A 56,536-nucleotide genomic window follows, 5' to 3' on the forward strand; every position below is an offset into this window, starting at 1 on the left:
ATCACTAAAAGATCGTTATCGGTAAGGCGTTCGATAGCCCGATCAAAACTCGCCTCTAATTGCAGGTCCTTAGGCAAGATGACGCCAGGCAGGTAGTCTGCGTTTTCGCCAGACTGCTGAATACTTTCTAACTGCTCAGCACTTCTCGACCACAAACAAACATCGCCCGGCTGAAGATGGCGCGCAGCTTGTGCGGCCATAGCAGTGCCCCATGATCCAGCTCCAAGCAGCGTCACTTTCATGATCTGTGGGCTTTAAAAAATCAGCTTAGTGGGGAAGAATGATTTTGCTTTCATCGGCAGAACTGCTTTCCGTTGGAGCGGCTTGCGCAGCCTGCATCAGGCGGTGCTCATACATACCGTGGAAATTAATCTCATTCAAATGAATTGGCTGGAAGCCTGCACGGCTGATGGTGTCAGCAATGTTTGAGCGCAAGTAAGGGTACAAAATCGTTGGGCAAGCAATGCCTAACATGGGATCAATTTGCTCTGGTGGAATATTGCTAAATTCAAAAATACCCGCTTGCTTAGCTTCGACCAAAAAGAGAACCTTGCTTTCAACTTTAGCAGTCACTGTCGCAATTAAGGCCACCTCAAAAATTTCATCGCCCAAGCGAGTGACGGCAACATCCACCTCAACCTCAACTTGAGGCTCAGCCGCGACTAATAAAATTTGTGGTGCGTTTGGCTGCTCTAAAGACAAGTCCTTGAGGTAAATACGTTGAATGCGGAAGCCAGGCTCTTTTGAGTTATCTGCTGCATCTGGAGTGGAAGTAGTTTGTTCAGTCATGGGGAACTTTCTGAGTAAATTTTTTAAGCTAATAGGGGGTCAAGTTGGCCAGCACGGTCTAAGGCGACAAGATCGTCATAACCACCAACATGGGTTTCGCCAATATAAATTTGCGGCACAGTACGACGACCCGTACGCGTCATCATGATTTCGCGTTGTGCGGGATCTCGATCAATCAGAATCTTCTCTAAATTGGCCACACCCTTTTTTTGCAATAGCTTCTCTGCCATAACGCAGTAAGGGCAAACTTGGGTGCTGTACATCGTGACTGACGGCATATCTAACTCGCTGAATTATTTGACCAATGGCAAGGCTGCAGCCTGCCAACCTTGAACGCCGCCATCTAAGACCGCAACTTCAGAAAACCCTAACTTCTTCAACTCTGGGACTACCTTACGGGCACTGATACCAGACTGGCATACCAAGATGACGGGATTTTTACGGTCTAGCTTGAGTTTGTCGACTCCAGCAGCGATTCGCTCTGCCACCATATGTTTTGATCCCGGCAGATGGCCAGCCTTAAAGTCCGATTCTGGACGCAAGTCCAAAACGGCGGCTTTACGACGATTGATCCAAATAGTTGCCTCTGAGGGCGATAAGCCTTTTCCGCTAATAAGCGTAGATAATGTGGGGAGGAAAAGCGCTGCGCCTGAGACAAACAAGAGGGCGATAAGCGCTAAATTATCAATTTGCGTGAGAAAGTTCATCACCGGATTATAGAATGGCTCTATGAAACAACTTGTCCTTATTCGTCATGGCGAATCCGCCTGGAACCTTGAAAACCGCTTCACTGGCTGGGCGGACGTTGACTTAACCCCAAAGGGCACTGAACAAGCCCTGACTGCAGGTGAAAATCTTCGTAAAGCAGGCTATGAGTTTGATATCGCCTACACCTCAGTTCTTAGAAGAGCTATTCGCACCTTGTGGCATGTTCAGGACAAGATGGACCTCATGTGGCTACCCGTTGTTCATAGCTGGAGACTCAATGAGCGCCACTATGGCGCCCTCACCGGTCTAAATAAGGCTGAAACTGCACAACAGTACGGAGATGCCCAGGTCCATATTTGGCGTCGCTCCTACGATGTACGCCCACCGCTCCTGGAAAAAGGGGATGAGCGCAACCCCCAAAATGATCGTCGTTACGAAAAACTGAGCGCTACTGATATTCCCCTGGGCGAGTGCCTCAAAGATAACGTCGAGCGCGTATTACCTCTCTGGAATGAATCTATCGCACCTGCTCTCAAGGCAGGCAAACGCGTATTGCTTGTTGCACATGGCAACAGTATTCGCTCATTAATTAAGTATCTCGACCAGGTTTCTGACGAAGACATTATGGAAATCAACGTCCCTAATGGCATCCCGCTTGTATATGAGCTCGATGACAACCTCAAACCCATTCAGCATTTTTATTTGGATTAAGGTAAAACAGAAGCATGCGCGTATTTTTAAAGAACTTTGCCCTAATTTCTGTTGGCCTCATCGCCGGGGTTGCAGCTACGATCCAACTGTCAGCTACCGCCCAACAAGGCACGACGCTACCCCTGGATGAGCTGCGCACACTATCCAATGTCTTTGCTCAGATTAAACGTGAATACGTTGAGCCGATCGAAGACAAGCAGTTGCTAACGGATGCCGTCAAAGGCATGGTGAGTAGTCTGGACCCCCACTCCACCTATCTTGATAAAAAAGATTTCTCTGAAATGCAGGAGCAAACTAGCGGCAAGTTCGCTGGCCTTGGGATTGAGATCACCTCAGAGGATGGCGTTGTTAAGGTACTCAATCCTATTGAAGACAGTCCAGCTGCACGAGCAGGCCTTCAAGCTGGTGATCTGATTACCCGCTTAGATGACAAACCCGTTCGTGGCATGTCGCTAGACAAAGCAGTACGCACCATGCGCGGTACACCAGGCACAAAAATTACTTTGACCGTCTTCCGTAAAAGTGAAGAACGTAGCTTTCCAGTAACCATCACTCGCGCTGAAATTAAAGTGCAATCTGTCAAAGCCAAAATTGTGGATAACAATATTGCTTGGGTGAGAGTCACTAGCTTTCAAGAGCGAACTGTTCCTGATCTTGCTAGGAAGTTAAGTGAGCTTGCAAATCAAGATCCCAAAATGAAGGGCATCATTCTTGACCTGAGAAACAATGGCGGGGGCTTGTTGCAAGGTGCGGTCGGTGTAGCTGCCGCCTTCTTGCCAGCAGATGCTGTGATCGTTTCCACTAAGGGTCAAACAGCTGACTCTAAGCAGGTGTTCAACGCAACACCGGCGATGTACCGCCTAAGTGAGCCCGGTGATCCCTTAGCTAGCGTGCCAGCAATGTATAAAAAATTACCGATGGTAGTTTTAGTTAATGCCTATTCCGCTTCTGCCTCTGAAATTGTGGCTGGTGCATTACAAGATTACAAACGTGCAACTATTATTGGTAAAACTACTTTCGGCAAAGGCTCTGTTCAGACCGTCCGCCCACTGACTAATGACTCAGCATTAAAAATCACTACGGCTTATTACTACACGCCGAGTGGTAAATCGATTCAGGCATACGGCATAAAACCAGATATCGCTGTAGATCAAAATAAAGATGGCGATCCTGATGATGTATTAATTACTCGTGAGATCGATAGTGAGAAGCATTTGCGCAACAAACAATCTTCAGAAGAAAAACTGGTTGCCGATCGTGAAAAACGCCGCCTAGAAGAGTTACAACGCATTGAAGAAAAAAATGCCAAGAAAACTCCCGAAGAGAAAGAAAAAGACAAATCTAAAAAGCCTGTCGAGCTCGGCGGCGCAGATGACTTCATGCTTACTCAGGCAGTCGCATTTATCAATGGTGAGCCTGTAAAACGCTCAGCCTCTAAGCTAGAGTAATTTCTAGCATTAGGCATATATATGAATGATGAGCAGCTACTTCGCTACTCGCGGCATTTACTACTAGAAGAAATTGATGTTGCTGGCCAAGAAATATTACTTGGCTCGCACATTCTCATCATTGGTGCTGGCGGCTTAGGAAGTGCTGCTGCCCCCTATTTAGCTGCGGCTGGCGTGGGGGAAATAAGCCTGGTCGATCATGACAAGGTTGAGCTCACTAATTTGCAACGGCAAATCATGCATAGCCAGAACTCCATTGGCAAAAGTAAAGTGGAGTCGGGTAAACAATTTTTAACAAGCATCAACCCCACTCTCATAATTAATGCAATCGCTGAAAAGGCCTCGGAAAATTTACTGAATAAACTCTTGCCAACAGTAAATCTCGTTCTAGATTGCACGGATAACTTTGCTACCCGTCAGCTCATTAATGCAGCCTGCTTCAATCACAAGACGCCGCTCGTCTCTGGTTCTGCCCTTAAATTTGATGGTCAATTAAGCGTCTTTGATTTTCGTAATGAAACATCTCCTTGCTATGCCTGCCTCTTCTCACCAGAAGAACAGTTTGAAGAAGTGAGCTGTGCCAGTATGGGCATCTTCTCACCTCTAGTCGGCATAATTGGTGCGATGCAAGCGGCTCAAGCTCTGCAGGTATTGATTGGCTTTGGTCAGCCTTTAGTAGGAAGAATGTTGCTTTGGAATGCGCTCAATACTCAGATTGATGAAATTCGCATTTCCCGAAATACCGCATGCAAAGTATGCGGAGCTCAGCACTAGGAATTTAAGAGAGTAATCGCTCTAAGGCTTTGGCCTGCTCTTCAGGCTCATAGGCACGTAAGACTCTCGGCACACGGGTTTTCAATAAGCCCACATTTGCTTTTAAGATCTCACGCTTAACCAACAACAGCTGACTGAAGTGCATTGAGAAGTCTGTCAGTCCTAGCGCAAGCAATAACTTAGTTAATGCAGGATCGCCAGCCATTTCACCACAAACGGCAACAGGAACGCCTGCTCGTTTAGCTTGGTCAATGATGCTGGATAGCAAATTCAAGATGGCGGGATGCAGAGGATCATACAAATGTGCCACGGCATGATCTGCACGATCAATGGCCAAGGTGTACTGAATTAAATCATTAGTGCCGATAGAAAGAAAATCAAATCGATTAATAAACAAGGGCAGCATTAGAGCAGCTGCCGGAATTTCAATCATTGCACCCACTTGAATGTTGGGATTAAAAGCCTTGCCACGCTGATGCAATTGCTGCTTTGCTTTTTCAATCAATCTCAATGTTTCATCAATTTCTTTGGCATGCGCCAACATCGGAATCATGATTCTTGCCTGACCATGAGCTGATGCACGCAAGATAGCTCTCAGTTGAGTTAAAAAGATTTCAGGCTCAGTCAAGGACCAGCGAATTGCACGCAGCCCTAATGGTGATGCGCCAGTTTGAGAAACTTCGCCTCCACCACCTAATGCCTTATCAGCACCAACGTCAATTGTTCTGATATTGACTGGTAGTCCATGCATTAAATCTACTACCCGACGATATTCTTGATACTGCTGCTCTTCATCAGGCAAAGCTTGCTTACGATCCATGAATAAAAATTCGGAGCGGAATAAACCAACACCCACAGCCCCCAACTTCACTGCTTGAATAGCATCCTCGGGCAATTCAATATTGGCAAATAACTCAATCTCAACCCGATCAGTCGTTTCTGTCTTGGCGTGCCTTAACTGCTTTAGCTTACGAGCCTCTTTAATAGCTTGAGTCTGCAGTTTTCGATATTCAGCAAGAAGCTGTTCGTCTGGAGCAACGACAACTACCCCATGCTCACCATCCAATATCAGCCAATCGCCATGACGAATCATTTCACTCGCATGCCGCACGCCAACTACCGCAGGAATTTCCATACTGCGGGCAACAATGGCGGTATGCGAAGTCTTACCACCCAGATCGGTTACAAATCCAGTAAAGGCATGCTCTTTAAAGCGCAACATGTCATGCGGTGCAATGTCATGCGCCACAATAATGGCCTCTACACCAACTTCACCTGGTGACAATAGCTCAGCGTCACTCAAAGCATCCTTCTGCTGTGTATGTAGCGCCTTCAGGACTCGCTCAGCTACCTGACGAATATCATTCGCCCGTTCTTTAAGGTATGCGTCCTCAATCTCTGCAAATTGCTCCAAGAGATCATTGAGCTCTGTTGTCAATGCCCACGCAGCATTTAAACGTTGTGTCCGAATCAACTTGAGCGGCTTCTCAGCCAAAGCTGGATCTGCCAAAATCATGCCGTGTACATCTAAAAACGCAGCCATCTCTTGTGGCGCATCTTTAGGCAGACCCTGACGCAACTGCGCTAACTCTTGGCGCACTTGATCAAAAGCATCTAATAACTTTTGGGCCTCAGACTCTTCTTTGCCAACTTCAATTAAGTAATGGCTAACCTCTAATGCTGCACGGGATATCAGTACGGCTTTGCCAATGGCAATGCCTTTAGATACTGCAATACCGTGCAAAGCAAAAGTCATGCTTATTCGCCTTCACCAAATCGATCGTTGATCAATGCTGTTAAGGCTTGCATTGCCTCATCTTCTTTTTCGCCAACAGTCTCTAAAGTGACTGTGCTGCCAATACCGGCTGCCAGCATCATGACGCCCATAATACTTTTGGCATTAATTTGACGACCATTACGAGACAATAAGATTTCACAAGGAAACTCTGCAGCAAGTTGGGATAACTTTGCAGAAGCACGAGCGTGTAATCCCAATTTATTAATAATTTCAATTTCAGCAACTGGCATAAGGAATCCTATTTCTCGGTAGTGGCTTGTGGAGTTTTTGAACCTAAACGCAGGATGCCATTTTGGCCACCTTGCAGCGCTTTATGAGCCAACTCTTCCAGACCCTCGCCACGATGGGAGATGCAACGCATCAACATAGGTAAATTGAGTCCCGCCAAAACAACCACAGGGGTATCCAAACCAGATAATGGCCCTAAGGCTTCAAGCTTAGACGCTACATTGGCTGGGGTCGCGCCCATGACATCAGTGAGAATTAAAACGCCCTGCCCAGTATTAACACCGTAGGCTGCCCTTAAAACTCGGTCAAAGCTTGCCTTTGTATCTTCGTAAGGAGGAATGTCGACAGCCCTCACTCTCTCAGGTACCACACCAAATGCATGCTCAGCAAAACCGAGCATCGCGCTTGCGACCGGGGTGTGGGCAACTATTACGATTCCGACCATGTTTATGCCAATGCCTTTTCGAGCGCTGTTAACCAAAATTTCGGAACATCGAATCCACTTTGCTCCGTAATCTCTACAAAACACGTTGGGCTGGTCACATTAATTTCAGTGACATAAGCACCAATTAAATCCAATCCTACCAAGAACAAACCACGGGCATTCAAAATAGGGGCAAGGCGCTCTGCAACCTTCCTCTCGGCATCAGTCAATGGCATAGCCACTCCTTTGCCACCAGCGGCTAAGTTACCGCGGATTTCACTACCTTGCGGAATACGCGCCAATGCAAATGGCACCACTTCGCCACCGATCAGCAATACTCGTTTATCGCCTTGGGCGATGTCAGGCAAGAATCTTTGCACCATCAAGGTACGTGCACCATTCTCACCCAGCGTCTCCACAATACTGGCAAGGTTCAAGCCATCTGGACCCACACGAAACACACCCATGCCACCCATGCCATCTAAGGGCTTAATCACGATATCTTGATGCTCTTGATGAAATACCTCAATTGCACTAAGTTCACGCGTGATTAAAGTTGGTGGAATCAGTTCCGGAAATTCAGTGATAGATATTTTTTCGGAATGGTCCCGAATAGCCATCGGGTTATTGAATACTTTCGCGCCCTGACGAACCGCAGCAGATAACAACCAAGTCGTGTTGAGATATTCAATATCAAATGGCGGATCAGTGCGCATCATGACTGCGTCAAAAGTATTTAATGGACGAGCTTCAATGTGACCCAATTCAAACCAGGCTGTACCACCTGGCTTAATGTCGAGAGACTGACAATCAGCCACTACAAAGTCATCTCTCCACAGGATATTGCGGCTTTGGCAAAACCAAAGTTGATGCCCTGCCTCTTGTGCAACTCGCATCATTGCCAAGGTGGAATCTTTACTAATCTTGAAAGACTCCAGAGGGTCGGCAATGAAAAGAAAGATCATCTTAGTGTCCGAATCGATTAAGCGGCTTCAGCATTGGGATCGGAACGCTCTAACTCCAAGGAGGCCGCCAGTAAAGCAAGGCGAGCCACAACACCATAAAGATAAAAACGATTTGGTGGAGCACTACCAGGCTTAGCACCCAAGTCTGGCATGGAGTTTTGCTCGAACGCCAAAGGTACAAAATGCATGCCCGGCGCGTTCAGATTCTCATCGGGGCCACGGTCAGTATGCACCCGATAGAAACCACCAATCACATAGCGATCAATCATGTACACCACGGGCTCAGCAACTGCCTCGTTCACTTTCTCGAAGGTATACACGCCCTCCTGAATCAATACATCGCTTACCTCAAGACCTTCTTTGACTACGCTCATCTTATTGCGGTCTTTACGATTCAAGCCTTTGAGCTGAGCAGGATCATTCACCACCATCACACCCATGCCATATGTACCAGCATCTGCTTTGACAACGACGTATGGTTTTTCTTTGATGCCGTACTCACGGTATTTCTTGGCAGTTTTCTTGAGAACTTTCTCTACAGCTGCCTGCAACTCTTCTTCACCCTTACGCTCATGGAAGTTCACATTGGAGCAACTGGCAAAATAAGGATTGATCATCCAAGGATCAATGTCCACTACCTTCGCAAATTTTTTAGCAACTTCATCATAGGCGGCAAAGTGATTTGACTTTCGACGGACGTGCCAACCAGCATGGAGTCCGGGCAAGAGGTACTGCTCGTGCAAGTTTTCTAGAATTGGAGGGATGCCTGCTGATAAATCATTATTCAAGAGAATGGAGCAAGGATCAAAATCTTTTAATCCAAGACGTTGCTTCTTTAAGCCTAAACGAGATAAAGGCTCCATCAAGAGACGATTACCATCCGGCAAATCAATCCAAGTTGGTTTTTTAATTTCATCTGACAAAGTACCGAGACGCACATTCAGACCAGCTTGACGCAAGATCGAGGACAGGCGCGCAATATTCTGCAAATAGAAGGTATTACGAGTATGGCGCTCAGGTATTAATAGTAAATTTTTTGCTTCCGGGCAAATCTTCTCAATTGCTGCCATTGCAGCCTGAACTGCCAAAGGCAGCATCTGTGGAGATAGATTGTTAAAGCCGCCTGGGAAGAGATTGGTGTCGACTGGAGCTAGCTTAAAGCCCGCATTACGCAAGTCAACTGAACAGTAGAAGGGCGGAGTGTGCTCCTGCCATTCAAGCCTGAACCAGCGCTCGATTGTTGGGGTTGCTTCTAATACCTTCGACTCGAGATCGAGAAGAGGGCCGCTAAGGGCAGTGATGAGATGTGGAACCATTTCACCATTGTAAGATTTTTAAAAGAAAGACGCGGAATCCGAGGATCCCGCGCTTAAAAACCGGGCAGCCAACTAAAGCTGCCCAGTGAGGGGTAAAAATGCTAATTAAGACTCGTAAGCAGACTCACCGTGGGAAGTGATGTCCAAGCCTTCGCGCTCTTCGTCTTCCTTAACACGTAGGCCAATCACGATATCAACCAATTTGTAGGCGATATAAGAAACCACGCCAGACCAAATCAGGGTAACGATGACGCCTTGGCTCTGAATCCACAACTGGCTAGCGATAGAGTACTCAGGGGATGCAGCATTCGCTACATAATCCCAAATGCCTGTTCCACCTAAAGCCGGGTCTGCGAACACACCAGTTAACAAAGCGCCCAAGATACCGCCAACGCCGTGCACACCGAATACGTCCAAGCTGTCATCTGAACCCAAAAGCTTCTTGAGACCAGAAACACCCCACAAGCAGATAACGCCAGCAGCCGCACCGATTACGAGCGCACCCATTGGGCCAACGAAACCTGCAGCTGGGGTAATTGCCACTAAACCTGCTACGCAACCAGATGCACCACCCAACATGGAAGGCTTACCTTTGTGAACCCACTCAGCAACTGACCAGCTCAATACTGCTGCAGCGGTTGCCAATAATGTGTTTACGAATGCCAAGGCTGCACTGCCGTTTGCTTCGAGAGCAGAGCCAGCATTGAAACCAAACCAACCGAACCACAATAGTGAAGCACCAATCATCACGAACACTAAGTTGTGTGGCTTCATTGCTTCTTTGCCGTAACCCAAACGTTTACCGATCACGAATGAGCCTACCAAACCTGCGATCGCAGCATTGATGTGGACAACGGTACCACCAGCAAAGTCTAGAACACCCTTCTGCCACAGCCAACCAGCACGCGCTGTGATTGCCTCAAGCGATGCAGCATCTTTGATGTCATCAGGTCCAGGCCAGAACCAAACCATATGAGCGATTGGTATGTAGCTGAAAGTGAACCAAAGAATGACAAACAACACAATTGCAGAAAACTTTGCGCGCTCGGCAAATGAACCAATGATCAAGCAGCAAGTAATTGTTGCAAATGCAGCTTGGAATGCCATAAATACATACTCAGGAATCACAATGCCTTTGCTAAATGTTGCGGCAACTGAATCTGGAGTAATACCTTGCAAGAACAAACGATCAAGTCCACCAATGAATGCGCCACCTTCAGTAAATGCAAAGCTGTATCCATAAAGGGACCACAACACTGTGATCAATGCAAATACAAACATACACTGTACGAGTACAGAGAGAATGTTCTTACTGCGTGTCAAGCCGCCATAAAACAAAGCCAAACCAGGCAATGTCATCAAGATTACTAGTGCTGTACACACCAATAACCAAGCTGTATCACCCTTGTTAGGAACTAATGCAGGAGCAGCAGCAACTGCAGCCGCAGCCGCAGCGGCAACTGGCTTAGCCTCATCAGCAAAAGCCGGTGAAGCTACCATCACGCTAGTTGCGCCAATAGCCAAGGCCATTGCGCTTCCAGCTAGGAGTCGTTTCATCCAAGTTAACATTTTGAACCTCTCTTTAAAGTGCTGACGCGCCGGTTTCACCGGTACGAATGCGAATGACGTGTTCAACTGGGGAGACAAAAATCTTACCGTCGCCAATTTTTCCAGTACGAGCAGATTTTTCAATTGCTTCAATCGCTCGCTCCAAGATGCCATCTTCAACAGCAGCTTCAATTTTTACCTTCGGCAAAAAGTCAACTACGTACTCAGCACCGCGATACAACTCGGTGTGACCCTTTTGACGACCAAAGCCTTTAACTTCAGTGACGGTGATGCCCGAAACTCCCACTTCTGAGAGAGCTTCGCGCACTTCGTCAAGCTTGAAGGGCTTGATGATTGCGGTAATTAATTTCATATGATTCTCCGTTCAGAGGAAGGAATTAGAAAGTTTTTGTAAGGGACACCAAGCCACCGCCCTTGCCAGCAGATTTCGTACCAGCGTTATTTGGTACATTCCAAAGATACGTTCCATTAACTGCGGGGGAATTAGTGCCTACATAAGCAAGAGCACCGGAAAGACCGCCGCCAAAGTCTTTAGTTGCGCCCAATTTCCAATCCGCGTAAGAGTAGTTATAGCTTGTGTTTCCCACTTTTTGGGTATTTGAAACGTACTGATATCCTACGTGACCATTTAATGTTACCCCCCAAACACCAGTATCGTAATTCACCGTCAAATCAGGGTAGTAGGATCCTGCGCTGTTATAAATTCCAAAAATATTAGTTAGCGCATAGGAGAATTTTGCAAAACCAGTTACAGGGCCGAACGTAAAGTTCTGTGCAACATATGCCTCAGTGGTGTTGGGAACGGTACCACAAGTATTTCTAGATGTTGTACCGCAATTTGCTGTATTTTGTGGCTGTGTTTTCAAACCAGAAGTAGGGTAGTAGTACTGAAGTAAGCCAACATCAGAAGCAAAGCCCTCGCCAATCAACTCTTTCTTAAAACCTGCATAGAAATCCATCTCAATTGGTGCAGACACTGCGTTACCGTAGGTAGAGGATCCTGTACCAACACCATCACTAATCCAAGAAATAGATGAGTTCCAGTTACCAATGTAGAAACCACTCTCATGGGCATAATCAAATCCACCTTGGATGGCGGGCTTATAGTTTGACTGGGTCATCCCGCGGTAACGGTAATCATTCACAACTGTCACGTTTGCCGTAATTGGGCTGGCCTCTGGAGCCTCAGCTGCAGGAGCTGTCTGTGCAAATGCTGCTGTTGCGAATAAGCCAGAAGCTGCAAGAGCGATGGCTGTCTTTTGAATCGTTTTCATATGAAACTCCTTAGTGGTCATAAAAAGGGGATGAATGCTTTATTGCATGGAGTGATCATGAATCTTGGGCTCCCCTCGAATTTGCTGCAATTCACCTAAATAAGGCTTACGCACAATTTTGGTGCTTAGATATGCACTATTTTCGTTCATTTAGGTGCATATGCAGCATTTTTTAGTTGGTTTCGCCTGTTTTTAGCCCAACAACTTAAAATACCCTCTGTATCTTTTAAGCAAATTTCAATAGAACGGCGGTCAGCATTATGCAAAAACCAGGCGAAATCCTAGAACAAATCCAGCGTATTGCTAGCGATATGCAGAACAAGGTTGGTGATGCCATTCGCAATTCACCAGCGCAAGAGATTGAAAAGAATGTGCGCGCCATGATGAATCAAGGTTTTCAGAAAGTGGACTTGGTTACTCGCGAAGAGTTTGGGCTGCAATCTAAAGTTTTAGCAAAGACTAGAGAGAAGTTAGAGGCTCTTGAAGCTAAGGTAGCCGCCCTAGAAAAGTCTTAATCAGAATTTTTTCATCTGGAAACTATTCCGGATGAAACTCATCAAAGAAACTTGAGTACGCATCTTCAGAGAAAAACGTTTTGGCATCCACTCGTGCTGGTGCAGTATGCAAAACCGAAATCTGGTAAATCCAAACCCCATTATCTGGTGTCATTCTGGTGATCCAACGAACCCGCATTGACTGCTCTACCCTGCCCGAAGATTTAAATTCTAAAAAATAATCTTTAGTGGCGGCACGCTGTTTATTTGCAGTCCGATAAAGCGCATCAACACTAACGGCACTCCCTAGAGTTACATTTGCGCGATTCAATAAGTTACCTTGCACCTGCTCTAATAAATTAGGCGCTAGACTAGCTTGCTCTTGACGCAAACGAATCGCACTCACCGAATAAATATCATCCTCAATTTTGAGTGCTTCCAAGGTTTGTGGAATTTCTTGGCTTTGATATGGCAGTCGTCGCTCAATCTTTTCAGGCTTACCTGGAAACAAGGCGCTATAGCCTTCTTGTGGAGACTGCACAGTCCGCCAGTCTAATTTGGGGCTACAAGCGGCAAGTAGAAATGCAGATGCTAGAACTACACCAAACTTTTTAAGAACAGGTTTAGACAATGCCAGCCCCATGCGCTTGTTGGTCAGCATGGTAGCTAGAGCGCACCATCGCGCCCACGGCAGCATGTGAGAAGCCCATGGCATAAGCTTCTTCTTCAAAATGCTTAAAGACGTCAGGATGCACATAGCGACGAACTGGCAGGTGATGTCCTGAAGGAGCTAGATACTGGCCAATAGTTAGCATATCAATATTGTGTTCACGCATATCCCGCATAACTTCTAAAATTTCTTCATCGGTTTCTCCCAAGCCAACCATTAAACCGCTCTTGGTTGGAATATGCGGGAAGCGCTCTTTGAAATCCTTCAGTAACTTTAAAGAATGTGCGTAGTCGGCACCAGGACGCGCCTCTTTGTATAAGCGTGGCACAGTTTCTAAATTGTGATTCATGACATCAGGCAGGCCTTGCGGCGCATGCTCAGAAAAAATATCTAAAGCCTTATCTAAGCGGCCGCGGAAATCCGGAACCAAAACTTCAATGCGCGTATTTGGGGAGAGATCTCGTGATTGAGAAATGCAGTCAACATAATGCATGGCGCCACCATCTCGTAAATCATCACGATCGACACTGGTAATCACCACATAATTGAGCTTCAGTGCAGCGATCGTGCGCGCCAAATTACCGGGCTCTTTCGTATCTAGCGGATCAGGTCTACCGTGACCCACATCGCAAAATGGGCAGCGACGCGTACATTTATCGCCCATGATCATGAAGGTGGCCGTGCCCTTACCAAAACATTCACCAATATTGGGGCAGCTAGCTTCCTCACAAACGGTTACCAATTCGTTCTCACGCAGAATCTTTTTAATCTCTGAGAAGCGGGAATTTCCGGAAGCAGCTTTTACTCGAATCCAATCGGGCTTTTTGAGCACTTGCTCCAAAGGAACAATCTTGATCGGAATGCGTGCAGTTTTCTCACTCGACTTCTGCTTACGTGAAGCATCGTAATTAAGATCCTGGCGACTATTACTAGTAGCAGTGATATCGAGGTCCGGCTTATTGGTAGTCATGATGGAATCAATTGCTTTTGCAAATGCCCTAAAAGGGTTTGGCTAATAATGTCTATATTGTCCTTGATCCCAAGGGTTTGCATATCCACCGTCCTTAAGCCCTCGTACCCACATGGATGAATGCGGGCAAAAGCGGTCAAATCGGTCGATACATTCAAGGCAAGCCCATGATAGGAACACCCCTTGGAGACTTTGAGGCCCAAAGCAGCGATCTTCGCCCCCTGATGCTCCAATGGCATTGCACTCTCTTGGGCAATATAGATTCCAGGCGCACCAGCATGTCTTTCTGCCTGAACGCCAAAATCCGCGAGGGTATCAATCAAAGCCTGCTCGATTCGGGAGACGAGCTCTTTTACAAAAATCCCCAAACGCCTCAGATCAAGCAGCAGATACACCACGATTTGCCCTGGCCCGTGATAAGTGATCTCACCGCCACGATCAACCTGCACTAAGGGAATTTGATTGCTTGGAGAATGTAGGTTACTGACATCTCCTGCCAAACCTAAGGTGAATACTGGGGGATGCTCCAGAACCCAAATTTCATCTGGAGTGTCGCCATCTCGCTGCTGCGTGAAATCCCGCATCGCTTGGTAGCTTGACTCGTAGTCAGCTATCCCCAAATGTTTTACTAAAAAACTCATGCTAATAATTTAGAGAACAACGCTCACCAAGGGATGTGTCGATAAGGTGCGATACAACTCGTCTAACTGCTCACGGCTGGTCGCCGTAATTGGTAAAGTGATGCCGAGATAATTACCATCTTTAGAAGGTCGTTGCTCAACCTTGCTCTCATCTAGCGTAGGGTCAAATTGACGGGCAATGTGCAAGATTGCAGGCAGGTACTCTGGATTTGTTTTTCCCATCACCTTAATTGGAAACTCAGATGGATATTCAATAAGAGATTTTCTATCTTCAGTCATGGGTTCTTATCTTTCTTAATTTTCTTTTTTACTTTATTGATTGCGGTGATCGGGCATACCCAACCAAGCGCCTGTGATGATGTTACGAATGCAATGCAAACGTCGATGGAAAAAGTGATCTGCCCCTGGGACCACTTGAACCGTTAATTCTTGAGGGCGCGCCCAATCCAAAACATCAACCAGTGGAATAGTTTCATCCACTTCACCATGAATCAAAATTGTGTCAGTAGGGACGGGTGCTAAGACCCACTTACCCGCTGCGCTACCCACCATCACGAGTCGTTCAGCTGGGCGACCCAGCTCTGCTAAGCGCTGAACTAAATGAGTGCCAACAAAACTTCCAAATGAAAATCCAGAAACTACTAAGGGCAAGGTATTTGCAGCTTGCACCCACGCTTGTTGTGAAGTCGCCTCGAATTGATTCCAGCTTGAAGGAGTGCGCATCCAATCAGTCACATGCAGCAGGTCTTCCATCTCGCCAATGCCGTCATCATGGACACCAGCAGTGGCTCCAACTCCGCGAAAATTGGGGCGCACACTGACGTAGCCCAATTGATTGAAAGCACGCGCCATAGTTTGTGCAACCTTGTTATCCATTGTTCCACCCATGAGCGGATGTGGATGTGCAACCAAGGCCAAACCCCTCACTATGAAATCAGGGTTATTTTTTAATTCATCAGGAAGATCAATCGACATTTCAATTTGACCCACAACACCATCAATATGAATTATTTTTGTACGGCTATTCATAGGAGAAACTTTCTGAAATCTTTTAAGCTAACTGCAGGCGCCCTACCGGGCGCCCTTGAACTAGGTGAGACTGAATAATTTCTTCGATATCTTCAGTATCTACAAAGGTGTACCAAATGCCTTCTGGATAAATCACTGCTACCGGACCATCAGCACAACGATCCAAACATCCTGCTTTATTGATACGAATTTTTCCTGGGCCAGATAGACCCAACTCTTTCACACGATTTTTTGCATATTCAAACAATGCAAATGCATTGTGGCGATCGCAACAATCTTCGCCATTGCTGCGTTGATTTAGACAGAAAAAAACATGGTGTTTAAAGCTCATACGTAATCTCAATCAAGTATTTGAATTAAAGGTGGCTCTATTTCGGACTATCCAAAATAAAGCTAATGGCAACCATACTACGGAAACCCATTGCATCAATTCATTAAAGTGTAATAGCCGACCTTGGTACCAGTGTCGCAATGTCAGTATGAAATACGGATTGTCCGGCAAGAGATTAATTGCCAGTGTGGCGCTAACCAAGCATGCGATTGCCAACCAAGCTTTGCTGGCTGCAGAAAATTGGAGGGTCCATCTCAATAAAAGACTTCCCAGCACCATCCCCCAAATAGCCCCTGCGGTAAGCCACAGCAAACTAAATTCTGCCCCGAATTGCAATGCCGTAAAGGCAATCTTGACCAAAACAGTGAAGCAAAGCAGGCTATTTAAAATCTTCCACTGGGGCGCTTTTGCACGCATCCCCAGGGATAGCAAGAGCCCAGTGCCTAGCCAGCAGACCGCAGTAATGATGGATTCTTGGATAAGATGATTTACCACCATGGTGCCCCAATCAACCGAGGCAAAAATCGTATGCCCCCATACCCCCGTTCCCAACCAAGAGCTTTGGGGATAGATCTGAGCCCAAGGAAAGAGCAGAAATAAGGCGCAAGCAGCCCAGTTCAAACCAAACCACTGGTCAAAACGACGGCGCATTGCACTACCAGAGAGCCACTGGGGACCCAAGGGGATCGCCAATAAGCCGCCCATCAGCCCACCCAAGACATTTGCCCACCAATCCATTTGACTCGGTATCCGAGTGGGTAACCAGGTTTGCAGTGACTCGACACTAAAAGCCAATACCGCACTAAAACTTAAGGCAATACCTAGCGCAACGAAATTACGCCAGCGCGGGTAACAAGCAAAAACCAACAAAAACCCTAAGGGGATATAGGCCAAGATATTCACTGAGACGTCAAAGAGCGTAATAAAGCGGGGTAAAGGCGCATCTAACCACGCCCATGCTGCAATCCCGTTATCAAAATTGAAGTCAAAGGGGTTGAGGCTGACATAAACGATCAATAGGGCATAGCTCAAGCTAATAGCCCTGGCCAAAGGCATTGCCTGCAGAGGCCATACAAACTTGCGAGGACGTTGATCTTCGGGGTGCATTCCATCATTCTAGGTCAGCCTGGTGAGATCTTTCTACAATAGGAAAATGAGTTCGAATTGCATTCTGGAGCGCGTTGCCACCACCAAATCAACTAATGATGATTTATTGGCCCGTTGGCGCGCCGGGGAATTAATTGATCCTGTAGCGCGCATTGCCCAAGAGCAGACTAACGGCAAGGGTCGGGCAGGAAGAGTTTGGCTCTCTAAGCCCGAAGACACTCTGTGCTTTTCCTTAGCCTACCCATTCCGAAAGCGGCCCAACGAACTAAGCGGCCTGAGTCTAGTCATTGGATTAGCAGTCATTGCTGGTATTGCCGCAGCCCTCGGAACCAGTGAAGCTGCCCTCCATCAACAAGGCCTACGACTGAAGTGGCCTAACGATTTACTCCTGAACAATGCCAAACTTGGCGGCATCTTGATTGAAGGCGGACAAAGCAACCCAAACTCACCCACTTGGATGGTGATTGGATTAGGTCTGAACTTACGCAATGCAGCATTAATGGAAAAGAGTTTGGACAGCAAATCCTCATTCGGAGTTGTCTCATTGGATCAGCTGATGACCCTCCAAAAATCCATTCCTGATACTGAGTTTATTTGGCTAAAACTGATCGAGTCGTTTGAAAAGCATTTAACTCAATTTGAACAACATGGGTTTGGCTACTTTCAAAGTTCTTGGGAGCATTGGGATGCCTTTAATGATCAGTTAGTTTGTATATCAGGTACAGGTAAAGACCCCATCATTGGAATTTCTGCCGGAGTTGATGACACTGGTGCGCTTCTCCTAAAACAGCATGACAAATTGATTGCCATTCATGCAGGCGATGTCTCTTTGCGAGTGCAATCATGAGTCTGTATTTAGTATTTGATCTTGGTAATACTCGGCTGAAATGGGCGGCTGTTGAGTCCACGCAAAATATTTCAGACCGTAATAAAAAACTGTGGGCATATTCTGGATCAATCAGTACTAAATCTTTCCAGTCACCTGAGCTACGCGCCGAGTTATCTGACTATATTTCTAAAACATTGCCCAAGCCAGATGCAATTGCATTTTGCTGTGTAGCAGGTGATGCTGCCATTGGAAATCTACGCAGTCTCTTTCCGCAATGGCAAGATCTTGAATGGAAGCAATTCACTGGTAGCAGTACTTATGAAGGTGTTAGGACGCTCTATCAAGACCCAAGTAAGCTGGGGGCTGATCGATGGGCTGCGCTGATTGGTGCAAGAGCGCTCTCAAATACCAACACGTTGGTAATGAATGCTGGGACAGCCACAACCATTGACTTGCTGGGCAGCAACGGCGTTCATTATGGCGGCTGGATCATGCCTGGCCTGGGTCTCATGCAAGAAAGTCTGCAACAAAATACAGCTCAGCTGCCATTAGCAGTGCGCGTCAGCAAGCCTGTAGCTGAAGCGGGCTTTGGCACAACAACGGATGAAGCAATTACTGGTGGTTGTGATGCAGCCCAAATAGGCGCAATACTGCGTGCCGCTCTTCTAGCCAAAGCAATGAATCATCCTGTCGAGCGAATTTGGCTTGATGGTGGTAATGCAAAAATTTTGGCAAATGAAATCAAGCAATTTCCAGAGCTGGCCGTACTACCTATTGAACCTATTGAAGGTTTGGTGCTGCGTGGACTTTGGGCTTGGCTCTTACAAAATCTTTAAGTGCTAGCCTGCATGAATTAGCGGGGCTTAGCTAGTGCGAATCCTACCCAATAGGGTTGTTGTAGAGCGCTCATATAAAAAAGGAATGGCAACCGCTTTACCACCCCAAGTTTTCACCAAGCGTGTTTCCTCAAGGGTATCGATTTCATAATCTCCACCCTTAACGTAGATGTCTGGATGAACTTTGGCAATCAGATTCACTGGAGTCTGCTCAGTAAATATGACCGCCAAATCTACACTCTCTAGTGCTGCCAATAGGGCTAAGCGATCAGCCTCGGTATTGATGGGCCTATCATCCCCCTTGCCCAACATCTTGACCGAAGAATCTGAGTTCACGCCAACCACTAAACTAGCGCCCAATGCTCGCGCTTGCGCTAAATAACTAGCATGTCCACGATGCAAAATATCGAAGACGCCATTCGTAAACACCAGAGGTCTTGGAAGTGCAGCAATACGAGCTTCCAGCTCTGCCGGGGCACAGACTTTAGACTCAAATGAAGGTAAAGGTAGAGAGCTCATAGCGTCATATTAATGGCATTGCGCTAGGCTCAACGATATTTGCCAGAATGTCTTAGACTTGGGCATCTCAGTCCCACTCAAGGTTCAAAATGATTCGCAATATACCGAGCTACTTACTAGCGCTACTTTTGCTACTGCCGGTAATGCCATTCGCCAATGCAGCTCCTCCAGCTGCAGCCGGCTGCAGCCCCCTCCTATCCCACACCTTCCCTAGATTGCAGGATGAGGCGCCTCAAAACCTCTGTCAATACCAAGGCAAGGTCATTCTGGTCGTTAATACAGCCAGTTTTTGTGGTTTCACTAGCCAATACGAAGGCCTGGAAAAGTTATATGCCAAGTACAAGGATCGTGGTTTAGTTGTATTAGGGTTTCCATCTAATGACTTTGGACAGCAAGAACCCGGCAGCAACAAAGATATTGCCGACTTCTGTAAAAATACCTATGACGTAAAGTTCCCGATGTTTGCCAAGAGCTCAGTTAGCGGCAGCAATCCCAATCCTTTATTTAAAATGTTAATTGCCAAAACCGGGACAACTCCCAAATGGAACTTTTACAAATACCTTATTGATCGCAACGGCAATGTAGTAGATGCATTTGGCAGCATGACTAAACCAACGAGTAGCAGTATTACTGGCGATATAGAGAAACTTCTTGGAGAGAAAATTTAGTGGGTAAGAAAAAAGTTGCCATTATTGGAGCCGGTATATCCGGCTTAGGTTGTGCCTATGCATTAAGACAGCACCCAGATTTAGAAATTACTATATTCGAAGGCGGGAACCATATTGGAGGTCACAGCAATACAGTTGATCTCACCCTAGAAACTACCGATGGAAAAGTGACTCATGGAGTCGATACTGGATTTTTAGTATTTAACCGTAAAACCTACCCTCGCCTAGTCCGTCTTTTTGAAGAAATTCAAGTTCCAATTGCACCCTCAGAAATGTCTTTTTCTGTATCGATCGATGCAGGTGAAAAAACAGGTTCCAGCAAAAAGATTGAGTGGGCCGGCAATGATCTCAATTCTTTCTTCGGCCAGAGATCTAATATATTCTCGCCATCATTTTGGAGAATGGCTTATGACATCTTGCGCTTCAATCGTCTCGCCACTCGACTGGCAGAGGAGCAAATTACTTCAAAGCTTGAATATTCAGAGCCCGATGAGAGAATCAAAGACTTTTTAGATCGCAATCGTTTCAGCTCTAGCTTTAGAGAAAATTATTTTCTACCAATGATCGGTGCCATTTGGTCATGCTCCGTTGAGCAAATGCTAGAGTTCCCAATTCAGACTATGGTTCGCTTTTGTCACAACCACGGCCTTTTACAAATTCAAAATCGACCACAGTGGCTTACAGTTAAGGGCGGCTCACGAGAATACGTAAGGCTGCTAGTGGCCAACTTGGAGAAGCATCAAGTCCAATTTGTGCGTGAACCGGTTTCTCGTGTGAATGCGAGTAAAGCCGAAAAATCTCCGGTTGAAGTAATTACCGCCTCAGGATCCCACCAGTTTGATGAAGTGGTAATGGCATGTCATAGTGATCAAACCCTAGATTTAGTTCATGGTATTGGCCAAGATGCCCGTAATATTTTGGCCTCAGTTCCATATCAAAAAAATCGTGCAATTTTGCATACTGATGTGAATTTTTTACCAACCACTGAACGCTGTTGGGCGGCCTGGAACTACACGGCAAAATCTGGCGCAACGCCGACCGCGCAACAACATGTTAGCGTCAATTATTTAATCAATCGCTTACAGCCTCTGCCTGAAGCATTCAAAAACACCCAGATTATTGTGAGCTTAAATCCACTGACTGATCCTAGTCCAGACTTGATACATGAAGAAATTCATTACTCACATCCAGTCTTTGATATGCGCGCAGTGCAGGCACAGAAAGAACTGCCTTTAATTCAGGGTAATTCTTCAATTTGGTATTGCGGTGCATGGACTGGCTTTGGTTTTCATGAAGATGGGCTGCGTTCGGGTGAATTGGTGGCGCTGGATCTTATGGAAAGCATCTTTCATCGCGCAAAATCAAGCTCCATTAAAGATGTTCAGTAAATGAATTTACCAACGATTAATTTCGGAGCGGTGAAGCATCGGCGTTTTCGTCCCGCTAAGAATGCGTTTGGCTATGGCGTTTTTACTTTATCCATCCCAATGCGTGCGCGCAAGGGTAATCCAAACTTACTGAGCAAGCATAGCCTCAGAGATAACCAGTTTGGAATGTTTTCATTCTTCGATCAAGATCATGGATTAGGAACTCAAGATAGCCTCTCCTGGATCGAGAAGATTCTTGCTGAAAATTATATTCAAAATGTTGATGGTGAAATTTGGCTACAGACATTCCCGCGAGTACTCGGCTACGTTTTTAATCCTGTCAGTTTTTGGATTTGTACCCAAGCCAATGGTCAAGTTCAAGCTGTATTAGCCGAAGTGAATAATACCTTTGGCGAACGTCATTGCTACTTACTCCATCATGACTCTGGTAAAGCCTTGCGGTCTGGAGAGACTCTGGTGAGCAAGAAGGTATTTCATGTTTCACCTTTCTGTGATGTACGCGGGGAGTACCATTTCCGTTTTTTATTCCCACAAGATAGTCTTTCAAAACGCAATCTTGTTTGTCGGATTGAGCTCCACGAAGATGGCGCCCCATTGATAAACACCAGCATTAGTGGCTTGTCTCAACCACTGAGTAAAAGTGCCCTGTACCTCGCTTTTCTGCGCTACCCCCTTATGAGTCTAGGAGTAATTGGTCGGATTCACTGGCAAGCATTGAAATTATGGTTAAAAGGTGTACCCTTTCATTCAAAGCCTAAACCTCCAGAACTAGAAATTACTCGATGAATCGCCCCGGTCAATCCTTGCTGTCTCGACTTACATTCTCCCGACCGGAGAAGCGAGAATCTAAACAGCAACAATATCGTGCAAGCACGCAAACCTTATTAGGGCTTTTGGCGAAATTGCGCGGCGGTCATTTAGTGCTCACACTCCCAAATAATGAAGTCAGAGAGTTTGGTAACCGTGTCGACCAACTGCATGCCGAAATTCAAGTGCTAGATTGGTCCGTATTTAAACAAGTGTTATCTCACGGTGATATTGGCTTTGCTGAAAGTTACATAAGAGGTGAATGGAATACGCCGGACCTCAAGGCAGTTCTGGAGCTGGCCATTCGGAATCGCACACTCCTCGAAAAAGCGATCTATGGGAGCTGGTTGGGCTCGCTGGCGTATCGCTTAAGACATTGGTTTAGAGATAACTCCAAATCCGGAAGTCGTAAAAATATTCACGCGCACTATGACCTAGGAAACGCCTTCTATGCCCTGTGGTTAGATCCCACCATGAGCTATTCAAGCGCCTGGTTCTCTGAGGGTGACAAGCAATCACTAATGGATGCGCAACGCGCCAAGATCCAACGTATTCTGAACTCAATCCATGCCAAATCAGGCGACCAACTCCTCGAGATTGGTTGTGGTTGGGGTGGCTTTATGGAGGAGGCTCTACGAAACGGCAATCAGGTTACTGGCCTGACTTTATCGACTGAGCAAAAAACCTTTGCGGACAGTAGACTTCAAAAGGTCGCAGCAGAGGCAAAAAATGAGCAGAAATTTGAGGTGCGTCTGCAAGACTATCGCGACTGCGCAAAACAATTTGATGGCATTGCCTCCATTGAAATGTTTGAAGCGGTTGGCGAGAACCATTGGGGTGAATACTTCCAAACAGTTGCGAAGCGACTCAAAGCGGGTGGCCGAGCCTGCATCCAAACTATTGTCATTGCAGAAGATCTGTTTGAGCGCTATCGTCACAGCACCGACTTTATTCAACAATACGTTTTCCCCGGAGGTATGCTGCCATCACCAAGTAAATTCAAGGCTGCTGCAGCTAATGCTGGTTTAGAGATTGAGGCAGAGTTTGCCTTTGGTGATGACTATGCCAAAACCTTATGCCTATGGCGCGATAGCTTTAATCAGAAGATTGAAGAGATTTATCGTCTTGGTTTTGATGAGGCCTTCATTCGGCTCTGGAATTTCTATCTCATGTATTGCGCTGCTGGATTTTCAGAAAAGAATATTGATGTCGTGCAATACACCCTTAAGCACTCAAATGTCATTCACTCAAACGACGCCTTACGCCCATGAAACAAAAAGGAATTGATTCATTTGTAAATCAACGGGTATGGATCATTGGTGCTTCCAGCGGAATTGGTGAAGCCTGTACACAAGCTTTTATCAAGGCTGGTGCAAAAGTCGCCCTTTCTAGTCGTCGCGCTGAGAAGCTTGATGCCATTGCTCAATCTGCACAGTCAGGGCAATTCTTAGTGCTGCCACTGGATGTCACCCAGCAAGATCAACTCAGCTCAGCCTATCAAAGCATTTCAGATAGCTGGGGAGGCTTAGATCTACTGCTATTCGTTTCGGGCGTATACACCCCCTTACGCGCTGATAATTTTGACTTTGGCATTGCGCATAAAACAATTGACGCCAATCTGCTTGGCCCAATGCGGGCAGTCAGCCTTGTTTTGCCGAATATGCTCAAAGAACATGCTGGTCATATTGCTATCGTAGGTAGCGTAGCTGGATACAGCGGATTACCAAAGGCGCTAGCCTATGGGCCGAGCAAAGCTGGAATTATTAATTTTTGTGAAACCCTGTATTACGACTTACTGCCTCAGGGTGTGAGCGTGCACATGATTTCACCAGGGTTTGTGGCAACAGAAGCGACAGCACAAAATGATTTTGAGATGCCCGCCCTCATCACTGCCGACGAAGCTGCAAAAGAAATTTTGGCAGGTATTCAGGCTGGTGAATTTGATATTCACTTTCCTAAGCGGTTTTCAGGGTTCTTAAAATTCCTCAGAATCCTGCCTTACCCACTTTACTTCTGGATCGTTCGACGCTTCGTCAAAATCTAAGACCCTAAATTACTTGTACTTATCCTTGCGGATTTTTTGTTCTAAGTAGTCCATCACCGCAATCGCCTTAGCTTTGGTTCCAGCGATCGATGGTGAAGTCACATAGCGACCCTGCATCACAATGGTTGGAACGCCATCGATGCGATAAGCATCTGCCATCTGTCTTGCGGCACGGGCTTTAGATACAACAGCAAATGAACGATAGGTGGCCAAGAAAGTATTGCGATCAATCCCTTGGGATGCAACCCAATCCGCAATCTCATTTTCTGTCATGAGGCGCTTATTCTCTTTGTGCATGGCATACATGACTTTGTCATTCATCGCTTCGCCCTTGCCCATGGCCTCTAAGGCATAGAACAGTTGGCTGTGCGGCATGAAGTCATCACGGAAAGCAACCGGCACTTTGCGGAATGTCACATCCTTTGGTTGACGCTTTAGCCACGCATTGAGCTCTGGCTCAAAGTCATAGCAATGTGGGCATCCGTACCAAAAAAACTCGATGACCTCGACCTTACCTTTAACTTCAACTGGCTGAGGTGTTGGCAGAATACGATAATCAAATCCCTCTTCAATCTTAGGGCTTTGCGCAGCAAGCAAGCCTGAAAAAGAAAATGCCAAGCCAACAATTGCAGCAGATAAAAAGGCTCTCTTAGACTTAGATAATGTCATCATGATTTGCTAGATTTAATAACGCTTGGTTTAATGCCCATGCCATTTAACTTATCTCGCACGGGGGTGCTTTCTTCAACACTGTTGTAGGGGCCTACACGAACACGCCACAGCGTATTGCCCTCACTCGTGATCTCACTTAATTGAGACTGAATACCCTGAATGGCCAAATTTGCTTTTTGAGCATCTGCGTCAGCACGTTTATTGAAGGCGCCTACTTGTAAGAAATAAATAGCATCGGATTTTGCTGTAGGGACTGGGGCTGCATCTACTGGCTTTTTGCCATTAACCAAATCAGCAATTGGGTCTAGCGCACTAGCGGCAGGCGCTGTCGACTTGCCATGCAGCGGTTTGTTCAGGTCTAGAGCCTCCGCTGGAGCAGCGGCTTCACCTTCGGTGGGTGTTGGTCCTGGTTTAATTGTTAACGGGAGATTGGGTGCTCTGACTCCAGGACGCTCTTGAGGTGTGTTTTTAGAAAGATAGAAAGCAATCACAAAAGCAACGCCTAGACCAACACCAAGCCCTAAGATAAAGCCAAGAATAGTACCGCCATACTCTGGACTCGAAGACTGTGTCTTTGAATCCAAGCTGTCGTATTGATTGTTATTTTTCATCGTGTCCCCATCCTTCTTTTTACTGCTTAAGCGCTGACAAGTAAAACAACTTACATCTTAGCGGGTGCTGAAACACCTAATACCTTTAATCCATTTTCAAGCACTTGGCGTGTTGCTGAGAGTAATGCTAAACGAGCCAATTTCAATGCAGGGTCATCTACTAAAACACGATCTGCATTATAGAAAGTATGGAAGTCTCCGGCTAAATCACGCAAGTAGAAAGCTAAAGCATGTGGGGCTAAGTCTGCTGCTGCATCTGTAAGCATTTCTGGATACTCAGCTAAACGACGCAATAGATGATCAGATGCCTTGCTTTGCAATAAGGAAAGATCTGCATCCTTCAGATCGGAAACTTGTCCGCCCCATTGAGTCAAGATTGAGCAAATACGAGCATGGGCATATTGCACGTAGAACACGGGGTTCTCATCATTCTGCTGTAAGGCTAAATCAATATCAAATACAAATTCGGTATCGGCTTTACGAGAGATCAGGAAGAAACGCACAGCATCGCGTCCGCGCTGAAGCGCTAACTCGCGCTCATCAGCAGTCATCTCTGACGTAATACCACCAGACCACTCAACCAAATCACGCACAGTCACATAAGAGCCTGCACGTTTAGAAATTTTGACTTCTTCGCCATGACGCATCACCGTCACCATCTTGTGCAATACATAGTCAGGATAGGTTTTTGGAATATCCCAACCGCGCTTCTGTGCTACGCCTTGCAAGCCTGAGCGTACACGGGCGATCGTGCCATGGTGATCACTGCCTTGGACGTTGATTACCTTTTGAAAGCCGCGATTCCATTTGCTGGTGTGATAGGCAACATCAGGAACAAAATAGGTGAAGCTGCCATCAGACTTACGCATGACACGATCTTTATCGTCACCATCATCCGTTGTCTTCAGCCAAAGCGCACCTTCAGATTCATAAGTTTTGCCAATGCTTTGTAACTCCTCAACAATTTTGGCAACACTACCATCGGTGTACAAAGAAGACTCTAAGTAGTAGCAATCAAACTTCACGCCAAATGTTTTTAAATCGATGTCTTGTTCATTACGTAAATACGCAACGGCAAATTGACGAATGGCTTCAAGATCATCCTGATATTCAGGAGAAGCCTTGAACGTAGTCGCAATCTCAGCAATATACTCGCCGTTATAAGCGCTCTCTGGCCAAGTGGCATCACCTGGTTTGAGGCCATTTAATCGAGCCTGTACTGAGAGCGCTAAGTTTGCAATCTGCACCCCAGCATCGTTGTAATAAAACTCGCGGTGAACCTTGATGCCCTGAGTCGCCAATAAGTTTGCCAAGGCATCGCCAAGTGCTGCTTGACGACCATGACCAACATGCAGTGGGCCAGTGGGATTAGCGGAAACAAACTCAATCATGGCACTGGAGACCGGGGCTGCTTCTGCAGCTAGCTGACCAAACTGGGCTCCCGCATTGAGAACCTCTTGAACCACTGCGGTTTTGGCGGTATTACTTAGACGAAAATTAATAAATCCAGGGCCCGCGATTTCGCATGAAGCAATGAGGTCGCCATAGCCAGGCTGTTGCTCCAGACGCTCAACCAGCGCCTGCGCTAATTCTCTAGGATTTAGCTTCCAAGCCTTAGAAAGTTGGAGGGCAATATTGCAAGCAACATCACCATGGTCTACCGCTTTAGGGCGCTCCAAGCGAGGTGCAGACGTCTCACCCAAACCACGCTCCTGAGCCAGACCCTGAAGGGCTGCGCTCAACATTGCAATTAAACGATTTTTATTAGTTAACAACATAGATAAGTGAGTTTATCAGGTGGTAAGCTATCGAAATGATCTATCAATTTCGCTCCAAGGCGGGTCCTGACGTCATCATGCTGGCTGATTTGACCCAGCGAATTTTCGATATTCTGGGTCGGCCATTAGAGCCCAGAGGGATTTTGACGGTTGAGCAACTACCAGCCCTCATCATCGCCCTAGAAACCGCCATTCTGAAAGACTTGGAAGATCGAGCTAAGAGCAATACAGCAGATCAAGAAAATACTGAAAAACCAAAGCTTGCCGATAGACTGGGGCAGCGTGCCTACCCCTTCTTAGAGCTTATGAAGCAGGCCAGAGCCAAAGATGAACCCGTGATGTGGGGCGTTTAAAGCCACTGCCCCAATCAGATAGACCCAGATTAGTCGATTGAACTCGCCAGCTGACGGCGGATATCTTCAACGGACTCATTACGGCGCTTAGCAAGATCCTCAATCTGGTCCGTTGATAACTTACCCACATTGAAGTAACGGGCATCCGGATGAGCCAAATAAAACCCGCTCACACTGGAAGCAGGGTTCATGGCCATCGATTCGGTTAAAGTCATGCCAATATCTTCAGAGCCAATAACGCGCAATAAATCTTTTTTCACTTCATGTGCAGGGCAAGCTGGGTAACCTGGCGCTGGACGGATGCCGCGGTATTCCTCATTGATCATTTGATCATTCGTCAAGATCTCATCAGTTGCGTAACCCCACAGATCAGTACGAACGCGGTGATGCATTAACTCTGCAAATGCCTCTGCCAGACGATCAGCTAAGGATTGCAACATGATTGCACTGTAGTCATCATGCTTTGCATGAAACTCAGCGACTTTTTTCTCAACACCATGACCTGTCGTCACAGCAAAGCAGCCGAGATAATCAGCAACCTTAGAATCTTTTGGCGCCACATAATCTGCCAAACAACGATTCGGTCGACGAACGCCATCCACTATAGGACGCTCAGACTGCTGACGTAAGTTGTGCCAAACAAATACTGGATGTTCACGAGATTCATCGCTATATAAAACGATGTCATCGCCTATGGTATTTGCTGGATAGAAGGCCACTATAGCGTCGGCTTGTAACCACTGACCTTTGATCAACTTATCCAATAGCGCTTGGCCATCTTCAAATACCTTGCGCGCCTCTACACCAACGATCTCATCATCCAAGATTGCTGGGAACTTACCAGCCAAGTCCCAAGTCTGGAAGAATGGTGTCCAATCAATGTATTTAGCAATATCGTTTAAAGAGAAATTCTTGAAAACACGGCGCCCAATAAACTTAGGCTTCTCAGGCACATAACTAGACCAATCAATCAGCTCGCGATTCTTGCGGGCAGCTTCTAATGAAATTGTTGGGGACGCTTTTTTATTGGCATGCTGCTCACGAATGCGCACATAGTCATCGCGCAGATCTTGAATAAACTTTTTAGCACTTTCATCTGATAACAAACTGGATGCTACCGATACAGAGCGAGAAGCATCAGGTACATAGACTACGGGGCCATCGTAATGCGGTGCAATCTTCACTGCAGTATGCACACGAGAGGTGGTAGCGCCACCAATCATTAATGGAATTTGACGCTCACGGAAATAGTCATCACGCTGCATCTCTTGGGCAACGTAGGTCATTTCTTCCAAGGATGGCGTAATCAATCCAGATAGGCCAACAATATCTGCTTTTTCTTCTTTAGCGCGCTTCAGAATTTCTGCACAAGGTACCATCACACCCATATTGGCAACTTCAAAGTTATTACATTGCAGCACTACCGTCACAATGTTTTTGCCAATATCGTGCACGTCACCTTTAACAGTGGCCATCACAATTTTGCCTTTAGCTTTAGCTTCACCGCCAGCTGCAATATGTAAGCGCTTCTCTTCTTCAATGTAAGGAATCAGAATCGCTACCGCTTGCTTCATCACACGCGCACTCTTAACCACTTGAGGCAAGAACATCTTACCGGCGCCAAACAAATCGCCAACGACATTCATTCCATCCATCAGTGGGCCTTCAATGACCTCAATTGGACGACCGCCCGCACCCATAATTTGTGCACGTAGCTCTTCGGTATCTTCCTCAATAAAGGTAGTAATGCCATGTACTAAAGCATGGGTTAAACGTTCACGCACAGGAGCTTCACGCCACACCAAATTTTCAACTTGCTTTGAGCCACCGCCCTTAAATTGGTCGGCAATATCCAATAAGCGCTCAGTTGGTGTTTTGCCATCTTTTTCTTTAAAGCGGTTGAGCACAACATCTTCAACACGCTCACGCAATTCCGGATCTAAGTCTGCGTAGACACCAAGCTGGCCAGCATTAACAATGCCCATATCCATACCTGCCTGAATCGCGTGATACAGGAATACCGTATGAATGGCTTCACGCACGCGATCATTACCGCGGAAAGAGAAGCTGACATTAGAGACGCCGCCACTCACTTTCGCGCCTGGCAGATTTTCTTTAATCCAGCGGGTCGCATTAATGAAATCTACTGCATAGTTATCATGCTCTTCAATACCAGTAGCAATAGCAAAGATATTCGGATCAAAAATAATGTCTTCTGCAGGAAAACCAATCTCGTTAACCAGAATTTGATAACAGCGCTGGCAGATTTCCGTCTTGCGCTTAAAAGTATCTGCTTGACCCACTTCGTCAAAGGCCATCACTACAGAAGCAGCACCATAACGACGGATCAAGCGCGCTTGTTTTCTGAAGGGCTCTTCACCCTCTTTAAGAGAGATCGAGTTAACAATCGACTTACCTTGAATACATTTCAGACCCGCCTCAATCACACTCCATTTTGAAGAGTCGATCATGATAGGCACACGGGCAATGTCTGGTTCTGAAGCAATTAAATTTAGGAAGCGCGTCATCGCCGCTTCAGAATCCAACATCGCTTCGTCCATATTGATGTCAATGACTTGAGCGCCATTCTCAACTTGCTGTCTTGCAACTACCAAGGCTTCATCAAATTGATTATTCAAAATCATGCGCGCAAAAGCTTTGGAACCCGTAACGTTAGTACGCTCACCAATATTCACAAAACCCACTTCAGGTGTGACATTAAAAGGTTCTAAGCCCGAGAGCTTCATTGGCGGCATTGTTTTTGCAGTCTTACTCATGCTGATGCCTCCGCGCTCTCGCGATAGAATGCACGCGGCTTACGCTTGGCAACCGCATTAGCAATCGCACGAATATGGTCTGGCGTCGTTCCACAGCAGCCACCTACGAGATTGACTAAGCCATCTTTTGCAAAGCCATCGACAAGGCTGGATGTAATTTCTGGGGTCTCATCAAAGCCAGTGTCACTCATTGGGTTAGGTAAGCCTGCATTGGGATAACAAGATACAGCGGCATCGCAAATGCGCGCAAGCTCAGCAATGTAGGGGCGCATTAGTGCAGCACCTAAGGCGCAGTTCAAGCCAAAAGTTAATGGCTTAATGTGGCGCAAGCTGTTCCAAAAGGCTTCCACCGTTTGACCCGACAAGATACGACCAGAAGCGTCGGTGACTGTTCCCGAAATCATCACCGGCAAACGCTCACCGGTTTCCTCAAAGAATTCATCTAAGGCGAACAATGCAGCTTTGGCATTGAGCGTATCGAAAATAGTTTCCACTAAAAATAAATCGACGCCACCTTCAAAGAGGCCTTCAATCTGCTCACGATAAGAAGCTCGTAATGCATCAAATGTCACATTGCGTGCACCCGGATCATTTACATCCGGAGAAATACTGGCTGTCTTTGGAGTAGGTCCAATTGCGCCTGCTGCAAAACGTGGTTTGTCTGGCGTAGAGTATTTTTCACAAGCAGCGCGCGCTAGTTGAGCAGAGACGATGTTCATCTCCCGTGCCAAGCCCGCCATTTTGTAATCTTCTTGCGCAACAGAAGTGGCGCCAAAAGTATTGGTCTCAATAATGTCTGCACCCGCATCCAAATACTGCTCATGAATCCTGCTAATGATTTGAGGCTGAGTGAGAACGAGGAGTTCGTTATTTCCCTTAATGTCACCAGGGTGGGCCTCAAAACGCTTGCTGGCAGGTAATCCACGGTAATCCGCCTCATTGAGCTTGTATTGCTGAATCATGGTGCCCATTGCGCCATCCAAAATCAGAATGCGCTGCTTCAGTAGCTCAGGTAGTACCTGACCACGGGTGTAAGGCTGGGATAAACCATTAGATTGCATTGCTTAACCGGGATTAATCTCTAGAATCTCTTATTGTATTGGCATTAAGCCACTTTTATCTGACCCGGAGCTCGCCCTATGTTTGGAACTATCCCTGAATTCAATCAAAGTCTTGAAATGATGAAAACCATGTGGGGCCAAGGGGCAGGTGGATCGACGCCAGGGCAATTCCCCTTCACTACAGACGCCTCGAAAGCTGCCGGGGGTTTCGGCTCAGCATTCCCAGGACTGGATACCGATGAGCTAGAAAAGCGCATCAAGGACCTCAAAAGCGTTGAAAACTGGCTTAACCTCAACCTCAATATCCTGAAGTCCACCATTCAAGGTCTTGAAGTGCAACATGCCACCATGATGGCCCTCAAATCCTTTGGGGATGCCGTTTCAGCAACTGCTGCTGCCGCTACTGGCGGATCTACTGAAGAGTCCGGAACAAAGGCTTCTAAACCACGCAAAACCGCAACACGCCGTCATCGCAAAGCTGGCGACTCAACTTTCCTCGACGAAGTAGGTAATTCAGATGAGCAATAGCCTCACCCATAGCAAATGTCATTTGGTGAATATCTAATTCACGCCTAAATAAAACCGGCACTATCTCACGAGCAGTTGCCGGTTTTTTACAGGCTCCAAGTGTTTCTGCCAAGCGCTCATCGTGATGCGCTTTTAACTGATCAATCCGTGGTTTCATTCCTGTAAATGGCTTGCCATGCGATGGCAGTACGAGAGTGTCATCGGGTAGCGGTAGATATCGATCCAGAGAACTCAGATATAAACCTAAAGGATCTGCATCGGGCTCTGCATCGTAGACGCTGACATTCGTAGAAATGCGCGGCAACAACATATCTCCAGAAATTAATATGCCAAGATCTTTACAAAATAGCGAGGCATGCTCGGGCGCATGACCAAATCCCATAATTACTTGCCACTCATGTCCACCAATCAAAATCATTTCGCCATCGATGATGCGACGATATTGTCTGGGTACACCGGGAACCATATTGCTGTAGTAATTAGAGCGCGCTCGGATTTTTTCTAAATCTTCTGCTGCAACTAGTCCATGCTTCTGAAAATGGTCTGCAGAACCGCCACCGCCAGCACGTGCACCAACTGCAGCACCGCCCTCTTTGTGACTCAGCCATTGCGCAGTTAAATAATCCGTCATTGAAATCCACAGGGGTGCATTCCATTTTTCACAAAGCCATTGAGAGAGTCCCACGTGATCTGGATGCATGTGAGTCACGATCACCCTGAGCACCGGCAAGTCCTCTAGCTGAGTAGCAAAGATCTGATCCCAAGCTGCTTTTGTCTCATCATTCGCAATACCGCAATCCACGATGGTCCAGCCCTGAACGCCTTCAAACTCATCACGTAGCAGCCACAGATTGATGTGGTCTAAAGCAAACGGCAGGCGCATCCGCAACCAACGCACGCCAGGCGCGACTTCCATTGAGCTACCGACTTCCGGTAAAGCATCGGCTAAGGGATAATGAATAGAACTAAGATCGTTGGCTTGGTTTTTGGTATTCATCTATTTCTATTCTAGGTTTACTTTGACAACAGTTCCATCACCTTGCATCAACTGGTGCGACATCAACCCTGAAAATGGTTTTTGTCGTGGCTGCTATCGTACGCTATCGGAGATTGCTGACTGGTCTGAACTTTCTAACTCTGACAAGCTTGAGGTGTGGGCAAAACTGGAAACACGCAAACCTCAAGCACCACAGTAAGCATTGCTTATTGATTGACATCCACAATTAAGCGGCCGCGCACATTACCCGCCATCAGCTCTGCCGCATATTTAATGGAATCTTCTAAAGTAATTTCGTGAGAAATCTCCTCTAAAGTTTTGAGATCAACTAACTTACTCAATTGTTCATAAGCGGCAATACGTTTTGCTTTTGGCACTGTCACGCTATTGATGCCATATAAAGTTACACCACGCAAAATGAATGGCGCAACTGTCGATGGAAAATCCATTCCCTGGGCTAAGCCACAAGCAGCAACTGCGCCATCACTCTTAGTTTGCGCGCAGGCATTTGCCAAAGTATGACTGCCAACGCTATCGACTACTGCCGCCCAACGCTCTTTAGCTAAAGGCTTGCCGGGAGCCGAAAGTGCAGCACGATCAATCACCTCGCTTGCGCCCAATTTCTTCAAATAATCAGCTTCAGACATGCGTCCGGTGCTAGCAACAACCGTAAATCCCAATTTGCTCAGAAGAGTAATAGCAAAGCTACCCACTCCACCCGCAGCCCCAGTTACCAATACCTCGCCATCGCTTGGCTTCAAGCCATGCTTTTGCAAAGCCATCACGCACAGCATTGCTGTGTAGCCAGCAGTGCCAATTGCTAAGGCTTGCTTAGCGGTAAATCCCTTTGGCAAGGGAATGAGCCATTCTGACTTCACGCGCGCTTGTTGCGCTAGTCCGCCCCAATGACCTTCACCAACGCCCCAACCATTCAGTAGCACCATATCGCCAACCTTAAATTCTGGGCTAGCACTCTCCAAGACCTCCCCCGCAAAATCAATTCCAGGAACCATAGGAAAGCTGCGCACCACTGGACCCTTGCCAGTAATTGCTAAACCATCTTTGTAATTCAGTGTGGAATAGTGCACCTTGACCCTGACATCGCCTTCGGGCAGGCTAGTCTCATCGACCTGAGAAAGCTCAGCTCGATAACCTTGATCATCTTTATTTACCAAAATAGCCTTAAACATGTCTCTTCCTTTTAAATGCGCTGCATTCTCCACAGCAAATACGTAATGGGTTTATCCTAACGAGCATTGCTGATTATGGAGGTTTCCATGAAAAAAATTCTACTATTAACTACGATTTCTGGCTTAGCGCTAGTCGGATGCTCCTCAAGCCAAATTAATATGTCTATGGGCAATATGCGCCTCATCACCTCCAGCGCAGCACCGCAAGACGTCATGAATTTTGCCAATGCAGCCTGTAAGAATGATTTTTATCAGGGCGCCAGCTTCCTTTCAAAGGCAGGCAAGGAATATCGCTTTAAATGCGTTAAAGCAGAAGAAAATGAAATCCTGACCCCGATTCCAGGCACAACGCTTTCCGCCGATACCTCTGCGCAAACTGCATCAAAGTAAACAAACAACTCAATAAGTAAAGCAAGATGACCCCATTTACCTCCCAAGAACTCCGCAAAGGCTTTTCCTCCTTTGCCACTGGGGTCACAGTCATTACCTGCTTAGATGCGGGCCAGAATGCTCACGGCATTACCATCAGCTCCTTCAATACTGTTTCACTGGAGCCGCCACTCATTTTGTGGAGCCTTAAAAAGCATTCACGCTTAATGCCTAATTTTGAAGTTGGTCACAAACAGTTAATTCATGTCTTGGAGCGCTCACAAGAAGCAATGGCAATGCATTTCGCTACGGTCAAAGAAAATCAGTTTGTCAGCGTTCCGCACAAAATTGCAGCAAGTGGCCTCACGCAAATTGAGGGATGCTGCGCTTACTTTGAATGTGAAACTGTGTCAGTTCATACTGGTGGCGATCACAATATCATCGTTGCTAAAGTACTCAACCTAAAGCACACCCCAGAAAGTCACCCGCTCATATTTGCACACAGCAAATTTATGGGCTTAGATTCATCACTTTAAAAATACCAAAATAGGAATTCTCATGATGCGATTATGGGGAAGAACAAGTTCTATCAATGTGCAAAAGGTCTTGTGGTGCCTTGCAGAGCTGGGACTTCAGGAAGGTAAAGATTTTGAGCGTATTGATGCTGGCCTTCATTTTGGAATAAATCGTACCCCTGAATTCCTAGCGCTTAACCCAAATGGCCTTGTACCTACGCTACAAGATGGCGATCTTGTACTCTGGGAATCTAATACTATTTTGCGATATCTGGTTCGTCAGTACGATAAGTTGATGCGCTTTCCTGTTGATACTACAAGTCAGTACCAGTCTGAGAAGTGGATGGATTGGCAACTAGGCACTATGTGGCCACCATTACGCGTTGCATTCCTAGGACTTACTCGCATTCCAGAAGCAGATCGTGACTATGCGTTAATTAAGAGTTCATATCAAGAGGCTGATGCATTGCTAGGATTACTTGATCAGACCTTAGAAAAACATGTTTACTGCTCTGGCGAGCAATTCAGTGTCGGAGATATTCCCTTAGCGCTGTGTGTAAGTCGATGGCTCCTTTTAGAACAAACCTTCCCCGATAAAACAGGGCCTCGATCGCAATTAAGCAATATTGATAGGTGGATGAGGCAGATTGAATTAGAGACTAAATACAAAGTCGTGGCACAAAAAGAGCTTAATATTGTGAAGTAAACCAGAGAAACTTAGATTCTCTGAATCTACAAGCACAAGTAAAAAGGGTGAACCAAGTTCACCCTTTTTGTTTAATCATTTGCAGAATACATTACTGTTGCTTAAATTTCTTCTGATGGTGATCGGTGCCGATAAACAAGTACATGGCCGGCACTACAAAAAGTGTAAACAAGGTGCCAATTGATAAACCAGTAAAGATCACAATCCCCATCGATTGACGACCAGCCGCACCTGCACCAGAGGCAATCACGAGAGGCACCACGCCCAGCACCATCGCTGCAGTTGTCATCAAAATCGGACGCAAACGGACGCTACTAGCTTCTACGATGGCATCTAATTTACTGCGGCCAGCTTCTTGCAACTCATTGGCAAATTCCACAATCAAAATTCCGTGCTTACTAATTAAACCCATTAAGGTCACAAGACCAACTTGGGTATAGACATTCAAAGTGGTGAAGCCCAAATTAATAAAGATCAATGCGCCAAATAAAGCGAGTGGTACTGAAACCAAAATGACGATTGGGTCGCGGAAACTTTCAAACTGTGCAGCTAAGACTAAGAACACGATCAAGATCGCAAAGAACATGGTCACTAAGAAACCACCTGACTCTGCCATGAACTGGCGAGATGGCCCAGCGTAATCCATGGTGTAACCATTAGGCGCCACCTCTTTTAAAGTTTGACGCATGAACTCGAGCAAATCCGCCTGAGAAATAAATGGTGTACTCACACCAGAGATGGTTGCCGAATTTAACTGCTGAAAGTGATTAATCGATTGCGGCACCACTTTTTGCTTAATCGTCGCAATTGTCCGCGCCTGAATCATCTGTCCACTAGGGGTGCGTATGTAGTAATCCAAGATCTGATCTGGATTTAAACGATCTACTTGTTTCACTTGTGGAATCACTCGATAAGAGCGGCCCGCAACAGAGAAGTAATTCACATAACCACCACCTAAAGCAGCAGATAGAGCACTACCCACTTGCTGCTGCGTCATACCCAGTGCAGCTACTTTTTCTCGATCGATTTCTAATACATCTTGCGGCTTGTCAATCTTCAAGTCGGAGTCCACGAAGAAGAAGTTACCACTGCGGCGTGCTTTATCCAAGACTGCCTGAGATACTTCGTTGAGCTGCTCGTAAGACTCAGTGGTGTTAATGACTACCTGAACCGGCAAGCCCTGCGCTCCAGGCAAAGCTGGAAACTGGAAGGCTGCTACGCGAGCACCGGCGATCGTATTCCACTTACTCTGCATATCTTCTTGGAACTTCGTAGCATTACGACTGCGCTGATCCCAATCTTTGAGCAATACACCACCAAAACTACTGGTTGGACTGGTGATCTGGAACATCTGTTCGTATTCAGGCTCTGCTGCTGATATTTGATAAATCTGATCAGCGTAAGTCTGCATCTGATTAACTGTACTGTTCGGTGGACCTGAAGCCTGCATCAACACGATACCCTGGTCTTCTGTTGGCGCTAATTCAGCGCGGGCAGTGGCGTACAGATAAGCTACCCCGCCTAATAAAATCACACCCATCACAATAATGACCTGCCATGTACTCAAGAGATCGCGCAAAGTAGTTTGATAACTATGGTGTACTTTTTCAAAAATACGATCAATCTTTTGTACAAAAGAAGAAGCCTCTTGTTCTTCGGTAAAGATACGAGAGCACATCATTGGCGAAAGCGTTAACGCAATCAAGCCCGATACCGCGACCGCACTAGCCAAAGTAAAAGCAAACTCGGTAAACAACGCGCCCGTTAAACCACCTTGAAAGCCAATCGGAATATATACCGCGATCAACACAATGGTCATCGCCAAAATAGGGCCACCCAACTCGCGCGCCGCAATTAAAGAGGCTTCTAAAGGCGACTTGCCTTCCTTCATATGGCGATCAACGTTCTCAACCACAATAATGGCATCGTCAACTACTAAACCAATCGCCAAAACTAATGCAAGCAGTGTCAGCAAATTAATCGAGTAACCCAAAATCTGCATTAAGAAGAATGTGCCAATTAAAGAGAGTGGCATCGCAATCACAGGTACGGCAACCGCGCGTGCACTTCCTAAGAAGAGATAGATCACCACCGTCACAATCAATAGCGCCTCTAGGAGAGTTGCGACCACCTCATCGATCGAAGTCGTTATGAACTTGGTCGAGTCATAAACCACCTTGCCTGACATACCAGTGGGTAACTGCTTCTGAATATCTGGAACGGCTGCACGAACACGCTCAGCAACATCAAGCAAGTTCGCTTGGGGCGCTACCTTAATGGCAATAAATACTGATTTCTTGCCGCTAAAGGCAACATTGGTGTTGTAGTCTTCGGAGCCCATGCTCACTGTGGCTACTTGATCCAAATACACAATATTAATGCCATCTTTTTTGACAACCAATTTGCGGAACTCATCAAGGGTATGCAGATCTGTACCGGCCACCAAGTCCACGGCAACCATGTCACCTTTGGTGCTACCTACTGCTGATAAGTAATTATTTGCGGCCATGGCGCTATAAACATCATCCGCGCCCACACCAAGACCAGCCATCTTCTCGCGATCGAGCCAAGCGCGTAGAGCAAATTTTCTACCACCAGTGATTTCAGCGTTTTGAACTCCATCTACAGCATCTAGTTTTGGCTTTACTACCCGCAACAAGTAATCGGTAATGGCGTTGTTCGGAATGTCATCGCTATAAAAGCCCATATACATCGCCGCAGTGGACTGTCCAATCTGTACATTCAGTACGGGCTGCTGAGCTTGTGGTGGGAGTTGATTCTTGACCGAGCTTATTTGCGTCTGGATTTGCGTCAATGCCGCATTGGAGTCATAGTTCAGCTTCAGGGTGGCAGTAATTGTCGAGAGACCACTTACGCTCATTGATGACAAATAGTCAATCCCTTGAGACTGAGCAATTGCCGTTTCTAATGGCTGCGTAATAAATCCGGCAATCGTTTCTGGATCAGCACCATAGTAAGCAGTCGTAATCGTCACAAGCGCATTTTGCGTTTGTGGATACTGATTGACAGGCAAGGAACCAACAGCCTTCAAACCAAATACCAAGACCAGTGCGCTCACCACCAGTGAGAGCACTGGTCTACGAATAAATATGTCAGTCCAGTTCATCTAGGACTTATTCCTGTGGCTTTGGATTTGAGGAATTCGAAGGCAACACTTTGTTATTCACAATCAGCGGAGTTCCATTCTTCAGCTTGAGCTGGCCACTAGTAACCACCGTGACACCCTCGTCTATCCCCTTGAGAATTGCCACCTGATCACCACGCGTTGGTCCTGTTGTCACAAAGACTTGCTGAGCCTCAAGAGCAGGCTTACCCTGCTTATCTTTTTTACCAGTTGGCTTAGCAATAAAGACTGTTGAGCCATACGGGTTATAGGTCACAGCAGTTTGTGGCAGAGTGAGCATCTTCATCTCACTACCCAACTTAATATTCACATTGGCAAACATGCCCGGCAAAATCTTCTTATCCGGATTAGCCAACTGAGCTTCAACCTGAATATTGCGGGTATTTGTATCCACCTTAGGACTAACAGCAGTAACCTTACCTGTAAAGCTCGCATCTTTGAAAGCGTCCGTGGTCACCACAATTTCTTGCCCAACCTGAATCTGCTCAGCATTACTTTGCGGAAGATTGAAATCTACAAAAATAGGATCTAGGGTTTGCAGGGTGAGCAACTTATCACCAGGATTAACAAACTGGCCAGGGTTGATCATCACGATACCGACACGACCACTAAAGGGAGCCTTTAAATTCTTCTTAGCGACTAAGGCTGTTTGTTGCTCTACCTGAGCCTGCTTGGAAGCAGCATCAGCTTTACTGGTATCAAAGACATTCTTACTAATAGCCTGAATTTCTAACTGCTGCCTATCGCGCTCATTAATCACCTTAGCTAAGTCCGCCATGGCTTGCAATGATTTCAGCTGAGCTACATCAGATGCGTCGTTTAACTTAATCAGCAACTCGCCCTCTTTCACATCCATACCGGACTTGATGGGCACAGTTAGAACTAGTCCACCAATTTCAGTGCTGAGCTCTACACCTCTAAATGCCCGCACATTACCAACGCTAGATAACTTGGGCTGCCATGCTGTTGTTTCCACTACCATCGTAGAAACTGTTGCAGGCGGCAATCCCATACCTGCAATGAAATGTTTGATCATGAATGTTTTGAGTTGATTAAACCCAAAGATCAAACCGAGCAATAAAAATACACCGCATAACATGATGGTCATGCGTCGACCCAATGGGGTCATAGACTGTAGCTTGGCATTAGCCTTGCTTCGCAAGAATCGTTCACGCAAACGAAGCCATACACCTTTTGCTTTTTCCCACAAGGCAATAAGTCTCTCGCGAAGCTTCCACTCAACTACCTTCGCATGCATCCAAGCCCACAAGGCAAGGGCTGCTGCAGTCGCTTTGGTTTTAATTGTTTCCAGAAGTTTCATTTTGATCTTTGTTCGCTATGGCTTTTGGTTGAAAGGCTGGACCGGTGCGATTCCACCAGCCGCCGCCTAGTGCTGCAAATAATGCTGCTGTGTCTGAGAATCGGGTTGCTTGTGCAGAAACTGATTTGACTTTAGCAATTTGATATTGATTTTGATAATAGAGAACGGCCAAGTAACTTGCAGTACCCAGCTTGTATTGCTGCTGTACTAACTCTAAAGTTTCATAAGCGTAGCGCTCAGCATCAGATGCAGATTTCAATGCTTGAGCGCCAGTCTCTAAGGCGCGCAAAGAATCAGCCACCTCTTGAAATGCCTTGAGTACGGTCGCTTGATATTGGAAAACGGCTTGCTCGTAATTGGCTATAGCACCGCGGCGTTGAGCCAATAACTGACCACCTTGAAAGAGTGGCTGAAAGATACCCCCAGCCACTGACCATAAAGCGGCATTAGGTCCAAACAGTGCGCTACTAGTGAGGGCCGCAGAACCAACGGCGCCCGTAATATTAAATTGTGGCAATAGGTTGGCAGTAGCTACGCCCACCAATGCATTAGTTGCCTTGAGCTGCGCCTCTGCAGCACGCACATCTGGACGCTGGCGTACTAGGCTAGATGGCACAGACAGCGGTAACTTTTCTGGCAAATGGAGGGACTTCAAATCGAATTTAGTAATGTTGGCATTACTAGGTAGCTCGCCAACCAAGACCGCCAACTGATTACGAGCAAAAGATAGATTGCGCTCATAAGTAAATAAATCGACTTGTGAGTTAGACACCAAAGTTCTTTGTGAAGTCACGTCCACTTTAGAGACGGTTCCGATGGCTAATTGCTTTTCGGTCACCTCAGCTAGATTGGTTTGTGCCTTCAGAATTTCTTCTGTTGCCTGCATCTGCGCACGCAAAGCAGCCTCACGGACTGCACTAGTCACAATATTCGCTGTTAAGGAAAGGTATGCTCCTTCCAACTGAAACTGCGCAATCTCTGCCTGCGCTCTCGCACCTTCAACTGCGCGACGGGCACCACCAAAAACATCAAGCTTGTAGGTGACGTTTACAGAAGCGTTGTACAGGTTGTAGGTATCAGAGCCATAAGGCAAGCCATAAATAGAAGAAGGTTGTAACTGGCGAGTCGCGCCGCCATTTAAACCAATTGCAGGGAAGTACTGCCCACCAATTTGTACGCTGACATTTTCTTGGCTCGCACGCAGAGCAGCATCAGCTGCACCTAAATTGGGGTTTTGCTGCAACGCTCTTTTGATCAATACATCAAGTTCTGGAGATTTAAATAACTCCCACCACTGAGCCTCAATATCAGCGCCTTCAATAAACTCTTGATCGGTTCCACCCGGCACTCCAGGTGCAGTAGCTAATTTCTTAGAGAGCGTTGACTCGGTATATGAAGAGGTATTGGGCGCATCTGGCTGCTTAAAGTCTGGTCCTACCGCGCATGCAGAGAGAAGCCCCGCAGATAACAAGGGAAGGTAACGCAAAATAAAGAACTCTTTTGAACCAAACATGTACTGTGACAAATATCCTCTTCTACAGCAGATATTTGAACACACTTTTCTAATCCAGTCTGTGTAACACCTTGATTTGAATAATAAATTTTGTACACAACTAAAAATAGAAGTCAAACGGAATTTTTCCAATTCATGCAGATTCTGAATGGGTAATTTTTCCAAAGCTGCCACTATTGAAATCTTGCATTGCCTGAGCAATCTCTTCCTTGGTGTTCATGACAAATGGGCCATATCCAACAATAGATTCATTAATGGGTTCGCCACTCAGCAATAAGGCAATTGAGTCCTCCAGCACATTCACTTGAATATCTCGACCTTGATTGCCAAACATCAACATCTGCGCATCTTTTGCCACCACGCCATCAGCTGCCTCAATGGCACCCTTGAGTATGACAAGAGAAGCGTTCCACCCTTCTGGCACAGGAATAGTGATTTCACCCTTTTTCAGTTTTAGATCAATCACCTGGAGCGGGGTAAATGTATGTGCTGGCCCGGTATGGCCCTCAAACTCCCCAGCGATGATGCGCGCTTGCCCCGCGCCATTCTTCAAATTAATCGCAGGAATCTCTTTATCCAGAATGGCTTGGTAGCCTGGCTTGGTCATTTTGAGTTTTGCTGGGAGATTTACCCATAACTGCACCATATTTAGAGTTCCGCCTTTTTTGGCAAAGCCTTCAGAATGAAACTCCTCATGCAAAATGCCAGAGCCAGCGGTCATCCACTGGACATCACCAGGACCAATCACACCACCCTGGCCTGTTGAATCTTTATGAGCCACCTCGCCTTCGTAAACGATGGTGACCGTTTCAAAACCACGATGCGGATGTGAGCCGACACCCTTACGCTCAGTTGTCGGGAGAAATTCTGCTGGACCTGCGTAGTCCAGCATCAAGAATGGGCTCATTTGCCTGCCCAGGTCTTGATAGAAGAATAAGGTGCGAACAGGAAAACCATCGCCCACCCAGTGACCTCGATCATTGCCTCGCAAACCAATGAGTTTTTTCATGATTCTCCCGATTACTTTCGGATATATATGCTTACTTGGTTTTTAGTTCACCAGCAATCTTGGCAATACGCTCACCATAGAGACGTGCAGTCTCTATGTCGCCTGGATTGACTTCATCAGCACTTGCATCTGAGGGTGTCTGCATCATGGCGCCAGCAGATGAACCCACATAGTTCACATCATCACGCTTGGCAGCTTTGGAATTGGATGGCATCAAACCAGTACCCACCCAAATACCCGAATGCTGCATGGCTAGAGTGAAAAAATAATGCAAAGTGGAATGCTTATCACCATTCATGGTGGCAGAGTTTGTGAAGCCACCGAATACTTTATCTTTCCACTGCTGTGAAAACCATTGCTTTGAACTGGCATCAGCGAACTTCTTAAACTGCCAACTGACTGAACCCATATAGGTTGGTGATCCAAATACGATCGCATCAGCAGTGTTTAGTATTTCCCACTGAGCATCAGTGATATTACCTTCAGCATCAATAGCTACTAGGGTGGCATTTGCACCTTTGGCGAGGGCTTCAGCTTGCTTAACAGTGTGGCCATAACCACTATGAAATACAACCGCTACTTTTGTCATGATTTTTCCTTTTAATAATTTATTTAAAAATAGTTTTTACTTCTCTTAAAACTGTCACAGCATGTTCAATTTCTTTTTTGCTCAATTTGCCAATCGACTTACCTAAATACTCAACATGTTCCGGAAATACCCTCTTAAATAGTCTGTCACCACTTTTGGATAAACCAATCTTGTAGCTACGGCCATCGTTGGCATTCATAAACTTTTCAATCAAGCCCTTAGCCTCAAGTCTTTCGAGCACTCCGGTCATGGTTCCTTTAGAAACCAGCGTCTTCTCACCTAACTCTTTACAGGTCATGGGGGGCTGATTACCTAAGGTCGCCACAATATCGAACTGGGTAGTTGTTAAACCCATCTCTTTGATGTGGGCGCCTGAGTGCATCTCAAATGCCTGATAAGCCTGAACTAATTCCTTTACAAGTAAAAGGTGATACATTCAATGAGCTCCATTTAGTCTGTATGCGTACTATATTAGTACTAGATCGTACTAATTGCAAAGGCTTACTAATTTTGAGGGTATTAATACAGGGGCATAGGATGCCCCTCCGAGGAATTACTCGACGGTAACGCTCTTTGCAAGGTTGCGTGGCTTGTCGACATCGGTGCCTAGAGCACAAGCGGTGTGATACGCCAAGAGTTGAAGCGGAACTACATGCAGAATTGGAGAGAGATTGCCGTAGTGCTCGGGCAGACGAATCACATTAATACCATCACTACTGGTAATTTCAGTATCCTGATCTGCAAATACATATAGCTTGCCACCGCGAGCTTTCACTTCCTGCATATTGGACTTGAGTTTTTCCAGTAAGTCATCTTTAGGGGCTACTGTCACCACTGGCATCTTTTCAGTAACCAAGGCGAGCGGTCCATGCTTTAACTCACCGGCTGGATAGGCTTCAGCATGAATATATGAAATCTCTTTTAACTTGAGAGCGCCTTCAAGGGCGATGGGGTAATGCATGCCGCGCCCCAGAAATAAAGCGTTTTCACACTTAGCAAATGCAGTGCTCCAGGCCATGATCTGTGGCTCAAGCGCTAAAACAGCATGCAGTGCTTTTGGTAGATGGCGCAAATCACGCAAGAGCTCTTTTTCTCTCTCAGGACTCACTTTGCCTGCACGCTTAGCCAATGAAACAGCCAAGAGATATAGCGCAACCAATTGAGTTGTAAATGCTTTAGTAGAGGCTACTCCAATCTCAGTCCCAGCCTTAGTTAAGAAATTCCAATTGGTTTCGCGAACCATGGCACTGGAAGCTACGTTACAAATCGCGAGAGTGTATTGATGCCCTAGCGCTTGCGCATGACGTAATGCCGCCAAAGTATCAGCAGTCTCACCAGACTGCGAAACCACCACAATTAATGTATTCGGATTGGGAACAGTTGTGCGATAGCGATATTCGCTAGCAATCTCAACCTGAGTCGGGATGTTGGCCAAATCTTCTAACCAGTATTTAGCAACACAGGCAGAGTAGTAACTGGTTCCACAAGCTAAGATCAAAATTTGATCAAAGTTTTTCCACTGCTCAGGATCGGCATTAAAGAGTTCCGGGCCAAAGCTAGCAATGTTGGCAAGCGTGTCACCAATTGCTCTTGGCTGCTCAAAAATCTCTTTTTGCATATAGTGCTGATAAGGACCTAGATCGACTGAGTCAGCTTGAGCAGGCATAGGCTTTTGCTCACGCTGTGCCGTCTTGCCCGTCTGGTCAATGATCTCCACTCCATCTGCCTTGAGAATAGCAACATCGCCTTCTTCAAGGTACATCATCGAATGAGCGCGACCAGCCAAAGCTAGTGCATCAGATGCAAGGAAGTTTTCATTTTCGCCAAGAGCCACAACCAATGGAGAGCCAATGCGCGCACCCACCAAAACATTTGGGCGATCTTGTGCAATCACGCCAATCGCATAGGCTCCATGAAGACGCGGTAACACCGATCGAACGGAAGCCACTAAATCTACTTGCTTGCTAGACACATATGCTTGATGAATTAAATGCGCGATCACTTCAGTATCTGTTTCTGAAGAAAATACATAACCTGCAGATTTCAGTTCAGCACGCAGTGTTTCGTAGTTTTCAATAATGCCGTTATGAACAACCGCAATCAATCCACCGGAGATATGGGGATGTGCATTTTGCGTATCCGGCTTACCGTGAGTTGCCCAGCGAGTATGCGCAATGCCTAGGGTGCCATGAAAATCCTTACCCTGCTCAGCCAACTCAGAAACACGAGCAGTAGTGCGAGCACGTTCAATCGGATGCTTTACATCATCGCCATTAATTACAGCAAAACCACATGAGTCATAACCGCGATATTCAAGGCGGCGCAAGCCTTCAATCAAGACTTCAACAATATTCTTACGCGATGCTGCGCCAACAATTCCGCACATTATTTTTTAGCCTTCACGGATTTTTTAGTGGCGACTTTCTTAATTGCCGCTTTCTTTTCCTTCTTAATAGGGCGCTGCCACTGTGAAGAGATTTGCTTCGCTCGTGACACGGTAAGTTGATTAGGTGGCGCATCTTTCGTCAGAGTCGTACCAGCACCCAATGTCGCACCACGACCAACCCGCACCGGTGCAACCAACTGAGTATCAGAACCAATAAAGACGTCGTCCTCGATGATAGTTTGGTGCTTATTTACACCGTCGTAGTTGCAAGTAATCGTACCGGCGCCAATATTGACTCTGGAGCCGACGATCGAATCACCCACATAGGCTAAATGATTGGCTTTGCTATTAGCGGCGATCTTGCTATTCTTTACTTCGACAAAGTTGCCGATATGGACATCGTTTGCCAAGTCGGCACCAGGGCGTAAACGAGCATAAGGTCCGATCAGTGAACTAGCACCAACTTTTGCACCGTCTATATGACTATATGGATGAATGGTCACATTCTTACCAATCACGCTATTGCGAATCATGCAGTACGGGCCTACTTTTGTCCCGGCTGCTAAAGTCACACAACCTTCAAATACGCAGCCGACATCAATAAATACATCGGTGCCACACTCCAAGGTTCCACGAATATCAATCCGCGCTGGATCAGCTAAAGAAACGCCGGCATCCATTAATGCATTTGCCTGATTGAGCTGATATACGCGCTCTAATGCAGCTAACTGATCACGACTATTAACGCCAACAGTTTCATATTCAGCATCGGCTTGCGCAGTGCGAATAGGCACGCCATCCTTCACTGCCATCGCAATGACATCAGTTAAGTAGTATTCACCTTGAGCATTGCTGGCTCGCAAAGCCTTCAACCACCCCTTCAGCGAGTTGGTTGGCAGCACCATGATCCCAGTGTTAATTTCGTGAATACACTTTTGCGCAGGGCTTGCATCTTTCTCTTCAACAATTTCTTTTACTGAGCCATCAATGTCGCGCACGATACGGCCATATCCTGTTGGATTGCTCAGATTTTGGGTTAGCAGCGCTAACGCAGAATCTTGACCACGCACCCCATCAGCTAATTTGGCTAATTTAGAAAGTGTCTTTTTGCTGGTAAGCGGTACATCGCCATACAGAACTAAAGTAGGCTCGTTTACATCCAGCTTTGGCAGGGCTTGCAATAAAGCATGGCCAGTTCCTTTTTGTTCAGCCTGTAGTGCTGTACTTACCTTGCTGAAGTGAGAATCCTGCTCGCTAGCAATCTGAAGAAATTGCTTCACATCCGCAGCGCCATGACCAACTACAACGGTGGGGCCAGCTTTAGCGCTTTTACCCTGTAGATCTAGGGCCGTATTAAGAACGTGCTGGAGAAGGGGTTTCCCAGCCAAGGTTTGGAGAACCTTGGGTAACGCGGACTTCATCCGCTTTCCCTGCCCAGCAGCCAAAATAACGATGTTCATAAAGAAGGATTATAAGACCCCTGAATCAGCGTTCCGCAGGCTATTTCATCAATTTCTGTCTCGTCAATTGCCTTATCACCAGCTGATCTAGCGGCAATGCCCGATAGTTCCGTAGAAATCTCGAGATTCTTAAAATCAAAAGCTTCGCTATCCATTAAATGGGATGGCACGATGTGATGCATGGAGCGGAATAGATTCTCGACACGCCCTGGGTACTTTTTCTCCCACTCGCGCAACATCTCTTTCATAGCGCCACGCTGTAGATTGGGTTGACTCCCACATAGATTGCATGAAATGATTGGGAAGTTCATATCCACTGCATAGCGCTCCAATAACTTTTCAGGAACGTAGGCGAGAGGACGAATCACTATATGCTTACCGTCATCAGACCGCAGCTTGGGTGGCATACCCTTGAGCTTGCCAGCAAAGAACATATTGAGCATCAAGGTTTCCAAGATGTCATCGCGATGATGACCCAATGCAATCTTAGTCGCACCTAATTCATCAGCCACACGATACAAAATTCCACGACGTAAGCGAGAGCAAAGACCGCAAGTCGTTTTTCCTTCAGGAACTACACGCTTGACGATGCTATAGGTATCTTGATTTTCGATATGGTACTGAACACCCAAAGACTGTAAATAGTTTGGCAAAATTTCTGCTGGAAATCCTGGCTGCTTTTGATCCAAGTTGACAGCAATAATTTCAAAATCAATTGGAGCGCGCTCACGCAACTTGAGAAGAATATCGAGCATGGCATAACTATCCTTACCACCCGACAGACAAACCATTACTTTGTCACCATCTTCGACCATCCCAAAGTCGCCAATTGCTTGGCCAACTAAACGGCACAGCTTTTTCTCAAGCTTGTTTTCTTCGAAGACAACTTTACGGATATCACTCATAGCTACTGAATTTTTCTGGGTCTTCTTTAAATTGGCTTCATCCGAAATACTTCAACGCCAACAGAGTGGCAATCTGGATAGACATCTGGCTTAGCGGTACTAACGCGAGCAGCAATAACCTTAGGATGCAAAAGCATCGCAGTCACGATGTCGTCGCAGAAAGTTTCCTGTAAATGGATATGGCCCTGGGAAGACCGCGCCTTAATGGTTTCACGCATGAAGTCGTAATCTACAACTTCTTCTAACAAGTCTTTGGAGGGAGTATTTAAACCAAGCGGAACATACAAATCAACATTCAAAATAACGCGCTGTTCAGCCTTCTTTTCGAAATCATGCACACCGATGTTGATATAGATTTCATAGTCACGCAAAAATAAGCGGCGGCAATCAACTAAGGCAGGATGAGAAAGAATGGCGTGCATAAATTGTATTAACTCTTCTGAATTTTTTATTCTGTATTAAATGCTTAATTTGTTTTGAACATCACATCACGTGATGACGGTAATAGATGTTGCCCGCCATCCACATATAAGGTGGTACCTGTAATTGCATTCGAGCTAGCTAAAAATACGGCTGCTTTTGCAATATCGCTTGGTGTTGATGACTTACCTAAGGGCGTCATTTGATGTGCTTTGGTAAAACCAGATTCAGTTTGATCGCCCGAAGTCAGCGTAATACCGGGAGCCAAACCAATCACTCGCAAGTGCGGAGCAAAATCCACTGCCAGCATTGCAACGGAAGTGAGCAATGCGGCCTTCGATAATGTATATGAAAAATAATCTGGATTGAGGTTTATTAATTTTTGATCGAGCAGCTGAATCACCGAGGGGATAGATGATGAATCCTCGCCTGGACTCTCTGAACTATTTTTTTGATATTCAAACATCAACTGAGATAGCAGAATGGGAGCCGTTAAATTCACCTGCATGTGGTCTTGCAGACTTTTACTGCTGGCAGGGGTATCTGAGTTGGCGCGATCATATTCAAAGATCGAAGCGCTATTCACGAGACACTCAAGGTCTTGAAACTCAGCAACAACAGCGGCAAATAGAGAATGAATTTCTGCTTCGCTAGCGAGATCAGCCTTAAATGCCACGGCCTTGCGCTCTAAGCCCCGGATTTCCGCAACGGTAGCCTGAGCGTCTGATGCAGACTGGCCATAATGAACAGCTACATCCCAGCCCTGACGAGCAAATTCCAAGGCAATTTCACGACCAAGACGCTTTGCTGCGCCGGTCACTAAAACCGCTTTATTTTGCCGAGGTTGTGGGTTTGAACTCAAGTTCACTTAAATTCTCTTAGACTAGCGAGCTATGGATATTACCTTGACCAGCCTTGAAACGGCTCATACCGAGCTCCTGTGCCAAAAAATAATGGCAGAAATCGCCTCCAATGGTGGTTGGATGCCCTTTTCAAGGTATATGGAAATGGCTTTATACGAGCCAGGCATGGGTTATTACAGTGCTGGGGCCCATAAATTGGGTTCTGGCGGTGATTTCACGACCGCACCGGAGCTATCCCCCTTGTTTGGTGCCGCCATTGTGGAAACGCTTCTACCCATTCTAGAGGGACTTCAGGCTCAAGGACTTCCCACACAGATTCTGGAGTTTGGCGCCGGCACCGGAAAACTGGCTGAATCCATTCTTACCCGACTGCACGATCTTGAGTTTTCCCTGGATCGCTACGACATCATTGAAATCTCGCCAGACCTAGCTCAAAGACAAGATGAGCGCCTCAAGAAACTTGCCGAGAAACTAACCCTATCTACTCAATGCAGTTGGTTAAGCTCATTACCCAACAACTTCAAAGGCATTATTTTGGCCAATGAAGTCATTGATGCAATCCCTTGTGACGTCATCATTTTTAATAATGGATTTTGGTATCAACAAGGAGTTGCTGTAATTGATGGCAAGCTTGCTTGGTCGATAGGACAACCCGTTGAGCAGTCACTACTTCCAGAGGCCTTACTCACTGGCAACTTTTCTGAGGGCTACGTTACTGAATTACATGCGCCAGCAAATGCTTGGATGCGTCAGGTAGCAAATCACCTCGATATAGGACTCTTCCTCACTTTTGATTACGGCTTTCCGGAGAGTGAGTACTATCACGCGCAACGTCTTGAGGGGACTTTGATGGCGCATCATCGCCATCATGCAATTCAAGATCCATTTCATCTTCCGGGATTGTGTGATTTAACAACGCACGTTGATTGGTCACAAATTGCGCGCAGCGCATTGGAGGAACAAGTTGATGATGTCTATCTCAGCAATCAGGCATCTTACTTACTAGACGCCGGTATTGGCGATATCGCTTTAGAGATTGGTGATCCGAGCAATCCAGAAACCTTCCTACCCATTTCGAATGCTTTACAAAAACTATTATCCGAAGCGGAGATGGGTGAACTGTTTAAGGTGTTTGCATTCTCAAAGAAACTATCTGAAGTATTGCCAGATCATGCCTTGGAAGACTTGCCTGGCCTTCGAGGCAGAAACAGGCTGTAAGTTTTTAAATACTCACGGCCGCAGTAATAGCTAAGAGTCTCGCAGCATCTACTGCACGGCGAATACTTTCACCATTGGATCGCTCTTCTGGCGAAACACATTCAATAATTTCAGCTGTATTGAGCGATTGAGCGCTTTCCATTGCCAAAATTAAAGGGCCGACATTGAGGCCAATCCGCTTGGCCAAATCTAACAATGCCTGTACACGTTCAGGCTTACGCCAAACATCTGCACGATTAAACCAGATCAATACATCTGCAGGCTGATAGCTAACAGCCACATCGTTGACTGATTTCGCGATGAGTGCATTGAGCTCACTAAATATTTCACTGAAATCACGCACCTCATTTGGCATCTTGACGCACTCCGCCCATAAGCGAATTTCACTAGCGGGTAAATACATGAGTGTGACGGCGCACCGATCTTCTAGGCGATTGTCTGCTGCATGCAAATGTGCAATGAGCTGCTCGCGGAATTCTTCTTGAGCCAAATACGATGTCAGTCTTGACGGTAGTAATGTCTTGGCTGCATCAGTATCTAGCAAAACCTGAAACATGCGCACTGGCTTATTGGCAGTCAAACCTCTAGCTAACTCCTGCCAGATTCTCTCAGCCGAGAGCGCGTTTAATTCATTCGACTCAACAATAACCTGCAAAGCATCCATGGTTTCTGGCGCAACTGTAAATTCAGGGAAGCGTGCTGCAAAGCGAGCGATGCGCAATAAGCGCAATGGGTCTTCCGCAAACGCATCTGAGACATGACGAAACACTCTAGCCGCTAAATCTTGTTGGCCGTTGTATGGGTCCAATATAGGCCCCACCCATTTGCCATCAGCACTCACCTCTTGTGCCATTGCATTAATGGTGAGATCGCGGCGCTCTAAGTCTTGCTCTAGCGTGACAGTCGGATCGGCATAAAACAAGAAGCCTTTGTAGCCTTTACCCGTTTTACGCTCTGTACGCGCCAAGGCATATTCAGCTTGAGTCTCTGGATGCAAGAACACTGGAAAATCTTTGCCTACTGGACGATAGCCCTGGGCAATCATCTCTTCCACACTTGAGCCCACAACTACATAGTCGATGTCATGCACTGGTAAACCCATCAGGGTATCCCGAATAGCGCCACCAACCGCATAGATCTTCATCGACTTATTTCATGCCTTCGAGAGTACGACGGCTAATCCCAAAAACCTTAGTCAATGCATCTAACCCATTGAGTCGGAGAATGTTAGGCAACTGCATAGATGCAATATTGTCACGCGACATTAAAGTTGGGACAGGCAGAAACTCAAAAGCCAAAGCCTGCAGATGCCCAACAAAGTCAGGGACAGGAATAATGGCACATTTGGTATTGGCCTTGCGCGCAGCAAATTCCACAATCTCTTTCATGGTGTAAACGGTCGGTCCCACCAAATCATAAGATTGATGAATGGTCGATGGCATTTTTAAAGACTTGGTAAATGCACTAGCTACATCATCCACGCTCACTGGCTGAAATTGCGCACCTGAATTTGCCAAAGGCATTGCAGGAAATAACTTTGTCAACTTGGCAAACAAATTAATAAATTGATCTTGAGCGCCAAAAATGACTGAAGGTCTAAAAATAGTCCAGTCAAGATTGCTGGCCTTTACTGCAGCCTCGCCATCACCTTTGCTGCGCTGATACATCGAGGGACCATTAGAATCAGCTCCCAATGCACTCATATGCAAATAGCGCTTGAGTCCATGCATTTGCATAGCCGTCATGATGTTTTTTGGGAGCTCTACATGAGCCGCTTCAAATACTTTCCCGTAAGGCTGAGCAGGCTTGTCATGCAACACACCCACTAAATTAATGACTGCACCACCAGGCTTGATTCTTGAGCAAAGCTCCTGCAATGCATCAAATTCATGTACATCACCGTCCTCTAAATGTACTTTCGGCAACATGCGTAAATCACGTGCAGATGCTAAGTGTCTAGTTGGTAATAAAACAGAATACCCCTCAGCTTGCAACTGAGCAGCCAAAACTCTACCTACAAAACCGTTGCCGCCAATTAGCAGAATGTCATATTTCATAAAACTCCAATGTAATTGAAATACTAAGGTAGCTCAGATGCGTTTGCCGCTTTAGGAGTAATCACACCTAAACGCTGCTTTAAGGACTGTGTCTGCCCATGCATCACGGATGAATAATACGTCGCATTGGCTAAAACGTTTTTCACGTAAGTTCGTGTTTCATTAAATGGGATTGTTTCCGCAAAGATTGCGCCTTCAGTAGGGCTAGTGAGTTTTTCTCGCCAAGTTTTAGAGCGTGATGGGCCAGCGTTATAGGCCGCAGATGCAAGGACCCAAGAACCATCTAAGTCTACTAAGACCATATTCAAGTAATTACTACCTAAAGTGAGGTTGGTATTGGTGTCAGCAAGCTTGTCATTGGTATAAGAGGTCATACCAATCTTCTTGGCGACATACTTCGCTGTATTTGGCATTACTTGCATTAATCCTGAAGCGCCAACTGACGAAGAGGCGTTCATGATGAAGCGCGATTCTTGACGAATCAATCCATAGGCCCAAGCTAAATTCAAATCAATTTGCTTAGCAATTGGTGATAGTTCATCACGATAAGGCGTTGGGTAACGCAAGCTAAAGTCGTGCTCTTGCTTAGTACGATCCGCGGTATTCACAACGCGGTCATATAAGCCAATGCGCTTAGCATACTCAGCTGCTGCGAGTAACTGCTTATCACTCATATTACGCAACTCCCAATTCCAATCGCGGTTACCTTCAAAACGTAAATTCATGGCATAAAAGCGTTCGCCCCGAATAAAGCCTTTACGTTGCGACATGGCCTCGATTTCTGCATCGCTCACTTTAGTGCGTGCAGGCGCATGATTGGACTTACCTAAATCTTCTCGTGCAAGCTGTCCATAAAAGTTGTACTGGTCAGAAACAAGCTCGAGGTTTTCGCGGGCTTTCTCATTTTGGCCCTCTACTTTTAAGGCACGCGCATACCAATAAGTCCAAGCAGGGTCTTTACTACGTACTGTGGGATTCATGCCCTCAATTGCATTCTTTACTAGTGTCCAATCCTTAGCGCGCAAGCCTGCGCGCACCTTCCACTCTTGACCCTCTACTGAAAGAAGCTCGTTGTATCCCAGCTCCTGCTGAAAACGATACGCATCATCCGCATTGGGATCTAACTTCTTTGCAAGGAATTGCCCAATCACACCCCAAGCTACCGCTTGATTCTCTTTGCTATAGCGAGATGCATTTTGTGAAAATTCTTTAAATGCTTTTGCAGGATCCGCTTTAGCAGCCTTCACAATCTCAGCAATCGGATCTTCACCACCCAAGCGACGTGACATGGTGTCAAAACCCATCTCACTAGCAGCGCGGCCGATTGCTTTAGCCTCACTCGGCGTCATTCCCCCAGCAACAACTAGGGCGGGTACCAATTCTTGGCAAGCCTGACCAAAATTACGCGGGTCTAATAGTATTGCGCGGGCATCGATTGCCACTTTAGTTGGGTTCTCCCCTTGCGCCAATTTTGACTGCAACGAATAACATTTCACCTGAGTGTCGTCATCCAAAACAAACTTGGGGTATTCGACATCAAAGCGTGACCAGTCTTTACGTTTGCCTAAAACAAGCAACCAATCATTGCGCATCCGATCAGCCAGTGCAGTGCCTTGGTATTGATTTAGAAAAGCCTGCACCTGGGAGTCTGCATTGGTCTCGGCCCGCGCACCACCAGCGCTATCAAATAGCTGCGGTTTAATCCGGAAATAGGCTACATAGTCTTCATACGGGTAATTTGATAGGCTAGCCGCTAATGTTTGCGCACGGGCAACATCATTTCGTTTAGCGGCCTCACGCAACTCAATAAAGGTCCGATCGCCCTCGGTAATTTCAAAGGCTGAGATTCTACTTTCTTTAACAGGGGTAGTTTTCTTAGCCTTCTCTGCAGAAATACTGGGTGCAGCAACTGCCAGAGCGAGAAATAAAATTCCAGCCACTGTTTTTTGCCAAGCACCAAAAACATCAAACCTCTTTTTCACCGTATTGCCTTATCGATTTACTATATCCCTTAATTTTCGCCTGATAATGGTCGATATGCACGGCAATTCTCCAAAATCGCTTCGACAGGACTTACTGGCCCAAAGGAAAGAGTTTGCGGCCAGCTCAAGCCATCCCATGGCACAAGAAGCTATTTTGGCTGGCTTAGCCAGTTTTCTGGCTACCTATGACACTCAAATTCAATCTATTGCCCTGTATTGCCCCATACAAGATGAATTGGATGTGAGACCTAGCCTATTGGCCTGGGCCCACAATAAAGCCGGCAAAATACTCGCGCTCCCTTTCGCGCGGCAAGATAAGCATTTGGATTTTTATGCCTGGCAAGAAAATGATCTGCTAATTCCGAGCCGCCACGGTGTACCAGAGCCCGACCCTAATAACCCCCGTAGACCTCAAGTCACTCCAGACTGCATCTTGATTCCTTGCGTAGGTTGGTCAGAATCCAGAATGGGTGATAAAGCACACTATTGGCGTTTAGGATATGGGGGAGGCTACTTTGACCGCACCTTGGCTCAATTACGCAAAGCTAAGCCAAACCTACTATGCGTAGGCATCGGTTTTGATTGGCAAAAATTAGATAATGCGCAGTGGGAGGCTCAAACACATGATGAGCCTTTAGATGCCATGCTGACTGAGTCAGGCTTATTAATTACCTATTAAGACTAAGATTATCTGCAATCGCTAAAACAGCATCTGCCTGATTCAATGAATAGAAGTGCAACCCTGGAGCGCCAGCAGTTAAAAGCTGATCGCAAAGATCGGTAACCACCTCTTCACCAAACGCACGAATCGAAGCGGTGTCATCGCCATAAGACTGCAAACGCAAACGAATCCAACGCGGAATCTCTGCGCCACAAGCATCTGAAAAACGCAGCAATTGAGTGCTATTGGTAATCGGCATAATTCCAGCGATCACTGGCTGAGTAACACCCAAGTCATAGGCTTCGTCAACAAAACGAAAATACGCATCGCTGTTGTAGAAATACTGAGTTACTGCTGAATTAGCTCCAGCCTTCATCTTCTGTACAAAGAAATCCACATCTGTTGCTGGCGACTTGGCCTGGGGATGACTCTCTGGATATGCCGCCACATCAATGTGAAACCAGTCATCAGTTTCTGCACGAATAAATTCCACTAATTCATTGGCGTGATGGAACTCACCATACTGGCCCATGCCAGATGGTAAGTCGCCACGCAAAGCTACGATACGTTTAACGCCTAAAGCTTGATATTGCTTCAACATGTCGCGCACACTTTCACGCGAGCTACCAACACAAGATAAGTGTGGGGCAACGGCTGCTCCCGCAGCATGAATATCGCTCACTACTTTTAATGTGCCAGATTGAGTAGATCCACCGGCACCAAAAGTCACAGAATAAAAAGCGGGCTTAAGCGTTTTACTAAAACGCTCGCGCACGAGATGCAGCTTGCTCTCACCTTCAGGTGTTTTTGGAGGGAAGAATTCAACGCTTAATTCCATAGTCTTGGGCCTATATCTCTATTTCTCTATTGAACAATATCTAGCTATAAGCAGATTAATAACGATAGTGGTCAGCCTTATAAGGACCTTCCTTCGTTACGCCAATGTAAGAAGCTTGCTGATCTGACAATACAGTTAACTGTGCATTCAATGTCTTGAGCTGCAAACGCGCAACTTTCTCATCCAAATGCTTAGGCAATGTGTAAACACCAACTGGGTATTTATCTGTGCCAACTGCATTCCACAATTCGATCTGCGCAATCACTTGGTTCGCA

62 protein-coding genes (2 of these 62 running past the window's edge) are annotated in these 56,536 nt (G+C 46.3%); 19 read left to right on the top strand and 43 right to left on the bottom strand.

Going from position 1 to position 56,536, the window contains the following annotated elements; genetic code table 11:
• The 4 genes in view from FD971_RS09210 to FD971_RS09225 are tightly spaced (at most 25 nt apart) and all read right to left on the bottom strand, a layout consistent with a single transcriptional unit that may run on beyond the window.
• On the bottom strand, window positions 1-242 hold the start of the coding sequence (locus FD971_RS09210; RefSeq protein WP_215334011.1) for an NAD(P)H-dependent glycerol-3-phosphate dehydrogenase. The gene continues 781 nt to the left of window position 1, outside the view; the window shows 242 of its 1,023 coding nt (coding positions 1-242); it begins with the start codon at window positions 240-242; its stop codon lies beyond the left edge, outside the window.
• A 25-nt stretch (window positions 243-267) separates the two neighbouring features.
• Window positions 268-789 (bottom strand): protein-export chaperone SecB, encoded by a 522-nt coding sequence (gene secB, locus FD971_RS09215; RefSeq protein ID WP_215334012.1) that lies wholly within the window; start codon window positions 787-789, stop codon window positions 268-270.
• Window positions 790-812: 23 nt separating this feature from the next.
• Complete coding sequence (grxC, locus tag FD971_RS09220) at window positions 813-1,067, bottom strand: glutaredoxin 3 (RefSeq protein WP_215334013.1); 255 nt, start codon at window positions 1,065-1,067, stop codon at window positions 813-815.
• 15 nt (window positions 1,068-1,082) lie between these two features.
• Entirely contained in the window at window positions 1,083-1,496 is a 414-nt protein-coding gene (locus FD971_RS09225; RefSeq protein ID WP_215334014.1) for a rhodanese-like domain-containing protein, read from the bottom strand.
• 22 nt (window positions 1,497-1,518) lie between these two features.
• Between FD971_RS09225 and gpmA the strand changes: the two genes are divergently transcribed.
• The 3 genes from gpmA to FD971_RS09240 are packed head-to-tail and all read left to right on the top strand — an operon-like array spanning window position 1,519 to window position 4,430.
• A complete protein-coding gene (gene gpmA, locus FD971_RS09230) occupies window positions 1,519-2,208 on the top strand; it encodes a 2,3-diphosphoglycerate-dependent phosphoglycerate mutase (protein WP_215334015.1) in 690 nt (229 codons plus the stop codon).
• A gap of 14 nt (window positions 2,209-2,222) precedes the next feature.
• Entirely contained in the window at window positions 2,223-3,656 is a 1,434-nt protein-coding gene (locus FD971_RS09235; protein ID WP_215334016.1) for a S41 family peptidase, read from the top strand.
• A gap of 21 nt (window positions 3,657-3,677) precedes the next feature.
• Window positions 3,678-4,430, top strand: coding sequence for a molybdopterin-synthase adenylyltransferase MoeB (locus FD971_RS09240; RefSeq protein WP_215334017.1), 753 nt, complete (start codon window positions 3,678-3,680; stop codon window positions 4,428-4,430).
• Between the two features lie 4 nt (window positions 4,431-4,434).
• Here the strand turns inward: FD971_RS09240 and ptsP are convergent, their stop codons facing one another.
• From ptsP to FD971_RS09280, 8 genes are all read right to left on the bottom strand, one after another.
• Window positions 4,435-6,186, bottom strand: coding sequence for a phosphoenolpyruvate--protein phosphotransferase (gene ptsP / locus FD971_RS09245; protein WP_215334018.1), 1,752 nt, complete (start codon window positions 6,184-6,186; stop codon window positions 4,435-4,437).
• 2 nt (window positions 6,187-6,188) lie between these two features.
• Entirely contained in the window at window positions 6,189-6,458 is a 270-nt protein-coding gene (locus tag FD971_RS09250; RefSeq protein WP_215334019.1) for an HPr family phosphocarrier protein, read from the bottom strand.
• An 8-nt stretch (window positions 6,459-6,466) separates the two neighbouring features.
• Complete coding sequence (locus FD971_RS09255; protein WP_215334020.1) at window positions 6,467-6,901, bottom strand: PTS sugar transporter subunit IIA; 435 nt, start codon at window positions 6,899-6,901, stop codon at window positions 6,467-6,469.
• A 2-nt stretch (window positions 6,902-6,903) separates the two neighbouring features.
• Window positions 6,904-7,845: a glutathione synthase gene (gshB, locus tag FD971_RS09260; RefSeq protein ID WP_215334021.1), complete on the bottom strand. Its 942-nt coding sequence runs from the start codon at window positions 7,843-7,845 to the stop codon at window positions 6,904-6,906.
• 17 nt (window positions 7,846-7,862) lie between these two features.
• On the bottom strand, window positions 7,863-9,161 hold the full coding sequence (gene gshA / locus FD971_RS09265) for a glutamate--cysteine ligase (RefSeq protein ID WP_215334022.1): 1,299 nt from the start codon (window positions 9,159-9,161) through the stop codon (window positions 7,863-7,865).
• Between the two features lie 105 nt (window positions 9,162-9,266).
• A complete protein-coding gene (locus FD971_RS09270; protein ID WP_215334023.1) occupies window positions 9,267-10,730 on the bottom strand; it encodes an ammonium transporter in 1,464 nt (487 codons plus the stop codon).
• 13 nt (window positions 10,731-10,743) lie between these two features.
• Window positions 10,744-11,082, bottom strand: a complete 339-nt coding sequence (locus FD971_RS09275) for a P-II family nitrogen regulator (protein ID WP_011903792.1) — start codon at window positions 11,080-11,082, stop codon at window positions 10,744-10,746.
• Window positions 11,083-11,107: 25 nt separating this feature from the next.
• Entirely contained in the window at window positions 11,108-12,004 is an 897-nt protein-coding gene (locus FD971_RS09280) for a TorF family putative porin (RefSeq protein WP_215334024.1), read from the bottom strand.
• Window positions 12,005-12,264: 260 nt separating this feature from the next.
• Here FD971_RS09280 and FD971_RS09285 point away from each other — a divergent pair, with 260 nt between their 5' ends.
• Window positions 12,265-12,519: an accessory factor UbiK family protein gene (locus FD971_RS09285; RefSeq protein ID WP_215334025.1), complete on the top strand. Its 255-nt coding sequence runs from the start codon at window positions 12,265-12,267 to the stop codon at window positions 12,517-12,519.
• Between the two features lie 22 nt (window positions 12,520-12,541).
• On the opposite strand, the gene FD971_RS09290 is transcribed toward FD971_RS09285, so the two are convergent.
• The 7 genes from FD971_RS09290 to FD971_RS09320 are packed head-to-tail and all read right to left on the bottom strand — an operon-like array spanning window position 12,542 to window position 17,246.
• A complete protein-coding gene (locus tag FD971_RS09290; RefSeq protein WP_251368622.1) occupies window positions 12,542-13,159 on the bottom strand; it encodes a hypothetical protein in 618 nt (205 codons plus the stop codon).
• Entirely contained in the window at window positions 13,122-14,138 is a 1,017-nt protein-coding gene (lipA, locus tag FD971_RS09295; RefSeq protein WP_215334026.1) for a lipoyl synthase, read from the bottom strand. Before lipA ends, FD971_RS09290 begins: the two co-directional genes overlap by 38 nt.
• A complete protein-coding gene (gene lipB, locus FD971_RS09300; RefSeq protein WP_215334027.1) occupies window positions 14,135-14,779 on the bottom strand; it encodes a lipoyl(octanoyl) transferase LipB in 645 nt (214 codons plus the stop codon). The genes lipA and lipB overlap by 4 nt, the downstream gene beginning before the upstream one ends.
• Window positions 14,780-14,788: 9 nt before the next feature.
• On the bottom strand, window positions 14,789-15,058 hold the full coding sequence (locus FD971_RS09305; RefSeq protein WP_114654086.1) for a YbeD family protein: 270 nt from the start codon (window positions 15,056-15,058) through the stop codon (window positions 14,789-14,791).
• A 33-nt stretch (window positions 15,059-15,091) separates the two neighbouring features.
• Window positions 15,092-15,808 carry an alpha/beta hydrolase gene (locus FD971_RS09310; protein ID WP_215334028.1) on the bottom strand — a complete coding sequence of 239 codons (717 nt, stop codon included), beginning with the start codon at window positions 15,806-15,808 and terminating at the stop codon, window positions 15,092-15,094.
• A gap of 22 nt (window positions 15,809-15,830) precedes the next feature.
• A complete protein-coding gene (locus FD971_RS09315; protein WP_215334029.1) occupies window positions 15,831-16,139 on the bottom strand; it encodes a ferredoxin in 309 nt (102 codons plus the stop codon).
• A 12-nt stretch (window positions 16,140-16,151) separates the two neighbouring features.
• Window positions 16,152-17,246 carry a VanZ family protein gene (locus FD971_RS09320; RefSeq protein WP_215334030.1) on the bottom strand — a complete coding sequence of 365 codons (1,095 nt, stop codon included), beginning with the start codon at window positions 17,244-17,246 and terminating at the stop codon, window positions 16,152-16,154.
• Window positions 17,247-17,292: 46 nt separating this feature from the next.
• Between FD971_RS09320 and FD971_RS09325 the strand changes: the two genes are divergently transcribed.
• Together FD971_RS09325 and FD971_RS09330 are read left to right on the top strand one after the other, a co-directional pair.
• A complete protein-coding gene (locus FD971_RS09325; protein ID WP_215334031.1) occupies window positions 17,293-18,093 on the top strand; it encodes a biotin--[acetyl-CoA-carboxylase] ligase in 801 nt (266 codons plus the stop codon).
• Window positions 18,090-18,911, top strand: a complete 822-nt coding sequence (locus FD971_RS09330; RefSeq protein ID WP_215334032.1) for a type III pantothenate kinase — start codon at window positions 18,090-18,092, stop codon at window positions 18,909-18,911. The genes FD971_RS09325 and FD971_RS09330 overlap by 4 nt, the downstream gene beginning before the upstream one ends.
• 27 nt (window positions 18,912-18,938) lie before the next feature.
• On the opposite strand, the gene rfaE2 is transcribed toward FD971_RS09330, so the two are convergent.
• Window positions 18,939-19,430, bottom strand: coding sequence for a D-glycero-beta-D-manno-heptose 1-phosphate adenylyltransferase (gene rfaE2, locus FD971_RS09335; RefSeq protein ID WP_215334033.1), 492 nt, complete (start codon window positions 19,428-19,430; stop codon window positions 18,939-18,941).
• A gap of 143 nt (window positions 19,431-19,573) precedes the next feature.
• Between rfaE2 and FD971_RS09340 the strand changes: the two genes are divergently transcribed.
• The 5 genes from FD971_RS09340 to FD971_RS09360 are packed head-to-tail and all read left to right on the top strand — an operon-like array spanning window position 19,574 to window position 24,337.
• Entirely contained in the window at window positions 19,574-20,098 is a 525-nt protein-coding gene (locus tag FD971_RS09340; RefSeq protein WP_251368725.1) for a glutathione peroxidase, read from the top strand.
• A complete protein-coding gene (locus tag FD971_RS09345; protein ID WP_215334035.1) occupies window positions 20,098-21,486 on the top strand; it encodes an NAD(P)/FAD-dependent oxidoreductase in 1,389 nt (462 codons plus the stop codon). The genes FD971_RS09340 and FD971_RS09345 overlap by 1 nt, the downstream gene beginning before the upstream one ends.
• Window positions 21,487-22,272: a DUF1365 domain-containing protein gene (locus FD971_RS09350; RefSeq protein WP_215334036.1), complete on the top strand. Its 786-nt coding sequence runs from the start codon at window positions 21,487-21,489 to the stop codon at window positions 22,270-22,272.
• Window positions 22,269-23,564, top strand: coding sequence for a cyclopropane-fatty-acyl-phospholipid synthase family protein (locus tag FD971_RS09355; protein ID WP_215334037.1), 1,296 nt, complete (start codon window positions 22,269-22,271; stop codon window positions 23,562-23,564). The genes FD971_RS09350 and FD971_RS09355 overlap by 4 nt, the downstream gene beginning before the upstream one ends.
• The gene (locus FD971_RS09360) at window positions 23,561-24,337 is read left to right on the top strand and encodes an SDR family oxidoreductase (RefSeq protein ID WP_215334038.1); all 777 of its coding nucleotides are present in this window, start codon (window positions 23,561-23,563) and stop codon (window positions 24,335-24,337) included. The genes FD971_RS09355 and FD971_RS09360 overlap by 4 nt, the downstream gene beginning before the upstream one ends.
• 9 nt (window positions 24,338-24,346) lie before the next feature.
• On the opposite strand, the gene FD971_RS09365 is transcribed toward FD971_RS09360, so the two are convergent.
• From FD971_RS09365 to argS, 3 genes are read right to left on the bottom strand one after another with little or no spacing between them, the layout of a single operon-like run.
• On the bottom strand, window positions 24,347-25,009 hold the full coding sequence (locus FD971_RS09365) for a thiol:disulfide interchange protein DsbA/DsbL (protein ID WP_251368623.1): 663 nt from the start codon (window positions 25,007-25,009) through the stop codon (window positions 24,347-24,349).
• Entirely contained in the window at window positions 25,006-25,620 is a 615-nt protein-coding gene (locus tag FD971_RS09370) for an SPOR domain-containing protein (RefSeq protein WP_215334039.1), read from the bottom strand. The genes FD971_RS09365 and FD971_RS09370 overlap by 4 nt, the downstream gene beginning before the upstream one ends.
• A gap of 50 nt (window positions 25,621-25,670) precedes the next feature.
• A complete protein-coding gene (argS, locus tag FD971_RS09375; RefSeq protein WP_215334040.1) occupies window positions 25,671-27,398 on the bottom strand; it encodes an arginine--tRNA ligase in 1,728 nt (575 codons plus the stop codon).
• 35 nt (window positions 27,399-27,433) lie between these two features.
• Between argS and FD971_RS09380 the strand changes: the two genes are divergently transcribed.
• A complete protein-coding gene (locus FD971_RS09380) occupies window positions 27,434-27,751 on the top strand; it encodes a DUF1840 domain-containing protein (RefSeq protein WP_215334041.1) in 318 nt (105 codons plus the stop codon).
• 29 nt (window positions 27,752-27,780) lie between these two features.
• On the opposite strand, the gene metH is transcribed toward FD971_RS09380, so the two are convergent.
• Both metH and FD971_RS09390 read right to left on the bottom strand, forming a co-directional pair.
• On the bottom strand, window positions 27,781-30,528 hold the full coding sequence (gene metH, locus FD971_RS09385) for a methionine synthase (protein WP_215334042.1): 2,748 nt from the start codon (window positions 30,526-30,528) through the stop codon (window positions 27,781-27,783).
• Entirely contained in the window at window positions 30,525-31,589 is a 1,065-nt protein-coding gene (locus tag FD971_RS09390; protein ID WP_215334043.1) for a homocysteine S-methyltransferase family protein, read from the bottom strand. Before FD971_RS09390 ends, metH begins: the two co-directional genes overlap by 4 nt.
• A gap of 78 nt (window positions 31,590-31,667) precedes the next feature.
• Here FD971_RS09390 and FD971_RS09395 point away from each other — a divergent pair, with 78 nt between their 5' ends.
• Window positions 31,668-32,117, top strand: coding sequence for a PhaM family polyhydroxyalkanoate granule multifunctional regulatory protein (locus FD971_RS09395; RefSeq protein WP_215334044.1), 450 nt, complete (start codon window positions 31,668-31,670; stop codon window positions 32,115-32,117).
• On the opposite strand, the gene FD971_RS09400 is transcribed toward FD971_RS09395, so the two are convergent.
• Window positions 32,029-33,114 carry an MBL fold metallo-hydrolase gene (locus FD971_RS09400; RefSeq protein WP_215334045.1) on the bottom strand — a complete coding sequence of 362 codons (1,086 nt, stop codon included), beginning with the start codon at window positions 33,112-33,114 and terminating at the stop codon, window positions 32,029-32,031. The two genes, FD971_RS09395 and FD971_RS09400, sit on opposite strands and share 89 nt — an antisense overlap.
• A 22-nt stretch (window positions 33,115-33,136) precedes the next feature.
• Between FD971_RS09400 and FD971_RS09405 the strand changes: the two genes are divergently transcribed.
• Window positions 33,137-33,313, top strand: a complete 177-nt coding sequence (locus tag FD971_RS09405) for a DUF1289 domain-containing protein (protein WP_215334046.1) — start codon at window positions 33,137-33,139, stop codon at window positions 33,311-33,313.
• A 7-nt stretch (window positions 33,314-33,320) separates the two neighbouring features.
• Here the strand turns inward: FD971_RS09405 and FD971_RS09410 are convergent, their stop codons facing one another.
• A complete protein-coding gene (locus FD971_RS09410) occupies window positions 33,321-34,304 on the bottom strand; it encodes an MDR family oxidoreductase (protein WP_215334047.1) in 984 nt (327 codons plus the stop codon).
• Between the two features lie 87 nt (window positions 34,305-34,391).
• Here FD971_RS09410 and FD971_RS09415 point away from each other — a divergent pair, with 87 nt between their 5' ends.
• Genes FD971_RS09415 through FD971_RS09425 form a run of 3 tightly spaced genes read left to right on the top strand, consistent with a single transcriptional unit; the run spans window position 34,392 to window position 35,894 of the window.
• Window positions 34,392-34,694, top strand: a complete 303-nt coding sequence (locus tag FD971_RS09415) for a hypothetical protein (protein ID WP_215334048.1) — start codon at window positions 34,392-34,394, stop codon at window positions 34,692-34,694.
• Between the two features lie 26 nt (window positions 34,695-34,720).
• The gene (locus tag FD971_RS09420; RefSeq protein ID WP_215334049.1) at window positions 34,721-35,209 is read left to right on the top strand and encodes a flavin reductase family protein; all 489 of its coding nucleotides are present in this window, start codon (window positions 34,721-34,723) and stop codon (window positions 35,207-35,209) included.
• A gap of 22 nt (window positions 35,210-35,231) precedes the next feature.
• The gene (locus FD971_RS09425) at window positions 35,232-35,894 is read left to right on the top strand and encodes a glutathione S-transferase family protein (protein ID WP_251368624.1); all 663 of its coding nucleotides are present in this window, start codon (window positions 35,232-35,234) and stop codon (window positions 35,892-35,894) included.
• A 91-nt stretch (window positions 35,895-35,985) separates the two neighbouring features.
• On the opposite strand, the gene FD971_RS09430 is transcribed toward FD971_RS09425, so the two are convergent.
• The 11 genes from FD971_RS09430 to FD971_RS09480 form a co-directional block, all read right to left on the bottom strand.
• Complete coding sequence (locus FD971_RS09430) at window positions 35,986-39,021, bottom strand: efflux RND transporter permease subunit (RefSeq protein WP_215334050.1); 3,036 nt, start codon at window positions 39,019-39,021, stop codon at window positions 35,986-35,988.
• A gap of 7 nt (window positions 39,022-39,028) precedes the next feature.
• Window positions 39,029-40,168 carry an efflux RND transporter periplasmic adaptor subunit gene (locus FD971_RS09435; RefSeq protein ID WP_215335340.1) on the bottom strand — a complete coding sequence of 380 codons (1,140 nt, stop codon included), beginning with the start codon at window positions 40,166-40,168 and terminating at the stop codon, window positions 39,029-39,031.
• A 169-nt stretch (window positions 40,169-40,337) separates the two neighbouring features.
• Entirely contained in the window at window positions 40,338-41,885 is a 1,548-nt protein-coding gene (locus FD971_RS09440) for an efflux transporter outer membrane subunit (RefSeq protein WP_251368625.1), read from the bottom strand.
• A 121-nt stretch (window positions 41,886-42,006) separates the two neighbouring features.
• Entirely contained in the window at window positions 42,007-42,882 is an 876-nt protein-coding gene (locus FD971_RS09445) for a pirin family protein (RefSeq protein ID WP_215334051.1), read from the bottom strand.
• Window positions 42,883-42,913: 31 nt separating this feature from the next.
• Window positions 42,914-43,471, bottom strand: a complete 558-nt coding sequence (locus tag FD971_RS09450) for a flavodoxin family protein (RefSeq protein WP_215334052.1) — start codon at window positions 43,469-43,471, stop codon at window positions 42,914-42,916.
• 19 nt (window positions 43,472-43,490) lie between these two features.
• Window positions 43,491-43,907 (bottom strand): MarR family winged helix-turn-helix transcriptional regulator, encoded by a 417-nt coding sequence (locus tag FD971_RS09455; RefSeq protein WP_215334053.1) that lies wholly within the window; start codon window positions 43,905-43,907, stop codon window positions 43,491-43,493.
• A gap of 117 nt (window positions 43,908-44,024) precedes the next feature.
• A complete protein-coding gene (gene glmS / locus FD971_RS09460) occupies window positions 44,025-45,857 on the bottom strand; it encodes a glutamine--fructose-6-phosphate transaminase (isomerizing) (RefSeq protein WP_215334054.1) in 1,833 nt (610 codons plus the stop codon).
• Complete coding sequence (gene glmU / locus FD971_RS09465) at window positions 45,857-47,317, bottom strand: bifunctional UDP-N-acetylglucosamine diphosphorylase/glucosamine-1-phosphate N-acetyltransferase GlmU (protein WP_215334055.1); 1,461 nt, start codon at window positions 47,315-47,317, stop codon at window positions 45,857-45,859. Before glmU ends, glmS begins: the two co-directional genes overlap by 1 nt.
• Window positions 47,314-48,222, bottom strand: a complete 909-nt coding sequence (gene ttcA, locus FD971_RS09470; RefSeq protein WP_215334056.1) for a tRNA 2-thiocytidine(32) synthetase TtcA — start codon at window positions 48,220-48,222, stop codon at window positions 47,314-47,316. Before ttcA ends, glmU begins: the two co-directional genes overlap by 4 nt.
• 26 nt (window positions 48,223-48,248) lie before the next feature.
• Complete coding sequence (locus FD971_RS09475; protein ID WP_215334057.1) at window positions 48,249-48,644, bottom strand: dihydroneopterin aldolase; 396 nt, start codon at window positions 48,642-48,644, stop codon at window positions 48,249-48,251.
• A 44-nt stretch (window positions 48,645-48,688) separates the two neighbouring features.
• A complete protein-coding gene (locus FD971_RS09480; RefSeq protein WP_251368626.1) occupies window positions 48,689-49,510 on the bottom strand; it encodes an SDR family oxidoreductase in 822 nt (273 codons plus the stop codon).
• 25 nt (window positions 49,511-49,535) lie between these two features.
• Here FD971_RS09480 and FD971_RS09485 point away from each other — a divergent pair, with 25 nt between their 5' ends.
• A complete protein-coding gene (locus tag FD971_RS09485; protein ID WP_215334058.1) occupies window positions 49,536-50,723 on the top strand; it encodes a class I SAM-dependent methyltransferase in 1,188 nt (395 codons plus the stop codon).
• Window positions 50,724-50,727: 4 nt separating this feature from the next.
• Here FD971_RS09485 and FD971_RS09490 read toward each other — a convergent pair whose 3' ends face one another.
• From FD971_RS09490 to FD971_RS09500, 3 genes are read right to left on the bottom strand one after another with little or no spacing between them, the layout of a single operon-like run.
• The gene (locus tag FD971_RS09490; protein WP_215334059.1) at window positions 50,728-51,867 is read right to left on the bottom strand and encodes a polynucleotide adenylyltransferase; all 1,140 of its coding nucleotides are present in this window, start codon (window positions 51,865-51,867) and stop codon (window positions 50,728-50,730) included.
• Between the two features lie 4 nt (window positions 51,868-51,871).
• Window positions 51,872-52,780 carry a complex I NDUFA9 subunit family protein gene (locus tag FD971_RS09495; protein WP_215334060.1) on the bottom strand — a complete coding sequence of 303 codons (909 nt, stop codon included), beginning with the start codon at window positions 52,778-52,780 and terminating at the stop codon, window positions 51,872-51,874.
• Window positions 52,781-52,803: 23 nt separating this feature from the next.
• On the bottom strand, window positions 52,804-54,720 hold the full coding sequence (locus FD971_RS09500) for a lytic transglycosylase domain-containing protein (RefSeq protein WP_215335347.1): 1,917 nt from the start codon (window positions 54,718-54,720) through the stop codon (window positions 52,804-52,806).
• Window positions 54,721-54,817: 97 nt separating this feature from the next.
• On the opposite strand from FD971_RS09500, the gene FD971_RS09505 reads away from it, so the two are divergent.
• The gene (locus tag FD971_RS09505) at window positions 54,818-55,441 is read left to right on the top strand and encodes a 5-formyltetrahydrofolate cyclo-ligase (protein ID WP_251368628.1); all 624 of its coding nucleotides are present in this window, start codon (window positions 54,818-54,820) and stop codon (window positions 55,439-55,441) included.
• Here FD971_RS09505 and metF read toward each other — a convergent pair.
• Both metF and ahcY read right to left on the bottom strand, forming a co-directional pair.
• Window positions 55,431-56,261: a methylenetetrahydrofolate reductase [NAD(P)H] gene (gene metF, locus FD971_RS09510; RefSeq protein WP_215334062.1), complete on the bottom strand. Its 831-nt coding sequence runs from the start codon at window positions 56,259-56,261 to the stop codon at window positions 55,431-55,433. The genes FD971_RS09505 and metF overlap by 11 nt on opposite strands.
• A 55-nt stretch (window positions 56,262-56,316) precedes the next feature.
• Window positions 56,317-56,536: the 3' portion of an adenosylhomocysteinase gene (gene ahcY, locus FD971_RS09515; RefSeq protein WP_215334063.1), read on the bottom strand. The gene runs 1,226 nt beyond the window's last position; the window shows 220 of its 1,446 coding nt (coding positions 1,227-1,446); its start codon lies off the right edge, out of view; it ends in the stop codon at window positions 56,317-56,319.

The sequence above is a fragment of the Polynucleobacter sp. AP-Ainpum-60-G11 genome, assembly GCF_018688375.1.
In the GTDB taxonomy this organism is placed as follows: Bacteria; Pseudomonadota; Gammaproteobacteria; order Burkholderiales; family Burkholderiaceae; genus Polynucleobacter.

Bases quoted from the DNA above. Each gene is read 5' to 3' on its own strand.
- lipA (WP_215334026.1), bottom strand. From the start codon at position 14,138: ATGACTACCAATAAGCCGGACCTCGATATCACTGCTACTAGTAATAGT.
- FD971_RS09315 (WP_215334029.1), bottom strand. From the start codon at position 16,139: ATGAGCTTTAAACACCATGTTTTTTTCTGTCTAAATCAACGCAGCAAT.
- FD971_RS09320 (WP_215334030.1), bottom strand. From the start codon at position 17,246: ATGCACCCCGAAGATCAACGTCCTCGCAAGTTTGTATGGCCTCTGCAG.
- FD971_RS09490 (WP_215334059.1), bottom strand. From the start codon at position 51,867: ATGAAGATCTATGCGGTTGGTGGCGCTATTCGGGATACCCTGATGGGT.
- FD971_RS09380 (WP_215334041.1), top strand. From the start codon at position 27,434: ATGATCTATCAATTTCGCTCCAAGGCGGGTCCTGACGTCATCATGCTG.
- glmS (WP_215334054.1), bottom strand. From the start codon at position 45,857: ATGTGCGGAATTGTTGGCGCAGCATCGCGTAAGAATATTGTTGAAGTC.
- FD971_RS09255 (WP_215334020.1), bottom strand. From the start codon at position 6,901: ATGGTCGGAATCGTAATAGTTGCCCACACCCCGGTCGCAAGCGCGATG.
- FD971_RS09235 (WP_215334016.1), top strand. From the start codon at position 2,223: ATGCGCGTATTTTTAAAGAACTTTGCCCTAATTTCTGTTGGCCTCATC.
- lipB (WP_215334027.1), bottom strand. From the start codon at position 14,779: ATGAGTTTTTTAGTAAAACATTTGGGGATAGCTGACTACGAGTCAAGC.
- FD971_RS09350 (WP_215334036.1), top strand. From the start codon at position 21,487: ATGAATTTACCAACGATTAATTTCGGAGCGGTGAAGCATCGGCGTTTT.
- FD971_RS09445 (WP_215334051.1), bottom strand. From the start codon at position 42,882: ATGAAAAAACTCATTGGTTTGCGAGGCAATGATCGAGGTCACTGGGTG.
- metH (WP_215334042.1), bottom strand. From the start codon at position 30,528: ATGAGTAAGACTGCAAAAACAATGCCGCCAATGAAGCTCTCGGGCTTA.
- FD971_RS09275 (WP_011903792.1), bottom strand. From the start codon at position 11,082: ATGAAATTAATTACCGCAATCATCAAGCCCTTCAAGCTTGACGAAGTG.
- FD971_RS09340 (WP_251368725.1), top strand. From the start codon at position 19,574: ATGCCATTCGCCAATGCAGCTCCTCCAGCTGCAGCCGGCTGCAGCCCC.
- FD971_RS09435 (WP_215335340.1), bottom strand. From the start codon at position 40,168: ATGACCCCATTGGGTCGACGCATGACCATCATGTTATGCGGTGTATTT.
- FD971_RS09250 (WP_215334019.1), bottom strand. From the start codon at position 6,458: ATGCCAGTTGCTGAAATTGAAATTATTAATAAATTGGGATTACACGCT.
- FD971_RS09225 (WP_215334014.1), bottom strand. From the start codon at position 1,496: ATGAACTTTCTCACGCAAATTGATAATTTAGCGCTTATCGCCCTCTTG.
- FD971_RS09450 (WP_215334052.1), bottom strand. From the start codon at position 43,471: ATGACAAAAGTAGCGGTTGTATTTCATAGTGGTTATGGCCACACTGTT.
- FD971_RS09475 (WP_215334057.1), bottom strand. From the start codon at position 48,644: ATGCACGCCATTCTTTCTCATCCTGCCTTAGTTGATTGCCGCCGCTTA.
- FD971_RS09395 (WP_215334044.1), top strand. From the start codon at position 31,668: ATGTTTGGAACTATCCCTGAATTCAATCAAAGTCTTGAAATGATGAAA.
- ptsP (WP_215334018.1), bottom strand. From the start codon at position 6,186: ATGACTTTTGCTTTGCACGGTATTGCAGTATCTAAAGGCATTGCCATT.
- gshA (WP_215334022.1), bottom strand. From the start codon at position 9,161: ATGGTTCCACATCTCATCACTGCCCTTAGCGGCCCTCTTCTCGATCTC.
- FD971_RS09505 (WP_251368628.1), top strand. From the start codon at position 54,818: ATGCACGGCAATTCTCCAAAATCGCTTCGACAGGACTTACTGGCCCAA.
- FD971_RS09485 (WP_215334058.1), top strand. From the start codon at position 49,536: ATGGATATTACCTTGACCAGCCTTGAAACGGCTCATACCGAGCTCCTG.
- FD971_RS09410 (WP_215334047.1), bottom strand. From the start codon at position 34,304: ATGTTTAAGGCTATTTTGGTAAATAAAGATGATCAAGGTTATCGAGCT.
- gshB (WP_215334021.1), bottom strand. From the start codon at position 7,845: ATGATCTTTCTTTTCATTGCCGACCCTCTGGAGTCTTTCAAGATTAGT.
- FD971_RS09280 (WP_215334024.1), bottom strand. From the start codon at position 12,004: ATGAAAACGATTCAAAAGACAGCCATCGCTCTTGCAGCTTCTGGCTTA.
- FD971_RS09495 (WP_215334060.1), bottom strand. From the start codon at position 52,780: ATGAAATATGACATTCTGCTAATTGGCGGCAACGGTTTTGTAGGTAGA.
- gpmA (WP_215334015.1), top strand. From the start codon at position 1,519: ATGAAACAACTTGTCCTTATTCGTCATGGCGAATCCGCCTGGAACCTT.
- FD971_RS09325 (WP_215334031.1), top strand. From the start codon at position 17,293: ATGAGTTCGAATTGCATTCTGGAGCGCGTTGCCACCACCAAATCAACT.
- glmU (WP_215334055.1), bottom strand. From the start codon at position 47,317: ATGAACATCGTTATTTTGGCTGCTGGGCAGGGAAAGCGGATGAAGTCC.
- FD971_RS09270 (WP_215334023.1), bottom strand. From the start codon at position 10,730: ATGTTAACTTGGATGAAACGACTCCTAGCTGGAAGCGCAATGGCCTTG.
- FD971_RS09290 (WP_251368622.1), bottom strand. From the start codon at position 13,159: ATGCTGACCAACAAGCGCATGGGGCTGGCATTGTCTAAACCTGTTCTT.
- FD971_RS09330 (WP_215334032.1), top strand. From the start codon at position 18,090: ATGAGTCTGTATTTAGTATTTGATCTTGGTAATACTCGGCTGAAATGG.
- FD971_RS09425 (WP_251368624.1), top strand. From the start codon at position 35,232: ATGATGCGATTATGGGGAAGAACAAGTTCTATCAATGTGCAAAAGGTC.
- metF (WP_215334062.1), bottom strand. From the start codon at position 56,261: ATGGAATTAAGCGTTGAATTCTTCCCTCCAAAAACACCTGAAGGTGAG.
- FD971_RS09310 (WP_215334028.1), bottom strand. From the start codon at position 15,808: ATGAATAGCCGTACAAAAATAATTCATATTGATGGTGTTGTGGGTCAA.
- FD971_RS09285 (WP_215334025.1), top strand. From the start codon at position 12,265: ATGCAAAAACCAGGCGAAATCCTAGAACAAATCCAGCGTATTGCTAGC.
- FD971_RS09455 (WP_215334053.1), bottom strand. From the start codon at position 43,907: ATGTATCACCTTTTACTTGTAAAGGAATTAGTTCAGGCTTATCAGGCA.
- grxC (WP_215334013.1), bottom strand. From the start codon at position 1,067: ATGCCGTCAGTCACGATGTACAGCACCCAAGTTTGCCCTTACTGCGTT.
- FD971_RS09240 (WP_215334017.1), top strand. From the start codon at position 3,678: ATGAATGATGAGCAGCTACTTCGCTACTCGCGGCATTTACTACTAGAA.
- argS (WP_215334040.1), bottom strand. From the start codon at position 27,398: ATGTTGTTAACTAATAAAAATCGTTTAATTGCAATGTTGAGCGCAGCC.
- FD971_RS09400 (WP_215334045.1), bottom strand. From the start codon at position 33,114: ATGAATACCAAAAACCAAGCCAACGATCTTAGTTCTATTCATTATCCC.
- rfaE2 (WP_215334033.1), bottom strand. From the start codon at position 19,430: ATGAGCTCTCTACCTTTACCTTCATTTGAGTCTAAAGTCTGTGCCCCG.
- FD971_RS09355 (WP_215334037.1), top strand. From the start codon at position 22,269: ATGAATCGCCCCGGTCAATCCTTGCTGTCTCGACTTACATTCTCCCGA.
- FD971_RS09390 (WP_215334043.1), bottom strand. From the start codon at position 31,589: ATGCAATCTAATGGTTTATCCCAGCCTTACACCCGTGGTCAGGTACTA.
- FD971_RS09360 (WP_215334038.1), top strand. From the start codon at position 23,561: ATGAAACAAAAAGGAATTGATTCATTTGTAAATCAACGGGTATGGATC.
- FD971_RS09305 (WP_114654086.1), bottom strand. From the start codon at position 15,058: ATGACTGAAGATAGAAAATCTCTTATTGAATATCCATCTGAGTTTCCA.
- FD971_RS09370 (WP_215334039.1), bottom strand. From the start codon at position 25,620: ATGAAAAATAACAATCAATACGACAGCTTGGATTCAAAGACACAGTCT.
- ttcA (WP_215334056.1), bottom strand. From the start codon at position 48,222: ATGAGTGATATCCGTAAAGTTGTCTTCGAAGAAAACAAGCTTGAGAAA.
- FD971_RS09430 (WP_215334050.1), bottom strand. From the start codon at position 39,021: ATGAACTGGACTGACATATTTATTCGTAGACCAGTGCTCTCACTGGTG.
- FD971_RS09420 (WP_215334049.1), top strand. From the start codon at position 34,721: ATGACCCCATTTACCTCCCAAGAACTCCGCAAAGGCTTTTCCTCCTTT.
- secB (WP_215334012.1), bottom strand. From the start codon at position 789: ATGACTGAACAAACTACTTCCACTCCAGATGCAGCAGATAACTCAAAA.
- FD971_RS09365 (WP_251368623.1), bottom strand. From the start codon at position 25,009: ATGATGACATTATCTAAGTCTAAGAGAGCCTTTTTATCTGCTGCAATT.
- FD971_RS09415 (WP_215334048.1), top strand. From the start codon at position 34,392: ATGAAAAAAATTCTACTATTAACTACGATTTCTGGCTTAGCGCTAGTC.